Source organism: Micromonospora sp. GCM10011542 (assembly GCF_042650685.1).
Lineage (GTDB): Bacteria > Actinomycetota > Actinomycetes > Mycobacteriales > Micromonosporaceae > Micromonospora.
The window spans coordinates 1-56,644 of record NZ_JBHSBO010000015.1; the positions used below are offsets into that span (position 1 = coordinate 1).

A 56,644-nucleotide genomic window follows, 5' to 3' on the forward strand; every position below is an offset into this window, starting at 1 on the left:
GACGTGATCATCGCTGACAGAGTCAGCGATGATCACGCCGAGGTATCACAACACTCTCTCAGACGAGCGAGTCGCGCCACTGCCGGTGCAGCGCGGCGTACCGCCCGCCGGCCTCGGCCAGCACGGCGGGTGGACCGTCCTCGACGATCCGCCCGTCGTCGAGGACCAGCACCCGGTCGGCGGTCTCCACGGTGGAGAGCCGGTGCGCGATCACCAACGCGGTCCGGTCCCGCAGGATGGTGCCGAGCGCCCGCTGCACCAGCCGTTCGGTCGGCACGTCCAGCGACGACGTCGCCTCGTCGAGGATCAGCACGGTCGGGTCGGCCAGGAACGCCCGGGCGAACGCGACCAGCTGCCGCTGCCCGGCGGAGAGCCGGCCGCCGCGTCGGTGCACCTGCGTGGCGTACCCGTCGGGCAGCGCGGCGATGAAATCGTGCGCGCCGATCGCCCGGGCGGCCGCCCGCACGGCGGCGTCGTCGGCGTTCGGTCGGCCGAACCGGATGTTCTCCGCCACGGTGCCGCTGAACAGGTGGTTCTCCTGGGTCACCAGCACCACCGCGCGGCGCAGCTCGGCGTCGGTCACGTCGCGCAGGTCGACCCCGTCCAGGGCGACGGTGCCGGCGTCCGGGTCGTGGAACCGGGCGACGAGCTTGGCGATGGTCGATTTGCCGGCACCGGTCGGGCCGATCAGGGCGACGGTCTGCCCGGCCGGCACGGTCAGCTCCAGCCCGGCGAGGATCGGGGTGTCCGGGCGGTAGCCGAAGGAGACCGACCGGAAGCGCACCTCGCCGCGCCCGGGACCGGTCGGCAGCGGTACGGGTCGCGCCGGCTCGGCGACCGCCGGCGGCTCGTCCAGCACCCCGGCCAGCTTCTCCAGCGCGGCGGTGGCCGACTGGAGCGAGTTGTAGAACTGGCTCAGCTCCTGCATCGGCTCGAAGAAGCGGCGCAGGTAGAGCAGGAACGCGGCCAGCACCCCGACGTCGGTGCGCCCCCCGAGCACGCGCCAGCCGCCGTAGCAGAGCACGGCCGCCACCGTGACGTTGCCGATCAGTTTGATCCCCGGCGAGTACGTGGCGATCAGCCGGAACGCGTGCAGGCTGGAGCGCCGGTAGTCGTCGCCGAGCGCCACGAAGATCCGCTGGTTGCGGGGCTCCCGGCGGAACGCCTGCACCGCCCGGATGCCCCGCATCGACTCGACGAAGTGCACGATGACCAGCGCGACCGCCTCCCGGGTGCGTCGGTACGCGTCGGCCGACGCGCGTGCGAACCAGCGGGACATCCAGAACAGGAACGGGAAGGCGAGCAGCGTCACCGCCGCCAGCGGCAGGTCCAGCCAGAGCAGGATGCCGGCCACGGTGAGGATGGACAGCGCGGCCAGCACCAGGCTGTCGATGCCCCCGTCGACCAGCTCCGCGATCGAGTCCAGGTCACTGGTGAGCCGGGACACCATCCGACCGGAGGTGTACCGCTCGTGGAACCCCACCGACAGCCGCAGGAAGTGCCCGTACACCCGCTGGCGGAGGTCGAGCAGGACGGCCTGGCCGATCCGGGCGGAGAGGGCGAGGAAGCCCCGGCGGGCCGCGTACTCGACGAGTACGGCCCCGACGAAGGCCCCGGCGACCGCCAGCAGCGGGCCCGGTTCGCCGGCGCGCAGCGGCGTGATGGCCCGGTCGATGCCGAGCATCACGAGGTACGGGCCGGCCATCGCGGCGGCGTTCTGGGTCAGCAGCAACCCGACCGCGACGGCGAGCCGGCCCCGGTGCGGGCGCAGCAGGTCGGCCAGGAGCGCGCGACTGTGCCGGCGCAGCCGGGCCACGGCCTCCGGTGTGCCCACCTCGGCCCGGCTCCGGTCGGCGTCCGGGTCGGTGGCCGTCCCGCGCCAACGGCCCAACCCGGGCCGATCCCCGCCCGGCGACGGCGGCGGCCTCGTCGCGTCCTTCTCGGCGGCGGTCACGAGCGCACCAGGCCCCGGCCGTCGGAGGTGGACTGCTCCGCCGGGGCCGGGCCGGCCGGTGGTGGCTCGGCGGCGAGCAGCGCCCGGTAGGCCGGCACGGTGGCCAGCAGCTCGGAGTGCCGGCCGACGGCGGTGATCCGGCCGTCCTCGAGCAGCGCCACCCGGTCGGCCAGCGCGATCGTCGAGGGCCGGTGCACCACCAGCAGCGCGGTGGTGTCCCGCAGCACCCGCCGCAGCGCCGCCTCGACCAGCGCCTCGGTCTGCACGTCCAGCGCGGAGAGCGGGTCGTCCAGCACCAGCAGCGCCGGCCCGCCGAGCACCACCCGGGCCAGCGCCAGCCGCTGCCGCTGCCCGCCGGAGAGCGACAACCCCTGTTCGCCCACCCGCGTGGCCAGCCCCCACGGCAGGTCGTACGCGAAGTTCGCCTGGGCCAGCGCGAGGGCCGCGTGGACCTCGTCCTCGCCAGCGTCCGGGCGGCCCAGGGTGAGGTTCTCCCAGACCGACATGGAGAACAGCGTCGGCTCCTCGAACGCCACCCCGACCAACCGGCGCAGCGAGTCCAGCCGCAGCTCCCGCAGGTCGTGCCCGTCCAGCGTGATCCGGCCGCCGGTCACCTCGTGCAGGCGGGGCACCAGGGAGAGCAGCGTGCTCTTGCCGCCGCCGGTGGCACCCACCAGGGCCAGCGTCTCGCCGGGCTCGACGGTGAGGTCGACCTCGCGCAGCACCGGGGTGGTCGTACCCGGATAGCGGAAGGTCACCCCCTCGAAGCGCAGCCGGCCACGGACCGCGGAGCGAGGCAGCGCGAGCGCGCCGGGCGCGTCCACGATCTGCGGCGGGGTGTCCAGCACCTCCTGGATCCGGTCCGCGGCGGTCGCCGCCTCCTGGCCGTTGGCGATGATCCAGCCCAGCGACTGCACGGGCCAGATGAGCATGAGCTGGAGGCTGACGAACGCGACCAGCTCGCCGATGGTGAGCACGCCCCGGGCGGCGGCGGCCACCCCCGCCACCAGCACCACGCCCAGGGTCAGGTTCGGCACCAGGTCCAGCAGCGACGAGGTGTTGGCCAGCAGCCGGCCCTTGCCGACCCCGGTGTCGTGCAGCGCCCGGGCCCCGCCGGCAAAGCGGGCGGCCAGCTCCGGCCCCCGGCCGTACGCCTTCATGGTGCGCAGGCCCTGGGCGGTCTCCTCGACCAGGGTGGCCACGTCGCCCTGCTGGTCCTGCATCCGTCGGGACGCGGCGTGGTAGTGCCGGGCGAAGCGTCGGCTGATCAGCAGCAGCGGCACCGCGCTGGCCGCCACCAGCATGCCGAGCGCGGAGTGCAGGTGGATCAGCAGCAGCACCACGACCAGGTAGGTGACCAGGTTGAGCACCAGGAAGAACACGCCGAAGGAGAGGAACCGGCGCAGCACCGACAGGTCGCTGGTGATCCGGGACAGCAGCTGCCCGGAGTGCCACCGGTCGTGGAAGCTGGCCGGCAGCCGTTGCAGGTGCGCGTACAGGTCCGCGCGCAGCGCGGCCTCCATGCCCACCGCGGAGGAGGACTGCACCCATCGGCGGATGAAGATCAGCACTGCCTCGACCAGGCCGAGCAGCAGCGCCAGGCCGCCGAGCTGGAGCAGCCCGGCGGGGTCGTGCCGGGCCACCGGGCCGTCCACCACCCGCTGCACCACCAGCGGTACGGCGATGCCGGCCGCGGTGCCGGCCAACCCGGCGACCATGAGCCAGCCGAACTCGGCGGCGTACGGGCGCAGGTATCGGCGCAGCCGCCAGAGGTTGTGCGCCGGGTGAGGGCCCGCGGCGACCCCGGCGGCCGGGTCGCCGTTGCTCTGGGCAGGCACTACCCGACGGTAGCGTCAATAACTGTCGATGCTTCTGTCAGCTTGCCGTCAGCTGCCGCTCATGACCGAGAAGCCACTTCTTCACGTCCAGGCCCCAGCGGTAGCCGCCGAGCGTGCCGTCGGTGCGCAGCACCCGGTGGCACGGCACGAACAGCGCGGCGGCGTTGCGGGCGCACGCCGCCGCGGCGGCCCGTACCGCCGGCGGTCGGCCGGCCAGCGCCGCGTAACCGGTGTAGGTGACCGGGGCGCCGGGCGGCACCTCGCGCAGCACCCGCCACGCGTGTGCCATGAACTCGCCGCCGGTCTGCTGCTCGACCGGCACCGTGTCGATGGCGGCGAGGTCACCGTCCAGGTAGGACCGGACGGCCGCGGTGACCGGGCCGAGGTCGGAGCGCTGCCGCAGCGGCGCCCGCAGGGTCGGGTGGACCAGCGCCAGCAGCGCCGCCGGGTCGGGGGTGAAGCCGGCCGCCCGGACCGCGCCGTCGGGGCCGGCGAGGATGCTCAGCGGGCCGGTCGGGGTGTCCAGCACGGTGCTGTCGATGCTCATGCCGCTCTCCAGAGTCTGATCAGTGCGTAGGACCGCCAGGGGCGCCAGCGGTCCGCGTACGCCTCGAGGGTCCTGGGGTCGTCGGGCAGGCCGAGCGCGGTCGCGCCGCGCCGGACCGCCAGGTCGGTGGGGAGCAGGACGTCGGGGTCGCCGAGGGCGCGCATGGCCACGTAGCCGGCGGTCCACGGACCGATGCCGGGTACCGCGAGCAGCCGCCGGACCGTCTCCTCCCGGTCGCCACCCGGTGCCAGATCCACCGTCCCGTCCACGACCGCCCGGGCCAGCGCCCGCAGCGTCTCCCGCCGCCCGGCCGGCATCGGAAACCCCGAATCCGGCACCCGCAACAACTCCTCTGCGCTCAAGAACCCCCGCAACCCGGTGCCGCTGGCAACAGCTTCATGATCAACCGCTGGCTCGGGGGTGGGGGGTTGGGTGGCCAGGAGGCGGGTGAGGGTGGTGCGGGCGGAGGCGACCGAGACCTGCTGGCCGACAATGGCGCGGACGGCCATCTCGAAGCCGTCCACCGAGCGGGGGAGACGTACCCCCGGTTCTGCGGCGACCGCCGCGGCCAGCGCCGGGTCGGCGGCGAGCGTGCCGTCGACGGCGGCCGGGTCCGCGTCCAGGTCGAGCAGGCGGCGGCAGCGGGCCACCGCCGGCGCGAGGTCGCGCAGGTCGGCCAGGCGCAGCGTCGCCGCCACGTAGCCGTCCGTCGGGGTCAGGGCCACCTCGCCGGCGCCGTGCGGCAACCGCAACCCCCGGCGGTACGTCCCGTCCCGCACCTCCTCCACGCCGGGCAGCGCCCGCACCGCCAGGAAGTCCAGCAGCGCCCGGGCGTGCAGCGGCGGGCGGTACGCCAGTCGCAGCGTGATCGTCCCCGCCCCGGCCGGCGCGGGCGCTCGACCACGGGTCGTCCGCAGCGCGCCCGGGGTCGCCGCGAACACCTCGCGGATGGTGTCGTTGAACTGCCGCACGCTGCCGAAGCCGGCCGCGAACGCGATCTCGGCCATCCCCAGCCCGGTCGTCTCGATCAGGATCCGGGCGGTCTGCGCCCGCTGGGCCCGGGCCAGCGCGAGCGGCCCGGCCCCCATCTCCGCGCGCAGCATCCGGTGCAGGTGCCGCTCGGTGTAGCCGAGCCGGGCGGCCAGCCCGGGCACGCCGTCCCGGTCGATCACCCCGTCGGCGATCAGCCGCATGGCCCGGCCGACCACGTCGGCACGGACGTCCCACTGCGGCGACCCCGGCGCGGCGTCCGGCCGGCACCGGCGGCAGGCGCGCAGCCCGGCCCCCTGCGCGGCGGCGGCCGACGGAAAGAACCGGACGTTCTGCCGCTTCGGTGTGGTCGCCGGGCAGGACGGCCGGCAGTAGATCCCGGTCGATGTCACGCCGGTGTAGAACCAGCCGTCGAACCGCTGGTCACGGCTGTCGACCGCCCGGTAGCACCGCTCGAAATCCAACTCCACGCCACCGATGATGCCTCGCTCGCCGGTGCGAGGGCTGGCGGGAATCGGACCTGGCCGTGCGGATCCTCGGCCGGCGAGGGACCGGACCTCCGCTGTGTGCCGGGAGCGGCGGCGGACACCGCGGCGTGCGCGGTCGCCAGCGGTCAGCGGCGTGGCCGCGCATGACACCGGTCCGGGCGAACCCGGACGCGCGGGAGGAGCGCGGCCGGGCCGAGCCGGATCAGCCCCGATGGCTGCCGGCGGCCTGCTCGCGGTACATCACCGCGCGCAGGTATCCCTCGGGGGCGGCGTGCCGGATCGACCCCCATTTCGGGATGGTCCGCGCCAACGCCGACTGGAACAGGTCCTCGGCGGCGTTGCGGTCCCCGGTCAGCAGGTACGCGACCCGCATCAGCGCCGGGGTCCGGCTCGCGACGAACTCGGTCAACCGGGCCCGCTCGTCCTCGTCCACCCACCACCCCCCGATTTCGTCGTCACTGATACAGACGCTCCAGGTCATCCTGGCTATCCATGCCGGAAGGGGATTTCCGGTCCGGAAAGTGTCGGTCCCGACGGGTAGCGTCCGGCCACCAACTCAAGAAGGGGTGCGGTGATGGCGAGCGTGGCGGGGCGGGCGGCGGCGTCGACACGGGACGTGTTCCCACCGCTGCCCCGAGCGGTGGTGCAGTCCTTCTACCGCCGGATGCGGGCCGTCGCACCGGCCGCCGTCGGCGCGATCGAGCGCGACCGCACCGGCGATCCCGACCGGTCCTTCGCCGACACCGCCTGCGGTCGGCTGGCCCGCTCCCTGGACGACGCGGGCCTGCGCGCGCTGGGCATGTGGACCCACCACTGGTGCATGCGGTTCTACGACGACGACACCCGGGTCGGCCGGCGGCTGGTCCGGGAGATCGCCGACCGCCCGGGGTTGGGCTGGACGGCCGACGAGGTGCGCTGGATGCTCCGCGAGTCCGTCGCGGCCGGTCCGGCCGCCGCCGAGCGGTTCACCCTGCCCCGTGCCGCCGCCGCGCAGCTGCCCCCGGGCGAGTCGCCGCTCGACGAGCTGCCCGCGGACGAGCCGCCGACCCGTCCGGGCGACGCCGTGGTGCCCCGTCAGCGCGAGGCGGTGGTGCCCCGTCAGCGCAGAGCCGGCTGAGCCGCTGCGGCAGGATGGACGCCGTCAGCGCCGACGGAAGGACGACCATGCCCGCCAGTGAACCGACCATCCTCGCCACCAGCATGGGTTTCTTCCGGGGTGACCGGGGCCCGACCGACCTGCGCCCCGGCCCGGTCTTCGAGCTGGCGGCGGAGCTGGCCGAGGCCGGCCCGCAGCCGCGGATCTGCTACCTCGGGCAGGCCGTCGGGGACCAGCCGACCTCGCTGACCGCCGTCTACGGCGCTTTCGCGGGCTCCCGGTTCCGCCTGTCGCACCTGGCCCTGTTCCCCATGCCGAACGTCGAGGACGTCCGGGCCCACCTGCTCGCCCAGGACGTGATCTGGGTCGGTGGCGGCAGCGTGGCCAACCTGGTCGCCGTCTGGCGGGTGCACGGGCTCGGGGACATCCTGCGCGAGTGCTGGCAGGCCGGCGTGGTGCTGGGCGGGGTCTCCGCCGGCTCGATCTGCTGGCACGTCGGCGGCGCCACCGACAGCTACGGCCCCGACCTGCGCGGCTTCACCGACGCTCTCGGCTGGCTGCCCTATGGCAACGGGGTGCACTACGACAGCGAGGAGCAGCGGCGGCCGCTGATGCACCGGCTCGTGGGCGAGGGCACGCTGCCGACCAGCCACTGCACCGACGACGGGGTCGGCCTGGTCTACCGGGGCACCCGGCTGGTCGAGGCGATCGCGGACCGCGAGGGTGCCTCGGCGTACGAGGTCAGCCGCGACGCGGACGGCACCGTCCGGGAGACGGTGATCGCCCCACGCCTGCTCCGCTGACGACGCGGGCGACCGCGCTCAGACCCGGTCCTCGAACGCGGCGCAGACGGTCGCCCGTACCCGCGGGCCCTGGACAGCCCGCAACAGTTCCCGGGCCAGGGCGATCTGGTGTGCCTCGTCGACGGACCGGTCCATCGGGGTGACCTCCACCCGCCAACGGAAGTGGAGATAGCCGTCCTCGTCGCTGGCGGCCAACCGCGGATCCGCGCCCTCGTTGCGGTTGATCTCCAGCAGATTGCCGCGGACGTCCACCGAGTCGCGCCGGTAAGGCACCGCGTCCGGCAGCCGGCCACGGATCAGGTCGAGCAGATCCGCCGGCTCCAGGGGGCCGTCGACCATGATGAGGAACTGCGTCGTCGTCCGCACTCCGCCACCCTGCCAGATGCCGTCCGGTTCGCCCGGCCGGCGGGAATCCGAACCGCGTGGCCGGCCCTCGACGCCACCGGCGTAAGCTGGCTCGTCGTGAGTCTCACCATCGGCATCGTCGGCCTGCCCAACGTCGGCAAGAGCACGCTGTTCAACGCGTTGACCAAGAACGACGTGCTGGCGGCGAACTACCCGTTCGCCACCATCGAGCCCAACGTCGGCGTGGTCGGGCTGCCCGACGAGCGGCTGGAGAAGCTCTCCGAGATCTTCTCCTCGCAGAAGGTGCTGCCCGCGCCGGTGTCGTTCGTCGACATCGCCGGCCTGGTCCGCGGCGCGTCCAAGGGGCAGGGGCGCGGTAACGCCTTCCTGGCCAACATCCGGGACGCCTCGGCGATCTGCCAGGTGGTGCGCGCCTTCTCCGACCCGAACGTGGTGCACGTCGACGGCAAGGTCTCCCCGGCCGACGACATCGAGACGATCAACACCGAGCTGATCCTGGCCGACCTCCAGACCCTGGACAAGGCGCTGCCCCGGCTCGAGAAGGAAGCCAAGCTCCGCAAGGACCGGGCCGCCGCGGTCGCCGCCGCGAAGCAGGCCATCGCGGTGCTCGACGGCGGGACCACCCTGTACGCCGGCGCGGCCGCCGCGAAGATCGAGCTGGAGCACCTGCGCGAGCTGCACCTGCTGACCACCAAGCCGTTCCTCTACGTCTTCAACGTCGACGAGGCCGAGCTGGCCAACGCCGAGTTCCTCGACGAGCTGCGCGCCCTGGTCGCCCCCGCCGAGGCGGTCTTCATGGACGCCAAGATCGAATCCGAGCTGGTGGACCTGCCCGAGGAGGAGGCCCGCGAGCTGCTGGAGTCGATCGGGCAGAACGAGCCCGGCCTCAACCAGCTCGTCCGGGTCGGCTTCCGCACCCTCGGGCTGCAGACGTACCTCACCGCCGGGCCCAAGGAGGCGCGCGCCTGGACCGTCCCGGTCGGCGCCACCGCGCCGGAGGCCGCGGGTGTCATCCACTCCGACTTCCAGCGGGGCTTCATCAAGGCCGAGGTGGTCTCGTACCACGACCTGGTCGAGGCCGGTTCCATGGCGGCAGCCAAGGCGGCGGGCAAGGTCCGCATCGAGGGCAAGGAGTACGTCATGCAGGACGGCGACGTGGTGGAGTTCCGCTTCAACGTCTGAATCCGGCCTGTTTCTGCAGGTCAGGCGGTTGGTTCGTCGCTCCGGGGCACGTCGGGGGCACAACCCCACGCGTCATCGACGGCGCGGCGGGTGCGTTCTTCCGAGTCCGGCATCAGGTGGCCGTACGTCGACAGGACCAAGGTCACGTTCTCGTGGCGCGGGACCAGGATCTCGACTCTTTGGCAGCGTTGGTCCGGGCGATGAGGGCAAGCCAGCCAGCGATCAACGAGGGTGACCGGATTCTGGAACCCCACAGGTTGCCTGGCAGTTCGCGCCCCTGCTGGTAGCTGGCACGGCAAAATCTTCCTTATGGCCGTATGCCTGCGTATTGCCCCGAACGGCTCTGTCGGCTGTTCCGCCCTTGCGCCAACCGTCAGGGCGTGCCGCACGGACCTTCTCGACCCGAAGTCGATGTTCGCGTAACAGGACGGTGAGCTGATCATGACGTCAGGACTCTCGGGTACCAAGGCTTTGGTGACCGGTGGAACCAGTGGCATCGGGAAGGCAGCGGCTACCGAGTTGGCCCGGCTCGGTGCGCACGTGGTCTTGTCCGGTCGGGACGAGAACCGGGGCAACGACGTGGTGCAGGAGATTCGTTCAGGCGGGGGTCAGGCCTGGTTCGTGGGCACCGATCTGCACAACGAAGCTGCCGCGCGCTCGCTGGCCGCTCGTGCCAAGGAGCAGCTCGGGCAGGTGGATTTACTGATCAACAGCGCTGGCGTCTTCCCGTTCGGTCCGACCGAGCAGACCAGCGAGGAGACGTTCGACTCGGTGTACGCCCTCAATGTCAAGGCGCCGTACTTCCTGGTCGCGGAGCTCGCACCCGACATGGCCAAGCGCGGCCGGGGCGTGATCGTCAATGTGACCACGATGGTCGCCGAGTTCGGCGCTCCGGGGATGGCTTTGTACGGGTCCAGCAAGGCCGCGTTGGTGCTGCTGACGAAGTCCTGGGCTGCCGAGTACGGGCCCAGCGGCGTACGGGTCAACGCGGTCAGCCCCGGACCGACCCGTACCGAGGGCACCGCGTCCATGGGCGACGCACTCGACCAACTGGCCAAGGGCGGACCGGCCGGACGGCCCGGTTCCGCTGAGGAAATCGCCGCCGCGATCACCTTTCTGTCCAGCGACCGGGCGAGCTTCATCCACGGCGCGGTCCTGCCGGTCGACGGGGGACGTACCGCCGTCTGAGCCGCGGACCGTACCACCACCTCAGGTAGGCGGCCCGCTAAAGTCCACTGTCGCCCGGCTTCGTGTCCGTCGGGCGGGACGGAGCTTTTGATGGGGAGAGCCCCGCGAGTCGCCGCCGCCCTGGCGATCAGCTTGCTCGTACCGATGCCCGCCGCCGGTTGTTCCCGCTTCTTCGGGTGCGCGCCCCGGCCCCCCGAAGACATCACCATGTCAAACCTGGCAGGGGTCTACACCAGCTCTGAAGGCGAAAGCATCGAGCTAACCGAAAACGGGCACTACAGCGCCAGCAACCTATCGCCGAAGGCCACGGGCCAATCGGAAGAGGGCACGTGGACCCTCGACCTCGATTCAGAGACCACCGAGGACTTGAGGCTTGACGACCGCCAGGTGTGGATTTCCGGCGACCGAGAGGAGCCCTGGCTGTACCGATTTGAAGGCGACCCCGACAGGTGCGACCTGATCGAGTTCCACAGGAACCGCTGATCTCGGGCACGTTTCCTCAGCGCGTGTCTCAAAGTCCTCCGAAGACGGCCGAACACCTCCGCGACAGCAACGCGCTTCCGTACCGCGACGTTCGCGGGAAGGAGCCTCGTCGCCGGATCTGAAGTCGTGCGCACCGGGAGACATGCCGGCGGTGTGGGGCACACAGGGGGCACGAGACACTGTCAAACGTCGTCAACCAGCGAGCAGCCATGGCAGACGCAGACGCCGTGTGAGCAGGCGTCGATTGCTGTTCCCGCTGGCGGCGGGCTAGCGGCAATTAGTTCCGCTTCAACGTCTGAACGATCGGTCTGTTCACTGGTCGCCGCTGCCCTTTCAGCCCGGCGGGATGTTGTGGTTGAACCGGAACATGTTGTCCGGTTCGTACCGCTTCTTGAGCGCCCGTAGCCGGTCGAGGTTGCCGCCGAACGCGGCCCGGACCAGTGCGGCGTTGTCCTCGTAGAGGCCGGGGAAGTTGACGTACTCGGCCGGGGTGGAGAAGGGCGCGAGGGTGTCCACGACCCGCCGCCCCCAGGCGACGCCGTCGTCGTCGGCGCCGGGATCGGCCCACTTGCCCTCGATGCCGATGAGGTACGCCGCCGAGCGCTCCCCGTACGCGGCGTCGTCCGCGGTGAAGCGGGCGTATCGTCCGCCGAGCTGCCACACGTCGATGGCCGACTGCGGCGACGGGCTGGTCTCGTTGAGTGCGATCATCGCGTCGATGGCGTCGTCGTCGAGCGCGTCGAGGTAGCGGGACCTCCAGTAATGGCGCATCTCGCCGGCCGGGTAGTCGGCGTCGAAGTAGCGCTGCGCCGCCAGGTAGGGCTGCGCGGCGCTGAGGTCGGCCAGCGGAGTGCCGAAGTCTCGCAGCGGTCGGAGCATCTCCGCGCCGGCCGTCGGGTCCCCGCAGTGCATCGCGAACAGGGCCAGCCCCGGCTTGCCGCGCTCCGGCTCGGGCACCTCGTCCTGCTCCGGGTGGTGCCACAGGGTCGCCATGGCGGAGACCTCGTCGGGGGCGTCGGCGGCCCACTGGCGGTAGAACCGCAACGCAGCCCGCGCGTCCTCGCCTCGGTGCAGTACGACCGCGAAGTGGACGTCCGGCCCGACCGGGTGCGCCTGGAACTCGAACGAGGTGACCACCCCGAAGTTCCCGCCTCCGCCCCGCAGCCCCCACAGCAGCTCGGCGTCGCCGCCGGGGCCCGCCGTGACCAGCTCGCCGGCCGCCGTGACCACGTCCGCGCCGACGAGGTTGTCGCAGCTCAGCCCGTACCGGCGGCGGAGCCAGCCGAAGCCGCCGCCGAGGGTCAGCCCGGCGATGCCGTTCTGGCTGACCACCCCCATGGGTACCGCCAGCCCGAACGCCTGCGTCTCCTGGTCGAGCTCGGCGATGGTGACGCCCCCACCGGCCCGGACCGTATGCCGGAGGGGGTCCACGCGTACCCCGTTCATCGGCGACAGGTCGATCATCAGCGCGCCGTCGGCGACGGCGCTCCCACCGGTGTTGTGTCCGCCGCCGCGGACGCTCACCACGAGGCCGTGCTCGCGCGCGAAGATCACCGACAGGATCACGTCGGCGGTGCCGGCGCAGCGCACGACGAGGCCGGGTCGCCGGTCGATCATGCCGTTCCACACCGCTCTGGCGTCGTCGTAGCCCGGATCGTCCGGACCGACCAGGGTGCCGCGGAGCCGGCCCCGCAGCGCCGCCACGTCGGTCGCGGTCGCGGTCGCCCACTGACCGGAGAGCGTACGAAGCTGTGTCTCGGCCATGGTGCGCCGCCTCCCGGTGCTCGTCGTGCCGTCCTACCGCTAACGTCGGGCGGGCCGGGACAGTGGCGGATCAGCCGCGAGCCAGTAGAGGCAGCCAAGACGGCTGTGGACGGTGACGGGGCGTCTGCGTCGCTCCGGTGCTCACCGGTCGACCCCCCGGTCGTCGGGGCGGGTCGCCGTGCCGAGGACGATCGGCGAACTCGGGCTGGTCGGCCCGTTCTCCGGGAGTCGGAACCGGCGTAGGTCGGTGATCACGAAGCCGGCCGCCTCGATCGCGGTGGCGGTGTCCCGCGCGGTGTGACAGCCGCCGAACAGGTGTGGCCAGAGCGTCGCGTCGGCCACCCGCTGGATCCGCCGCAGCGCGCCGGGTTCCTCGGCGACGACGTGCTCGAGGAACCGGAGTTGTCCGCCCGGGCGGACGACCCGCCGGATCTCGGCCAGCGCCGCACCCTGGTCGGGCACGGTGCACAGCACGAGCCCGACCACCGCGGCGTCGTACTCGCAGTCCCCGCCGGGCAGTCGCTCCGCCAGGGCGTCGACGACCCGCACGGGTACGGGCGCGGCCTGTGCCGCGCGGGCGGCGGCGGCCCGCAGGTACGTTTCCGGCTCGACCGCGACGACCTCGGTCACCGTCGGCGGATAGTGCGCGAACTGGCGGCCGTTACCGGCGCCGACCTCGATCACCCGGCCGGACAGTCCCGCGACCAGGGTGTGCCGGTGTTCGGCCACGCCGGCGCGGTCCATCGTCACGCTGAGCCGTTCGTAGACCCTCGCGAAGATCGGGTGCGATCTGCCTGCCACGGCGCTCCCTTCGCTGCCCGAGCCGTCTGGTGGCGTTGCGGTCGCCCCGGACGCTGATCGGCTCCGGTTCCATGATGTCGGGGGGTCGGCTCCACGTCGACACCCCGACCGTCCGGAACCGGAGTCGATCAATCGCCGCTTATCGCGCGCGGTAGACGGAGATGTGCGACTCGCTGTCGGCGTCGAACGGCCGGCGGTGCCAGTCGGCGTACCGGTCGGCGAGCCGGAGCCCCGCCTGCTGGGCCATCGCGTCGATCTGGTGCGGCCAGCAGTAGCGCATGGCGAACGGCCGGAGGTGCACGCCGTTGCCGTCGAAGGTGATGGTCTGCCGGATGAAGGTCTGCGCCGGCCGGTCGTACCGGTGCAGTCGGATCGTCGCGGAGTCCTCGGTCACGGCGCGTACCTGCACCTGCTCGTCCCGGTCGAAGTCGCGCGGGTCCGGCACGAACGCCTCGACGACGAACGCGCCGCCGGGAGCGAGTACCCGGGCCACGTTGCGGAGGCAGTCCGCCTGCCGCTCGGCGTCGACCAGGTTGAACAGGGTGTTGTAGACCAGGTACACCAGGCGGTACGGGCCCGGCACGGGCACGTCCGCCATGTCGGCGATGGTCACCGGGATGCGGTCGCCGCCCGGCTTGGCCCGCAGTCGGGCCACCATCTCCTCGGACGCCTCCACGCCGTCGACGGCGAGGCCGCGTTCGGCCAGTGGCAGGGCCACCCGGCCGGTGCCGATCGCCAGTTCGAGGACCGGGCCGCCGTCGGTCAAACCGGCGAGGAAGTCCACGGCCGGCGCCGGGTCGGGGTTGGGCCCGTCGTCGTAGCCGGCAGCCCACTGCCGGCCGAAGAGCCCGGGGTCGTCGAAGATCGACATCAGCGACCTCCGGGATGGGTCAGGGGGTCAGCGGCGCTCAACCGCGCCGCGGTGGTGGGAGCGGACGTGCTCACGAAGCCTCGATTCCTTCGGTCGGATGACGTTCGGTCGGGGGGACTTCGCTGTGTCGGGCATGGCGGCTGCTCCCTTCGTGCGGCTGAGGCTGAGGCTGAGCAGATCAGAGCCGGCTCCGGCCGGGCAACGCATTTACCGTGATCAGGAGATGTGGTGCAGGATCACGTTGTGGACGTGGTGGCTCTTCTGCGCGCCCCGGAACTCGACCTCGTAGGTGTGCGTGCCGACGTGGATGGCGATCGCTCCGGTGGAGAAGAACGTCCCGCCCCACGACTTGTTGCTCACCACGCTCACACTGGTGATCTTCGAGTACGGGATGCTGGTGATCGCGTACCGCTTGCCGACGAAGGAGCGGTCCTGGATGATCACGCGACGGTCGGTCAGCCCGATGAAGCCGGTGCCGGTGCCCACGGCGTCGTAGACGGCGATGATCTGCTCACCGTCGAGCAGTCCACTCTGGATCTGCTGAACCTGTTCCTTGCGGTCGTACGCCACGTTCGCCATGCACCCCACGGTAGGCAGCCTCCGCCAGCCGTCGAGGTGGTCAGGCGGCCAGGGCGACGATAACGAACTCGCCGTCGCCCTGACCGACCGGTTCGCGGCGCCAGCCGCCGTGGATCCGGTCCACCGCGAACCCGGCCGCCGCCAGCGAGTCGCGGAGCTGCGCCTCGGTCCGGAAGCGCAGGGTCGCCGAGCTGAGCAGCTCCTCGCCATCGCCGAACAGGTAGTGGTGGGTGAAGTCGACCGTGCCGTCGCCTACCCCGGTGACCTCGGTCCACGCGCGGACCTCGCCGCCGTCGGGCAGGCTGATCCGGCGGCGGGAGTCGACCGGGTTCCACCGCTCCCAACGGCGGTCCGCCGGGTCCCGGGCGTCGAAGATCAGCCGGCCACCGGGTGCCAGGGCTCGGTGCAGGTCGCCGAGGGTGCGCCCCCAGTCGGCGTCGTCCACGAAGTACTGCGCCACGTGGCTGGTCAGCACCGCCACGTCGTACGCCCGCGTCGGCACCAGCGCCGAAATGCCCTCGATCCAGGTGACCCGCTCGCCGCCCGGCTTGGCGCGCGCCGCGTCCAGGGAGGCGGTGGCCGGGTCGACGCCGCTGACGGTGTGCCCGGCGGCGGCGAGGGCCAGGGCCAGCCGGCCGGTCCCGCAGCCCAGGTCGAGGACCCGGGCGCCCGGGGTCTCGTCGACCAGCGCTCGGAAGAGGTCGTCGTCCGGCCCCCAGGGGCACTCGGCGTCGTAGACCTGCACCAGTCGGGGATGGCGGAACTCGCCGTGCCTCACCGGTTCGGCTCCGTCGCGTCGGCCGCGGCGCGGACGAACTCGCGTACCCGGGTGTTCGTGTTGCTGGCCAGCCAGACCGGGCCGCGCCGGATCGGCGGTGCGTCGTGGATCGGCACGTAGGCCACGTCCGGGCGGGGGTAGTACCGGCGGGTGTGCTCGCCCACCGGCAGCACGCCCCGGCCCAGCGCGACCAGCGACAGCATCTCGGAGAAGGTGTTGCCGGACGGCCCCTTCGGCACCGGACGGCCCGAGGGGGTCTGCTCCGGGGTGCGGTCCCGTTTGAACTCGGCGGAGGTCACCGCCGGGTACTGCACCACCGAATGTTCCGCCAGCACCTCCAGCGACACCGATCGCTCCCCGGTCAGCGGATGCCCGACGGGAACCGCGAGCATCCGGCTCTCGGTCAGCAGCGCCGGGCCGTTGGCCATCCCGTCGAAGGGGAAGGAGGCGATCAGGACGTCGGTGGAGCCGTCGAGCAGCCCGGACCGGCTGGTGGAGAGCTGCGCCTCCCGGACCTCGACCTGGCAGTCGGGGTGCCGCTCGGTGAACAGGGCCACCGCCCGCAGCAGCACCGGCGCGGTCCACTCGCCGAGGAACGCCACCCGCAGCGTGCCGGTGACGCCCCGGCCGGCCTCGACCGCCCGGCGTACCGCCTCGTCCATGCCGGCGACCAGGGGGGCCAGGTCGTCGGCGAACTGCCGCCCGATCGGGGTGAGCCGGACGACCCGGCTGGTGCGGGCGAACAGGGGCGCCCCGATCCGCCGCTCCAACTTCTTGACCACGTGGCTGACCCGGCCGGTGCTGACCCGCAGCCGTTCGGCCGTCCGGCCGAAGTGCAACTCCTCGGCGAGGGTCAGGAAGGTGTCGATCTCGTACCGCTCCAGCACGCCGCTCCCCGGACCGTTGACCTGTGGTAAACGATCGTAGCGGCAACCGGTCTTGGTCGGTGGGTGCGACGAGCGGATCGTGAAGGCGGCAAGGAACCGCCGAACGAGAGGCACCGACATGAGCATCGACGACTACCTGGCCGGCCTGGCCGGACCGCTGCGCGAGATCGGGGAGAAGCTGACGCCGGTCATCGCGGACGCCCTGCCGACGGCGACCGGCGCGATGTGGCACGGCCACCCGGTGTGGAGCCTCGGCGACCGGCCGGGTCGGCAACCGGTCTGCCTGATCAAGGCGTACGGCGGCTACGTGACGTTCGGGCTGTGGCGCGGGCAGGAGATCACCGACGAGTCCGGGCGGCTGGTGGCCGGTGCACGGGGGATGGCGGCGGTGAAGCTGCGCTCGCTGGCCGACATCGACCCGGCCCTGTTCACCGGCTGGCTGCACGCGGCGGCCGCGCTGGAGGAGGCGTGAACGCGGTGCGGGTGACCGGCTTCGACCATCTGGTGCTCACCGTCGCCGACGTGGAACGGTCCCTGGATTTCTACTGCGGCCGGCTCGGGCTCGCGCCCGTACGGGTCGACGAGTGGCGTACGGGCGCCGTCCCGTTCCCGTCGGTGCGGGTCAGCCCGGACAGCATCATCGACCTGGAGCGCGGCGACCGACGCGGCACCAACGTCGACCACTTCTGCCTGGTGGTGGCCCCGCTGGACTGGGAGCAGGTCGTCGAGTCGGGCGACTTCACCGTGCTCACCGGCCCGGTCAACCGGTTCGGCGCGCGGGGCACCGCCACCTCGATCTACGTCAGCGACCCGGACGGCAACTCGGTGGAGCTGCGCTGGTACCCGCAGGACGCCGCTGAGCGGTAGGCCCGGGTGGCACACGGAAGGCCCCGCGCTTCCCGTCGAGAACGGGGGCGCGGGGCTCCGGGGCGCTCGGTCAGTGGTCGTTGCGCGGGTCGCGGTCCGCGCTGCGGCTGCCGGACTTCGCCAGGCCGCGGCTGACCAGGTAACCGATGGTCAGCAGGGTGATGTACCACCAGGCCTTGTCGGCGGCGAAGTAGTCGCCGCCGTTGTTGGCGGCACCGTCACCGACGGCGTTCGAGGCGATCAGCACTCCGATGACGGCGAGCAGGTAGACCGCCAGTTCGGTGGTCTTCCAGGACGGCTTGGTCTCGTCGCCGTGCCGGTGCACGCGGCGGATGTCGTGCTGGCCGGCGTGCTCGACGTGGTCGGTGCCGCGGTTCTGGATGGGCGTGGTCATGTCGTCTCCCGAAAGGCGCGATATCAGAGGTTCAGTCCGGTTGCGGGCCTGTTGTCTGCTCCCGCGCCGGATTGGTACCCCTGTGCCTTTCAGGAAAACCCAAGATTTTCAGCAACCACTCAGCGAGTGGGCTCAGGACTCGGTGACCGCCCGGTAGGCGTCCTCGATCCGGGCCGCGAGCAGGACCTCGCCCTCGGTCAGCGGCTCACCGTTGCCGTGCCCCACCCGGATCTGGGTGTGGTCGGCCCGACGGCTGATCTCGGGACGCAGGTGCAGCGCGTCGGCGACCACCTTCACCCGTTCGGTCAGCGCCGCGTGCTGGGTATCGTCGATCACGAGAACCCGGCGAATCTGCTCGCCCTCCCGGTTCCAACCGGGGAGCAGGGTCAACGCGTCGGAGAGGTAGTCGTGCTTGGATCGGCTGTTGAACAGCACACGCATCACCGCACCTCCCAGGCGCCGTTGCCGGCTTGTGGCCAAATCGTCGCCGCCCCGTGTCTTGTCGGTGCCCCCTAGTCTTCCGCCGTGTGCGAGGTGTGTCCACGCCCACACTTCCGGGTCTTATTGACCTAGCGGACGGCTTCGGTACCCAAACCGCTGATTGATCTGGCACCCTGGACGCCCGTGCGGACCGAACGGGCTAATGGCGGCGGGCAGGCCGAACGACGGGACCTGAAAGTGATCGTCGGGGCGGCGATCATCCGGGACGGGCGGGTGCTCGCCTGCGCGCGTTCCGCCCCGCCCGAGGTGGCGGGGATGTGGGAGTTCCCCGGCGGCAAGGTGGAGCCGGGGGAGACCGAGACCGACGCCCTGGTCCGGGAGTGCGTCGAGGAGTTGGCCGTACGCGTGGAGATCGGCAAGCGGGTCGGCCGCAACGTACGGATGGCCCACGGCCGCTCGGTGCTCAAGGTGTACGCGGCCCGGCTGCTGCACGACGACCAGCCGCAGGCGCTGGAGCACTCGGCGCTGCGCTGGCTCTCCGCCGCCGAACTCGACTCGGTCACCTGGCTGCCCGCCGACGCCCCCATCGTCGCCGCCCTGCGCCCCCTGCTCGCACCCTGACGCTTCAGGCGGGGGATGGACGGCAGCGGGGGCTGCGGCAACAGCCGCAGCCCCCGCTTCGTTCAGGTGCTCAGTGCTTGCTGTCCTGCTCCGGGTGGGCGAAGTTCAGGTGCTCCGGGGGCAGGGGGAACGTCACGTCGTCGCCGAACGGCGAGGGCGCGGCGGCCCGGTCGAAGGTCAGCTCGGTCAGCGGCAGCCGCCCCCGGTCGTCGACCGCCGGCGCGGTCGGGTGGGGCACCTCCCGCTGCCAGTTGACGCCGCTCTGCGCCTGCGACTCGGCCCGCTGGTCGTGCGAGCCGCCCGCGTGCGAGTGGACCCCGCCCCGGCTCGTGCTCGGCGTCGCCGCCGAGCCCTGACGGGCGGTGGTCACGCTGGTCTGGGGCGTCTGACCCCGTCGGAAGATCTTGCTACCAAGCCACACAAGGGGATCGTACCTGCGGTCCACGACCCGTTCCTTCATGGGGATGATCCCGTTGTCAGTGATCTTGATGTGCTCGGGGCAGACCTCGGTGCAGCACTTGGTGATGTTGCACAGACCCAGGCCCTGCTCGGTGCTCGCGTGCTCCTTGCGGTCGGTCTTCGTGTCCAGCGGGTGCATGTCCAGTTCGGCCGCCCGGATGAAGTAACGCGGCCCGGCGAACGCCTGCTTGTTCTCCTCGTGATCGCGGATCACGTGACAGACGGTCTGGCACAGGAAGCACTCGATGCACTTGCGGAACTCCTGCGAGCGCTCCACGTCCACCTGCTGCATCCGGTAGTCGCCAGGGGCGACGTCGGCCGGCGGCGCGAAGGCCGGGGTCTCCCGGGCCTTCTCGTAGTTGAACGAGACGTCGGTGACCAGGTCCCGGATCACCGGGAAGGTGCGCAGCGGGGTGACCGTGACCGTCTCGTCCTCCGCGAAGGTGGACATCCGGGTCATGCAGCCCAGCCTCGGCTTGCCGTTGATCTCCATGGAGCAGGAGCCGCACTTGCCGGCCTTGCAGTTCCAGCGGCAGGCCAGGTCGGGCGCGTCGGTGGCCTGGAGCCGGTGGATGACGTCGAGGACGACCTCGCCCTCGTTCACCTCCACCATGTAGTCCTGGAGTTCGCCGCCGGTCTCGTCGCCCCGCCAGATGCGGAACTGTCGCTTCGCGCCCGGCTCGCCGGCCGCCTGGGAAGTCGAGTCAGCCATTTCTCAGCGCTCCTCTTCGGCAGCGAGGGCGTCGAACTCCGCGAGCTCCTCGTCGGTCAGGTACTTGCCCAGCTCCGCCCGGTCGAAGAGGCCGATCAGCTCGGCGCGCATCTTCGGCAGCGGCTTGCGGGTCAGCCGCACGGTGTCCCCGTCCAGCGCGCAGACCAGGTTCACCTGGCGCCATGCCGGCTCCATCGCCGGGTAGTCCTCCCGGGTGTGCCCGCCGCGCGACTCCTGCCGCTCCAACGCCGCCTTCGCGGTGCACTCCGAGACCACCAGCATGTTGCGCAGGTCCAGCGCCAGGTGCCAGCCCGGGTTGTAGCGCCGGCCGCCGGCCGCGCTCACCTTGGCCACCCGCTCGCGCAGCTCGGCGAGCCGGCCCAGCGCCTCGACCAGCTCACCCTCGCGCCGGATGATGCCGACGAGATCCCCCATCACCGCCTGGAGGTCCTGCTGGAGGACGTACGGGCTCTCGCCGGTGTCCCGCTGCAACGGGGCCAGGGCGGTCTCCACCGCGGCCTCCACCGCGTCCACGGAAACCTTCGGCCGCGCCGGCAGCCCGTCGGCGTAGGTGGCCGCGTGGCCGCCCGCCCGCTTGCCGAAGACCAGCAGGTCGGACAGGGAGTTGCCGCCGAGCCGGTTGGAGCCGTGCATGCCGCCGGAGACCTCGCCGGCGGCGAAGAGCCCCCGGACGTGCCCGAAGGCGGCACCCGAGTCGGGATCCACCTCGACGCCACCCATCACGTAGTGGCAGGTCGGCCCGACCTCCATCGGCTCGGCGGTGATGTCGACGTCGGCCAGTTCCTTGAACTGGTGGTACATCGACGGCAGCCGCCGACGGATCTCGTCGGCCGAGCGCCGGCTGGCGATGTCCAGGAAGACACCGCCGGCGGGGGAGCCCCGACCGGCCTTGACCTCGCTGTTGATAGCCCGGGCCACCTCGTCGCGGGGCAGCAGCTCCGGCGGGCGCCGGTTGTTGTCCGGGTCGGTGTACCAGCGGTCCGCCTCCTCCTCGGTCTCCGCGTACTGCTTGCGGAAGACGTCGGGGACGTAGTCGAACATGAACCGCTTGCCCTCGGAGTTCTTCAGCACGCCGCCGTCGCCGCGTACCGACTCGGTGACCAGGATGCCCTTCACCGAGGGCGGCCAGACCATGCCGGTCGGGTGGAACTGGAGGAACTCCATGTTGATCAGCGTCGCGCCGGCGCGCAGCGCCAACGCGTGGCCGTCCCCGGTGTACTCCCACGAGTTCGAGGTGACCTTGTAGGACCGGCCGACACCACCGGTCGCCAGCACCACGGCCGGCGCCTCGAAGAGGATGAACTCGCCGGACTCCCGGTAGTAGCCGAACGCGCCGGCGACCCGGTCCCCGTCGAGCAGCAGCTCGGTGATGGTGGTCTCGGAGAAGACCTTGATCCGGGCCTCGTAGTCGCCGTGGTCGCGCTTGTCCTCCTGCTGCAGCGAGACGATCTTCTGCTGGAGGGTGCGGATCAGCTCCAGGCCGGTGCGGTCGCCGACGTGCGCCAGCCGCGGGTACTCGTGGCCGCCGAAGTTCCGCTGCGAGATCTTGCCGTCGGGGGTGCGGTCGAAGAGCGCACCGTACGTCTCCAGCTCCCAGATCCGCTGCGGCGACTCCTTCGCGTGCAGCTCGGCCATCCGGAAGTTGTTGAGGAACTTGCCGCCGCGCATGGTGTCGCGGAAGTGCACCTGCCAGCTGTCCCGGCTGTTCACGTTGCCCATCGCGGCGGCGGCGCCGCCCTCGGCCATCACGGTGTGCGCCTTGCCGAAGAGCGACTTGGAGATGATCGCGGTCTTCTTGCCGGCCAGCCGGGCCTCGATCGCCGCGCGCAGGCCGGCGCCGCCGGCCCCGATCACGACGACGTCGTAGTGGTGTCGTTCGATGCGAGTGGTCGTTGTCATGTCAGGGGCCCTCTAGTTGATGAACCGCAGGTCGTTGAACCAGCCGGCCGCGACCGCCATGACGTAGAAGTCGGTCAGCGCCAGGGTGCCCAGCGTGATCCAGGCGAGCTGCATGTGCCGGACGTTCAGTGCCGAGACGAACGACCAGGCCCGGTAACGCACCGGGTGCTTTGAGAAGTGCTTGAGCCGGCCGCCGATGATGTGCCGGCAGGAGTGGCAGGAGATGGTGTACGCCCAGAGCATCACCACGTTGACCAGCAGGACGATGTTGCCCAGCCCGAAGCCGAAACCCTTCGGGGAGTGGAAGGCGAGGATCGCGTCCCAGGTGTTGATCAGCGAGATGATCGCCGCGGCGTAGAAGAAGTAGCGGTGCAGGTTCTGCCCGAGCAGCGGGAACCGGGTCTCGCCGCTGTAGGCGGCGTGCCCGTCCGGCACCGCGCAGGCCGGCGGCGACAGCCAGAACGACCGGTAGTACGCCTTGCGGTAGTAGTAGCAGGTGAGCCGGAACAGCAGCAGAAACGGCAGGGTCAGCGCGGCGTCCGGGATGATCCACCAGCCGGGCAGGAACCGACCGAAGTGCGACGCCCCCTCCACGCACCGCTCGGTGACGCAGGGCGAGTAGAACGGGGTCAGGTAGTGGTGCTCGTCCACCCAGTACCACTTGTGCATGAACACCCGGACCGTCGCGTAGGCGACCCAGGCGCTGAGCCCGATCACGGTGATCAGCGGGGCGAACCACCAGCGGTCGGTACGCAACGTCTTCGCCGCGATGGCGGCGCGCGCCCGCGCCCCCCGCGGCCTCGTTGCCGTTGATGTCATTCGAGTCGTCTCCCTGACGGGGCCCGTACGGGCGGGCGGTTCTTCTCCGGTCGGCACGCGGACCGGCGAACCCGCACCCGCTGCCACGTCATGCGCACACCAACGACCGCGTCGGATTGACCGGCGCAGCTAAGTGACACACGTTACGCCGATCTCCGCGAGCCGTCCGCGCAAGGGAGTGTCCCGTGTGTCCGACCTGGGGAAAAGCCCTGGCACGCCGATCGATGGCACGTTGTTAAGAACGTCACTGTCCGCCCAGCGGTCTCAGCCGGAGGCGCCGCCGGTGAAGTGCCAGGACGCCAGCCGCAGCGGCGGCGCCGCCCACCAGATACCGTCCATCCGGTCCGGTTGCCGCACCGGCCGTGCACCCAACCCGAGCACCGCGCCCGGCCCGAGCGCCCGCGGGTAGGACTCGGTGAAGCGAAGGTCGCGGACCGCGCCGACCACCGTGCCGTCCTCGACCAGCCACACCCCATTGCGGGTTAGCCCGGTGACCACCAGCGACTTCGGGTCGAGCACCCGGGTGTACCAGAGGTCGCTGACCAGCAGCCCCCGACGCATTCCGGCAACCAGGGCCGCGGTGTCCGGGTCGGCCACCGCGCCGGCCGTGTCGCCGCCGGTGCTCCGGCCCACCGCGCTGGCGGGGCCCGCCGCCGCGCCATCCAGGCGCAGGTTGCGCGCCATCGGCCCCCAGGTGGCGCCGCCCGCGATCGCGTGCCCGGTGGACGCGGTGCCCGCCTCGGCGGCGGTGCGCCGGTCGTGCACCACCGCCCGGGTGGTGCCCGCGTCGACGAGGGTCACCGCCCGCCGGCTGGTGCCGTCGGCGTCGAACGGCAGGCCGGACGCTCCCAGCGGATCGTCCACCAGGGTCACCGCCCGGTCGAACTGGGCGGCCCCCGGCTCGGCGAACGACTGCCGTTCGGCGTACCGCTTGCCGTTGAAGCCGTACCAGGAGAGGTTCTGCAACAGGTCGGCCACCGCGGCCGGCTCGAACACCACCTCGTAGCGACCCGGCGGCAGCTCCACCGGATCCGCCGCCGCCCGCGCCTTGGCAGCCGCCCGGGCGCCCAACTCTGCGCCGTCGAGCTCGGACAGCCGGTCGGCGCAGAGCCGGGCCACCCCGTCCGCGCCGTCCAGCCGGGCGATGCCGTCCATCGCCGCCTCCACCGACCGACCCGATGCGGCGTGCCCGGCGGAGTTGGCGAAGGCCGACGACCGGTGCGCGGTACGGCAGTAGCCCGCCGTGCTGAGGCCGCCGGCGGCGGACACGAACGCGCGTACCCGGTCGGCCCGCTGGACCGGGTCGGCGTGCGCGGTCGCCTCGTCGACGGCCGGCGCGGCCGGTGCCGGGCCGGGCGGGGCGAGCCCCGGCCAGGCCGGGTCGGGCGGGCAGAGCCGTGCCGCGGCCAGGGTGCGCTCGACCAGCGCGCGCAGCCCGTCGGGGCCGACCACGCTGCCGCTGCCGGCGGCGGTCCGCCCGTCGACGTGCAGCCGCAGCCGTACCCCGACGGTCGACTCGGCGACGTTCTGATGGATGAACGAGTTGGCGAACCGGGTCAGCGCCAGGTCGGCCCGGGTCACCACCGCCTCGGCCTGCGCCTCCGGACCGCCCAGGCGCCGGACCAGCTCGACCACCTGCCCGGCCAGCTCCAGCTCCGCGGTCATGCCGACACTCCCTTCGTTCGCGACTGCGGGGCTCGCAAACCCGGCTCACTCCTCGCGCTCACGCCGACACCCCCACCCGGACGTTGCGGAAGCGGGCCGGCGCGGCCGGATGGCCGGTGTGCCCGGTCTGGCCCGGCTGGCCCTTGCCGCAGTTCGGCGTGCCCCAGGACACCGTCTCGCCGGAGAGCATGTCCATCGAGCGCCAGAAGAGCGGGCCGATACCCGTGTAGGTGGGGTTGCGCAGCATCCGCCCCCGCCGGCCCTTCTTGATCTCCCACCCGACCTCGCAGCCGAACTGGAAGTTGAGCCGCTTGTCGTCAATGGACCAGGAGCGGTTGAGGTCCATCAACACCCCATTGTCGGTGGCCGCGACGATCTCCTCCAGGGTGTGCGGGCCCGGCTCCAGGCCCACGTTGGTCATCCGCACCATCGGCAGCCGGGCCCACCCGTCGGCTCGTACGCTGCCGCCGTAGTCGAGGCCGGCCACGGCCGCCGAGTCCCGGCCGGCGAGCACCCCCACCCAGCGCCCCTCGCGGACCGCATCCCGCCTGACCGCCGGCGAACCCTCGTCGTCGAACCCGAAGCTGCCCAGAGCGCCGGGGATGGTCGGGTCGATCGTGACGTTCATCAGCTCGGAGCCGTAGCGCAGCGAGCCCAACCGGGCCAGGTCCAGCCAGGACGTGCCGGCGAACGCGGCCTCCCAGCCGAGGATCCGGTCCAGTTCGATGGCGTGCCCGACCGACTCGTGGATCTGCAGCGCGAGTTGTTCACCGCCCAGGATCAGGTCCGTCTCGCCGGCCGGGCAGGGCGGCGCGGTGAGCAGCGCCCGCGACTCCTCGGCGATCTGCGCGGCGTGCGCGGCGAGGTCGAGCGACTCGACCAGCTCCCAGCCGGTGGTGCCGTACTGCCCCCGATAGCTGGGCCAGGAGCGGCGCTGGGTCTCGCCGTCACCGATCGAGGTGGCCGAGATGCCACCACCGCACTCGCGGATCCGCTGGTCGATGCGGTGACCCTCGCTGGAGACGAACCACTTGGCGGTGTCCCAGATCTGGTAGAGCCCCTCGGCCAGGTCGGCGCCGTGCTCGGCCATCGTCCGGGTCGCGCCGACCAGCAGGTCGCCCTTGTCGGACAGCGGCACCCCGAGCGGGTCGATCCGGCACTCGGAGGCCCAGTTCGCGGTGACCGCCTCGACCGGCACCAGGTCGGCCGGCGGGCCGGGCACCCGCGCGCTCGCCTCGGCCGTCCGGGCCGCGCGCCGGCCGGCATCGCGGGCGGCGGCGTCGGAGAGATCGGGTACGGCGTGGAAGCCCCAGCTCGACCCGACCAGCGCCCGGACGCCCAGCCCGATGCTCTCGTCCTGGGTCAGCTCCTCCACGTCGCCGTTGCGCGCGGTCATCGACTCGTAGCGACGGTGCATCACCCGGGCGTCGGCGTACCGGGCACCGGCGTCGAGGGCTGCCTGCACGGCGGCGGTGGCCGCGTCGAATTCGGTCATGCGCTCGACCCTAGGCCAGCCCGCCGACACCCGTCAGGCGACGAGATCCTCCGGCCGGATCGTGGCCCGCAACGGCTCGGTCAACTCCAACACCTCGCCCCGCTTCGTCGTCGCCGTCTCCACGTAGTGGCCGCCCTGACGGCGATGGAGCCGCATCGCGCCGGTGCTCTGCTCCACCAGCAGGTACCACTCGATCCCGGCGGCGGCGTAGTAGTGCATCTTGAGCACCTTGTCGGTGGACGCGTTGCTCGGTGAAATGATCTCGCAGACCAGGCGGACGTCGGCCGCCTCGATGGTGAGCTCATCGAGATCGATCGGGTTGGTGACGACCGACCTGGCCGGAGCCGGACATGCACCGCCTCCAGCAATTCGAGACCGGCCGGCTCGGCCGCTGCTTCCAGGATGTTGCCGAGCTTGCGGGATATCCGTTGGTGTCGGGGGGTGGGGGCTGGGGTCACGTGGAGGCTCCCGTCGAAGAGCTCGACGCGTTGCTGCGTCTCGCCGAGGGCGAGGTACTCCTCTTCGGTCCACGGGCCTTCGTGGTTGAACACCGCCGCGGTCATCGTCACCTCCACCTCGTGCCACGGGCAGCCTCTGCTGGTTCCCCTTCCCATCGTCGCACCCGGGGTGCGCCGGCGGCATGAACGGCCATGAATGCCGAGGTGAGGGCTTCTCAGGGCCGATGCCGACTCGTTACGCTGGGGCCCGCTGACAGCCACCCGGATGTAGCTTATTTTCGCCCTCAGGACTTTCCTGTAAGTTCTCTTCGTCACTGAGGGAGGCGGCCGTGGACAGCTCGGATCCGGCACCGTCCGGGAAGCCGGACGCCCGCCCCACCGTGCCGGCACAGCGCCCCGACGTGGACCCTTACCTGCGGGTGAACGACCTACGGGTGCGCTTCGACACCGAGGACGGCGTGGTGCGCGCCGTGGACGGCGTGTCGTTCGCCGTCGAGCGCGGTCGCACGCTCGGCATCGTCGGTGAGTCCGGCTCCGGCAAGAGCGTCACCTCGCTGGCCGTCCTCGGCCTGCACGACGCCAGGCGGACCACCATCACCGGCGAGATCTCCGTCGGCGGCCGACAGCTCGTCGGCCTGCCCGACGAGGAGGTACGGCGGCTGCGCGGCCGGGACATGGCGATGATCTTCCAGGATCCGTTGTCGGCGCTGCACCCGTACTACACGGTGGGTAGGCAGATCGCGGAGGCGTACCGGGTGCACCACCCGAAGGCCGGTCGGCGGGAGGCCCGCCAGCGGGCGGTGGACATGCTCGGCCGGGTCGGCATCCCGCAGCCGGCGCGCCGCTTCGACCAGTACCCGCACGAGTTCTCCGGCGGCATGCGGCAGCGCGCGATGATCGCCATGGCCCTGGTCAACGACCCCGCCCTGCTGATCGCCGACGAGCCGACCACCGCCCTGGACGTCACGGTGCAGGCGCAGATCCTGGACCTGCTCGCCGACCTCCAGGCGGAGTTCCACTCCGCGATCATCCTGATCACCCACGACCTCGGCGTGGTCGGCCAGGTCGCCGACGACGTGCTGGTGATGTACGGCGGACGGGCCGTCGAGCGGGGCAGCGTCGAGCAGGTGCTGCGTCGCCCGCAGCACCCGTACACCTGGGGGTTGCTCTCCAGCGTGCCGTCGCTGCACGGCGACGCGGACGCGGACCTGGTGCCGATCCGGGGCAACCCGCCCAGCCTGATCAACCTGCCGCCCGGCTGCGCCTTCCATCCGCGCTGCCGCTACGCCGACCGCAACGGCGAGACGTCCCGCACCGAGGTGCCCGAGCTGCGCCCCGCCGGCGCGGACGGCCACCTGGTCGCCTGCCACCTGGCCGCCGAGGAGCGGACCCGGCTCTACGCCGACGACATCGCATCCGTGGGGGTGGCCCGATGAGCGTGCAACCGGACACCGCGGCAGCGACGACGACCACCGAACCGCTGCTGCGGGTACGCGGGCTCAGCAAGCACTTCCCGGTGCGCAACGGCCTGCGCGCGACCGGCCTCGTGCGGGCGGTGGACGGGCTGGACTTCGACGTGCGCCCGGGCGAGACGCTCGGCCTGGTGGGGGAGTCGGGCTGCGGCAAGACCACCACCGGCCGGATGCTGGTGCGGCTGCTGCAGCCGACGGCCGGCACCATCGAGTTCGACGGGCGGGACATCACCCACGCCGGTCGGCGGGAGCTGCGTCCGCTGCGCCAGGATCTCCAGATCATCTTCCAGGACCCGTACGCCTCGCTGAACCCGCGGCACACCGTCGGCCGGATCGTGGCGATGCCGTTGCAGGTCAACGGGATCAAGCCGCCGGGCGGCATCAAGGCCCGGGTGCAGGAGCTGTTGGAGCTGGTCGGGCTGAACCCGGAGCACTACAACCGGTACCCGCACGAGTTCTCCGGCGGTCAGCGCCAGCGCATCGGCATCGCGCGGGCGCTGGCGCTGCGACCCAAGCTGATCATCGCTGACGAGCCGGTCTCCGCGTTGGACGTCTCGATCCAGGCGCAGGTGATCAACCTGCTCCGCGACCTGCAACGCGATCTCGGTCTGGCGTTCGTGTTCATCGCCCACGACCTGGCCGTGGTGCGCCACTTCTGCCAGCGCGTCGCGGTGATGTACCTGGGACGGATCGTGGAGATCGGCGACCGGGCGGACATCTACGAGCGTCCGCAGCACCCGTACACCCGGGCGCTGCTCTCGGCGATCCCCGACGTCACCAAACTCGGCCCGGCCGGCCGGATCCGGCTCGCCGGCGACGTGCCGACCCCGCTCGACCCGCCGTCGGGCTGCCGGTTCCGCACCCGCTGCTGGAAGGCACAGGACATCTGCGCCATCGAGGAGCCGGCGCTGGTGCGGCGCGACGGCGGCAACCAGGCCACCGCGTGTCACTTCCCGGAACGGGAAGCGGTCGGCGCGAGCCCCGAAGGGGAAACAGCCGGCACGAGCCTCGGAGGGGAAACAGCCGACGCGAGCGCTGAGGAGGTGTCGCGGTGAGCCTGTCCCCGGTGGAGGGTGTGGCGCTGGCCGAGATCGAGTCCGGTGACGGCGGCGACGCGCCGCGCGAGAAGGGCTTCGTGGGCCGGTCGCCCGGCCAGTTGGCCTGGGTCCGACTGCGGCGCGACCGCACCGCGGTGGTCAGCGGCGCGATGCTGGTCTTCTTCGTCGTGGTGGCGCTCGCCGCCCCGCTGATCCAGTGGGCGTACGGGATGAGTCCGCGCGAGCAGTTCCAGGGTGCCCTGGACGGCTTCGGGATGCCGCTGGGGTACGCCGGGGGTGTCTCCGGTGAGCACTGGTTCGGCCTGGAGCCGGGCCTGGGTCGCGACATCTTCATCCGGATGGTCTACGGCCTGCGGACCTCGCTGTTCATCGCGATCGCCGCCGCGGTGATCACCACGGCGATCGGCATCGCGCTCGGTACGCTCGCCGGCTACCTCGGCGGCTGGTTCGACGCGGTGATCAACTGGATCACCGACCTGACGCTGGCCATGCCGTTCCTGATCATCGCGTTGGCGCTCACCCCCACGCTGACGCTGCGCTTCTACGGCGAGCGGGGGCAGGTGTCCGCGGCCTTCGGGGTGGGCGTCCTGATCGCCGTCTTCGCCATCTTCGGCTGGACCAGCACGGCCCGACTGGTACGCGGCCAGGTGATCGCGCTGCGCGAGCGGGAGTTCGTGGAGGCGGCCCGGGCCAGCGGCGCCGGTCTGGGGCACATGCTCTTCCGGCAGTTGCTGCCGAACATCTGGGCGCCAGTCCTGGTCGCCTTCTCGCTGGCGGTGCCGCAGTTCATCACCAGCGAGGCGGCGCTCTCCTTCATCGGTGTCGGTCTCAGCGACGAGACGCCGAGCTTCGGCCGGATGATCTACCGCAGCCTGGACTTCCTCCAGACCGACCCGGCGTACGTCTTCTTCCCCGGCATCACGATCTTCGCGCTCGTGTTCGCCTTCAACCTCTTCGGCGACGCGCTGCGTGACGCGCTCGACCCGAAGTCGTCCCGGTAGGGGTGAGATCATGGCGCGATTTCTGCTCAAGCGGATCTTCTCCGCCACGCTGACCCTGTTCGCGGTGAGCGTGCTGACCTTCCTGATGTTCTTCGCCCTGCCACGCGACCCGGTGACCGGCATGTGCCCGAAGAACTGCAACCCGGAGCGGCTCGAGCGGGTCCGCGACGAGCTGGGCCTCAATGATCCGCTGTGGAGCCAGTACGCCGGCTACATGAAGGGCATCGTCACCGGGCGGGACCTGGGCAGCGCCCAGGGCGGCCGTTGTGACGCGCCCTGCCTGGGCTGGTCGTACGTCACCAACGAGGCGGTCTCGGACACCATCGCCCGGGTGCTGCCGGTGACGCTGAGCATCGTGATCCCGGCGGCCATCCTCTGGCTGCTGCTCGGGGTGGGCCTGGGCATGCTCTCCGCATTGCGGCGGGGCACCTGGCTGGACCGGATGGCGATCGGCTTCTCGTTGACCGGCGCCTCGTTGCAGCTCTACTTCGTGGGTGCGGTGCTGCTGCTGGTCTTCGTCTACAACCTGCGGCTGCTGCCGGTGCCCAGCTACACCTCGCTCTTCGACAATCCGGCGAAATGGGCCAGCGGTCTGGTGCTGTCCTGGGTGGCGCTGGCGTTCCTCTTCTCCGCCATCTACGCCCGGCTGTCCCGGGCGCAGATGCTGGAGACGCTGTCGGAGGACTTCGTCCGTACCGCGCGGGCCAAGGGCCTGGCCAAACCCAAGGTGTACGGCCGGCACGCGCTGCGCGCGGCGATCACGCCCGTGGTGACGATCGCGGGCCTGGACGTCGGCGGGGCATTGGGCGGCACGGTGATCACCGAGACCACCTTCGGCATCCAGGGGTTGGGCCGCACGGCGGTGGACGCCGTGCGCTCGGGCGACCTGCCGACCATCATGGCCACCGTGCTGATCGCGGCGGTCTTCGTGGTGCTCGCGAACGTGCTGGTGGACCTGCTGTACGCGGCCATCGACCCGCGGGTGCGGCTGCGCTGACCCTGGTCCGGGCGGTGTTGTCCACCGGCCGGACGGCGGTGAAATTTATCGACAACTGTTACACAACTCGTAGGTTTTCTTCCTTACGATCCTCGGGACGTCGGCGGTCAACGCCCGGCGGACCGCACGACACTGGTGGAGGAGGTACGACATGCGACCACGCGTGGCGGCCGCCGCAGGCGGCGCGATCGCACTGGTTGTGGCATTGGGTGCGTGCTCGAAGAACACGGGCGAGGGCACCACGGTGGACACCGACCGGCAGCAGACCGGGGTCATCGCGACCGACCCCAAGGACTCGCAGGGCCCGGCGGCCGAGGTGAGCGGGGCCACGAAGGGCGGCACCTTCACCATCATCCGGGAGACGCCCATCTCCCACCTGGACCCGCAGCGGACGTACTCGTTCGCCGGCCTCATGACCAACCCGCTCTTCGCCCGCTACCTGACCACCTGGAAGGACGACGGCAAGGGCGGCCTGGTCCTGGTCGGTGACCTGGCCGAGACGCCGGGCACCAACGTCAACTCCGACTGCAAGGTCTGGGAATTCAAGATCAAGGACGGGGTGAAGTTCGAGGACGGCCGGCCGATCACCTCCAAGGAGATCGCCTACGGCATCGCCCGCTCCTTCGACCCGGACCTGACCAGCGGCCCCACCTACATCCAGGAGTGGCTGGCCGACAGCGCGGACTTCGACACCAAGTGGGACTTCAAGAAGAACAAGACGTCGCTGCCGCCCGGCCTGAGCACGCCGGACGCCAAGACGCTGCGCTTCGAGTTCGCCAAGCCCCGCTGTGACCTGCCGTTCGCGGTCTCGCTGCCGACCACCGCGCCGCTGCCGCCGGACAAGGACACCGGCGTCAACCTGGACCAGCGGCCGTTCTCCTCCGGCCCGTACAAGATCGCCAAGAACCAGGTCGGCGTGCAGCTCACCCTGGACCGCAACCCGAACTGGGACCCGAAGACCGACCCGGTGCGGCACCAGTACCCGGACCAGTTCGTGTGGAGCTTCGGCCCGACCGCGGACGCCGCCAACAACCGGGTGATCGCCGACAACGGCGCCGACCAGAGCGCGCTGGCCTTCAACACCGTGCCCGCCTCGCTGGTCGCCAAGGTCGCCGGGGACGCCTCCCTGAAGTCGCGCACCATCCTCTCGCCGACCCCGAGCGCCAACCAGCTCGTGATCAACACGCAGCGGGTCAAGGACCTGAAGATCCGCCAGGCGCTCAACTACGCCATCGACCGCGAGGGCCTGATCAAGGCCATGGGCGGGCAGACCGTGGCCGCGCCGCTGACCACGCTGATGCCGCCGGCGACCATCGGCTACAAGGCGTACGAGGCCTACCCGGCCGGCGCGAACGGCAACGTCGACAAGGTCAAGGAGCTGCTCGGCGGGCAGACCCCGGAGCTGGTCCTCGGCGTCTCCGACGGCTCGGTGGAGCAGCTGCAGGGCGCCCAGCTCAAGGCGAACCTGGAACGGGCGGGCTTCAAGATCACGCTGCGGAACATCCCGGACGACGCGAAGCTCGACGAGGTCAAGAAGAAGGACAACCCCTGGGACCTCTACATCGGTAACTGGGCGGCCGACTGGCCGAGCGGCGCCTCGATCCTGCCGGTGCTCTACGACGGCCGCACCATCAAGGCCGAGGGCAACAGCAACAACTCGTTCCTGAACGACCCGGCGATCAACGCCGAGATGGACCGCATCCTGGCCATGGCCCCGGCCGACCAGGGTCCGGAGTGGGCCAAGCTCGACGAGCGGATCATGAAGGAGCAGGCGCCGGTGGTGCCGCTCTTCGTCGACGTGGCCTACAACGTGCACGGGTCGAAGGCCGGTGGGGTGTTCATCTCCAGCGTCTTCGGGTACCCGTCCTTCGTGAACGCGTACGTCAAGCCGTAACCGCACCACCCGGACGGGCCCCCGGTCGACAGCGTCGTCGACCGGGGGCCGCCGCGTTTCCGGGCGTCACTGCAGGTGGGTACGGAGGAAGTCGAGCTCCAGCGGGAGCAGGCGCTCCGCGGTGCCGTTCGCGGCCATGTGGGTGGCGCCGGTCAGCGGCAGCACCGAGTGCGGGCGACCCGCGTTCAACAGCGCCGCCGAGAGCCGCAGCGTGTGCGCCGCCACCACGTTGTCGTCGGCCAGCCCGTGCACCAGCAGCAGCGGCCGGGCCTGGTCCGGGTCGGTGACCGGCTCGGCCGCCAGCTCGACCAGCGAGTGGTGCGCGTAGATGTCCATCCCGTCGTCCGGCAGGCCCAGGTAGCGCTCCGTGTAGGCGGTGTCGTACAGCGCCCAGTCGGTCACCGGGGCACCCGCGATGCCGCACCGGAACAGCTCCGGGTGGCGCAGCACCGCCAGGCCTGCCAGCCACCCGCCGAACGACCAGCCACGCACCCCGACCCGGCCCAGGTCCAGATCCGGGTTCTTGCCGGCGAGCGCGGTCAGCGCGTCCACCTGGTCGGCGAGGATCACGTCGGCCACCCGCCGGTGGATCGCCTTCTCGAACGACGGGGCCACGCCCGGCGTACCCCGGTTGTCGATGGTGACCACCGCGAAGCCGTGGTCGGCCCACCACTGCCGCTCTAACCAGGCCGCCCGCGCGGCCACCACCTCCTGGTGACCCGGGCCGCCGTAGATGTCGAGCAGCACCGGCAGCCGCCGCCCGCTGACGTGGTTGTCCGGGTAGAGCACCGCCGCCGGCAGCCGCCGGTCGGTCACCCGTTCCAGCAGCGGGAGAGGGGAGTACGGCGGGTTGGCCGCCAACGAGCGCAGCTCCGCCACCTCCGCATCGCCGCGCCACACCGTCCAGCGCACACCGGCGTGGTCCAGCGAGGCCATCCCGATCACCAGCACGTCCCCGCCCACGGCGGCGGTGTGCCAGCCGGAGTCGGTGGTCACCCGCCGGGCGTCCACCCCGCCGCCGATGGTCGTACGCACCCGGAACAGGTGCCGTTCGCTCGGCTCGCCGTCGCTCGCCTCGACCAGCAGATCCGCCGGGCCGGTGCCGCTCGGCAGCCGGCCCACCACCCGCCGCACGTAGAGCGAGGGAGGGGTGAGCAGGGTGCCGTCGGCGAACAGGCAGCGCGCGTCGTACCCGTCATGGGCCAGCTCGCCGCCGACCAGCACCCGGCCGTCCGGCAGGTGCGCCGGCGTACCGGCGATCGGCTCCACCCAGCGCGGATCGGCCAGCTCGGCGTGCACCTGCGTCTCGCCGGTGCGCTGGTCCACCGCGAGCACCAACCCGTGCTGCTGCGAGCGGCGCAGCACGGTGATCAGCGGACCGCCCTCGGCCCAGCTCACCGCCGTCAGGTACGGGTAGGTCTCCCGGTCCCAGTGCACGTCCACCCAACCGTCGTCCAGGTCGAGCAGGTGCAGGCTGACCTCGGCGTTCGGCCCGCCCGCCCGGGGGTACGCGACCGCGGTCGGCGCGCTCGCCGGGTCGGCCGGGTCGTGCAGGTGCCACCGGTCCAGCCGGGATTCGTCGACCCGGGCGGCCAGCACCGACCGGCCGTCCGGCGCCCACCAGTAACCCCGGAACCGGCCGAACTCCTCGGCCGCGATGTGCTCGGCCAGCCCCCAGCTGACCCCGGCGTCCTCGCCGGCCAGCAGGCTGTCGGTGCCGTCGGAGTCGATCACCCGCAGCTCGCCCCGGCGGACCCCCTCGGCCGCGTCGGTCACGTACGCCAGCCGCTGCCCGGTCGGGTCCGGGCGCGGGTCCAGCACCGGGCCGACCGCCGTCACCTCCACCACGTCGCCGTGCACCAGGTCGGCCCGGAACAGCCGACCGGCCAGCGCGAACACGGCCACCCGCCCGGCGGCGTCCAGCGCGTACGAGCCGATGCCGGCGGCGCTGAGCCGCAGCCGTTCGCGCAGCGCGCGCTCGCCGGGCGAGAGCACCCCCGGGTCATCGCCGGAGCCGAGCAGGGTGGCCGGGTCGGCGACCAGCCGCTCCTCGCCGGTGGCCAGGTCCAGCAGCCACAGCGCGTCCGCCGGGTCCTCGGGGCCGGCGGAGCGTAGAAAGATCACCCGGGAGCCGTCGTCGGCCACGGAGATGGCGCGTGGTGCGCCGTGGCTGAACCGGCGGGTGCGGGCGGCCAGCTCCGGAAAGTCCACAGCCCAAATCGTAGAGCGGCACCGGGGGTGATGTGGCCGACCTGCGCGGACGCGTCGGCACGGGCTGGACGCAGGCGCCGGTTAGAGTGACCGTCGTGACGACGCTGCCCGATCGCCGCCTGCTGCTGGTCCACGCGCACCCCGACGACGAGTCGATCGGCACCGGCGCGACCATGGCCCACTACGCCGCCGCCGGCGCGCACGTCACGCTGGTGACCTGCACCCTCGGCGAGGAGGGCGAGATCCACGTCCCGGAGCTGGCCCAGCTCGCCGCCGCCCAGGCCGACCAGCTCGGCGGGTACCGGATCGGCGAGCTGACCGCCGCCTGCGCCGCGCTCGGCGTCACCGACCACCGCTTCCTCGGTGGCGCGGGCCGCTACCGCGACTCCGGCATGATGGGGCTCGCCACCAACGAGCACCCCCGCGCCTTCTGGCAGGCCGACCTCGACGAGGCCGCCGGGCACCTCGTGGAGATCATGCGCGAGGTACGCCCGCAGGTGCTCATCACGTACGACGAGAACGGCTTCTACGGTCACCCCGACCACATCCAGGCGCACCGGGTCGCGATGCGCGCCGTCGAGCTGACCGCCGCGCAGGGTTGCGCCCCGGCGAAGGTCTACTGGACGGCCATGCCGAGCAGCGTGCTCGAGGCCGGCATGACGCACTTCGCCGAATCCTCGGACAATCCCTTCGCCGGCATCCAGGACGTCGCCGACCTGCCCTTCGGCACCCCCGACGCGGAGATCGCGGCCCGCATCGACGCCACCGACCGGCACGCGGCCAAGGAGGCCGCCATGCGGGCACACACCACCCAGATCCCGGCCACCTCGTGGCTCTACTCGATCGCCGGCAACTTCGGCAGCGAGTTCATGGGCGTGGAGTTCTACACCCTCGCGGTCGGCGAGAAGGGGCCGGGCAACGGGCCGTACGGCTGGGAGGACGACCTGTTCGCCGGCCTGCCGGACGACGCCGGTCCGGCCCGGGCCCCGGTCGCGGCGGCCGGCCTCCGGTGAGCCTGCCCGCCACGCCGATGTCGGTCCTGCCCGACGAGAGCGCCCGGCCGCCGGCGGGGCCGCCGCCGCGCCTGCTCGACGTGGGGCTGCGGGTGGCCGGCGGGGTCGTCGTGGCCGTCGCCGGCGTGCTGACCGGGGTGCTGGAGCTGCTGCTCGCCACGGTCCGCGTCGGCGGGCAGTTGATCGGCGTGTCGGCGCTGCTCGCGATCGGGGCCAACATCGCGCTCAGCTGGTTCGCGCACGCGACGGTGGGCCGCCGCTGGGCGGTGGCACTGCCCGCGGTGCCGTGGTTCGCGCTGATGGTGGTGGCTGCCGTCCGTACCACCGAGGGCGACCTGCTGCTGGCCGGCGACAACTGGGTCGGCCTGGCGATGATCGTGGCGGGCGCGATGACCTTCGCGGTGATGGGCTTCCGTCAGATCCTGGCCCCACCCTCGGTACCGCGCGGGTGATGACGCCACCCAGGTACGGGTGGTAGATATTCCTGCCAGGAAACGGGCCCCGGTGCGGGGCGTACGGCGGGAGGTCGTGCGGTGGACAAGCGGTGGCGCGACATCGGAGTGCTCGTGGGAGCGCTGTTCGCGGTCAACGTGGTCGCCCGGCTGATCACCCGGTTCGGCTTCGACGGTGACGACGCCGCAGCCGACCGGGTGTCGCTGGCGATGTTCGTGGTGATCGGGCTGATCCTGGCCGCGGTGGCGTTTCTCTGGGGTCGCCGCCGGCCGCTGGCCGCCTGGTCGGCCGACGTGGCCCTCACGGTGCTGCTGGCGATGCTGCTGACCGTGCTGGTCGGGCCGCTGCTGGTCGGCTACAACCCCTTCGCCGGTGGCGCGGGCACCTTCTTCGCCCAGATCTGGCTCTACCTGCTCGCCACCGGCGCCGGGGTGCTGGTCGGCTACCTGGTGCTCACCGCGCTCGGGCTCGACCACCGCTCCCAGCAGCTCAAGCGGTTCGCCGAGGTCAAGGCCGCCAAGCCCCGTCGCGTCGTGCGCCGCTGACCCGGCTGCGCGCGCTGGCGTGCGCGGGTGCGTGGGCCTCGCCCTCGCGGGCCTGGCCGGCTTGATCGACTCGGTCTCCTGGAAATCGGGGTGTCCGGGTGAGTGGGACAGCCCGACTTGCAGGAAACCGAGTCGATCTCCGTGGGACGGTCAGTGCGGGGCGACCCGGGTCAGATAGGTGTGGTGGGTGACGAAGCCGAGCCGGCGGTAGAGCGCCACCGCCGGAGTGTTGCGCTGCTCGACCTGGAGGAAGGCGTGCGTCGCACCGAGCGAGCCGCCCCACTCGGCAAGCGCCGTGATCACCCGGCCGGCGAGCCCCTGCCGACGCGCCGCCGGCAGCACCTCGATCAGGCTCAGGCCCAGCCACCGGCCCTGCCCGGTCACCGTGCCCCGGCCGATGGCGACCAACTCGCCGTCCACGTACACGTGCGCGAAGCGGACCTGGTCCACGCCGGTGAGCACGTGCCGGGCAGCGTCCGACAGGCCACCCTTGCGGCCGGCGGCGATGGCCAGCCACTCCGAACTCGGCACCTCGGACAACTCGATGACAACCCGCGCGGCCGGTGTGCTGGCCGGCCCGCCAACGGACTCCCCGGCTCGCGCAGCGGCCGTGCCGCCGCCGGCGGCGGCGGGCAGGGGGAGCGGCACGGTCTGTACCAGCACCGGCGGGCGACTGCCCCAGCCCCGCGCGTCCAACTCGGCGCCGATCGGCGCGGCGAGCGGCAGCGGCGTGTTGACCATGGCCACCAGCCCCTGCCCGGCGTACCAGCCTTCGACGGCGTCCAGCGCGGCCGGCAGCGGCCGGTCCGGGTCGCCGATCGGCAGCGCCGAGTTGGCCCGACCGGTCCAGCCCTCGGCCGAGCGCAGCAGCCAGTCGCCGAGCCGCCCCCGCACCGGCGCCGGCCACGCCTCGTCGGCGGCCAGTTCCAGGGCCACCACAGCGGCGGCGGTCGGCCGGCGGGTCGGTGGCACCCGCTTCGCCCGGTGCACCTGCGCCACCGGCACCCGTAGCGGGCCCTGCGCGGTGGCCAGGGTGAGATGGGTCTCGCTCAGCTCGACCAGCTCGCCGAGGGCGTCGGAGAAGAGCGGGCGGCCTTCGCGAATCCCCACAATCCGGCGGACCACGATCCGGTGTCCCACATCCTGCTGTCGGAGCACGATTCTCCCCCTCCCCGGCGAGATACTAGGCTCTTACCGTCGCGGGAGATCGCGGCGTGTCTTGCGGAGGAGAAGACCGGTGACCTACATCATCGCCGAGCCGTGCGTGGATGTGCTCGACAAGGCATGTATCGAGGAGTGCCCGGTCGACTGCATTTACGAGGGCAACCGGATGCTCTACATCCACCCCGACGAGTGCGTCGACTGTGGTGCCTGTGAGCCCGTCTGCCCCGTGGAGGCGATCTTCTACGAGGACGACGTCCCGGAGCAGTGGAAGGACTACACCGGCGCCAACTACGAGTTCTTCGAGGACCTGGGCTCGCCCGGTGGCGCCTCGAAGATCGGCAAGGTCGAGAAGGACGCGACCTTCGTCGCCGCGCAGCCCCCGCGCGGCGAGGGCCACTGAACCGGCTCGCGCCGGTCTCGTCGCGGCTGCCCGAGTTCACCTGGGACACCCTGGACGCCGCGGCCACCCTGGCCGCGGCGCATCCGGAGGGCCTGATCAACCTCTCCATGGGCACGCCGGTCGACCCGGTGCCCGAGGTGATCCGGCAGGCGCTGGCGGAGGCGTCCGACGCCCCCGGCTACCCGTTGACCGCCGGCACGCCGGCGTTGCGTGAGGCGATCGCGGCCTGGGTCGCCCGGGCGTGCGGTGCCGGGGTGGACGGTCTCGGCGTGCTGCCGACCATCGGCAGCAAGGAACTGGTCGCCTGGCTGCCCACGCTGCTCGGCATCGGCCCGGGTGACGTGGTGGTGGTGCCGTCGATCGCGTACCCCACGTACGAGGACGGGGCCCGACTGGCCGGCGCCACCGTGGTACGGGCCGATTCGCTCACCGCGGTCGGGCCGACGTCCCGCGTCCGGCTGGTCTGGGTCAACTCGCCCGGCAACCCGACCGGCCGGGTGCTGCCCGCGCCGCACCTGCGCAAGGTGGTCGACTGGGCACGGGAGCGCGGCGCGGTGGTGGCCAGTGACGAGTGCTACCTGCCGCTGGGCTGGTCGGCCCAGCCGGTGTCGGTGCTGTCCCCGGAGGTGTCCGGCGGCAGCTACGCCGGTGTCCTGGCGGTGCACTCGCTGTCCAAGCGGTCCAACCTGGCCGGGTACCGGGCCGGCTTCGTGGCCGGCGACCCGGCGCTCGTCGCCGAGTTGCTGAAGGTCCGCAAGCACGCCGGCATGATCGTGCCCGCTCCGGTGCAGGCGGCGATGGTGGCCGCGCTGCGCGACGAGCGGCACGCCGACGAGCAGCGGGAGCGCTACCGGGCCCGACGCGAGGTGCTGCGGGCCGCGTTCACCGGCGCCGGGTTCACCGTCGAGCACTCGGAGGCCGGCCTCTACCTGTGGCTGACCCGCGGCGAAGACTGCTGGCAGACGGTCGACTGGCTGGCCCGGCGGGGCATCCTGGTCGCCGCCGGGGTGTTCTACGGCCCTGGCGGCCAGCGGTACGTCCGGGCGGCGCTGACCGAGTCCGACGAGCACGTCGCCGCGGTCGCCGGCCGGCTGCGCGAGTAGCCGTACGCGATCGACCGACCGCACCTGTTAGTTTCGATTTTCGTCGATGCGACGGGCCAATGGCGGCGCTCGCAAACGGTAATCTGCTCCCCTGGCACGCGTGCGGCAGCATTGGCCGTCGATCGCACGCGTCTGAAAGCCGACGGGCGCGTGGGGAGTGACGGGGATGGGTGGCGGTATTCGTGCGGCGGAGATTCAGCCAATCGTCGGTTTCCTCGGCCCGGAGGGCACCTTCACCCATCGCGCGGCCCGCGCCCTGCACCCGACGGCGGCCGAACTCCGGCCCGAGTCGACGATCGCGGCGGTGATCGCCGGGGTTGCCGAGAGCCGTTACGAATTCGGTGTCGTTCCCATCGAGAACACCGTCGAAGGCATCGTGACGGCAAGTCTGGATCAGATCATCTTCCGTGCGGACGCGGTGCTGATTCGCCGGGAGACGTCGGTGCGTGTCACGTTCGACGCCTACCGATCGCGGGACGCGTCTGCCGCGCCCGCCGTCGTCGGTAGCCATCCACACGGATTGGCCCAGTGTGCGCGGTACGCGGCGCGCCTCGGCATACCGGTGGAGCAGTTCCCGTCCACCGCTGCCGCTGTGCGGGCGGCCGCCGAGCGGCCCGAACTGCTCGCGATCGGCGCGTCCGGGCTCGACGAGGTCTATCCGGTACGGGTGGCCGACCGAGCGGTCGAGGACCATCCGGGTGCGCAGACGCGATTCGTGTCTCTCGGTCGGTCGGATGGCAGGGAACTGCCGAAGCCCGCAGGCCCGGCGGAGCTGACCTGGAAGACGACCATCGCGCTCACCCCGCGCCGGTCCCACCCCGGCGTGCTCGCGCAACTCTGCACCCAGTTCGCCGACCGGGGGATCGACATCATCTCGCTGGCTTCGCGGCCGCTGCCGGGCTTCGCCGGCCGGTACGTCTTCGTCGTCACCGTGGACCATGACCGGGAGTCCGTGAGCCTGGCGCGGGCGGTCACCCACCTGTTGCAGGAGGGTGTCCGGGTGAAGTACCTCGGCAGTTACCTCTCCGACCATCTCGCCGCCAACGCGGACGAGCACCTCGCGTTGGTCCCACCGCCGGGCAGCCTCGGGCTGGCCGACTTCGAGGAACTCGTCCGGATCTTCAGCGGTGGCACGAGGGTCCAGTGACATGCGCCATCTGCATCCGCTGTTGCGCGATCGGAACATCGACGGAGTGCGGCACGCCTCTCTTGCCACGGCTGCCGTGATTTTCAGCATCCTCAACGTGCTGGTTCTGCAGAACACGGATCTGCGGGACGCTCGTACAAAGGCTGCCGCAGTACTGCTTTCCGCGCTCAGCCTCGCCGTCCTCGGCAGCATTGTGCAACGACTGTTCCTGCTGATCTGGGCCCAACCGGTGCTCGGGCAGTGGATCTACGAATCGTCGTCGGGCAACTGGGGGCTGGCCCGCATCGGTCTGCGCGGCGGGGAGTTGACCTATTCGGTCCAGCTCTACCGGACGGAGCGGGATGCCCTGGCAGCGGTGCGGGGCGAGCCCGGCTTCGTCTCCCGGTGCTTCGCCACGGTCTCGTCGGTGGGCGTGACCTACGAGAAGGGTGACGTCGAGTTGATCTACAAGATCAACCAGTCCCACGAAGACTACGCTGCGCGCAGCGGGATGCTCACGCTTTCGCCGCTCAGCGAGTGGGCGATGAAGGGTTACTGGAAGAGCGATATTCTAGGCACTGAACCAAGTCGGGGCATTCTTGATATGTACCGACCGAAACGCCGAGGTGCGTGATGGTGAACAGACCCGGTCAGAAGCTGCGGGCGGCGGTTCTCGGCACCGGCCTCATTGGCGGCTCCATTCTGCTCCGCCTGCACGAGTCGGGGGTCGACGTCACCGGCTGGGACCCGGATGCCGCGACCCGTTCGGAGGGCCGGTCGCGAGGCATGGCCTTTGCGGAGGACCTGACCGAGGCCGTCCGCGACCGGGACGTGGTGTTCCTCTGCGGCCCGCTGCCGACCCTGCCGGAGACCCTGCTCACCGCGGCGAAGTATGCCGCGGATCGCTGCGTACTTACCGACGTCGGGAGCACCAAGGCCGCAGTGGCCTCGTTCGCGGTGGACCACGGCTTGACCGACCGGTTCGTGCCGGGTCACCCGATGGCCGGCACCGAACGGGCCGGATTGACCGCCGCTATGCCCGCGCTGTTCGAGGACGCGGCCTGGGTGCTGTGCCCGGCGGCGGAAGGCATCGAGGCGTTCCGGATGTTGGTCGGCCTGATCCTCGACGTCTTCCAGGCGCGCGTGGTGCCGATGTCGCCGGCGGTGCACGACTCGGTGGTCGCGCTCTCGTCCCACGTACCGCACCTGCTGGCCGGCAGCCTCGCTGGCGCGGTGGCCGGTTCGGACGTCCGTGACGCCATACTCGGGCTCGCCGCCGGCAGCTTCCGGGACGGCACCCGGGTCGCGGGCACCCCCGTGAAGCGCACCGCGGACATGCTCATCAACAACCGGGAGCAGGTGCTACGGCAGTTGCGGGAGGTGAGCGCGTTCATCGACGGGCTGTCCGACTCCCTGCAGCGCTACGACGTGGACGCGCTGGTGGAGCAGTACCGGTACGCGCGGGGCACGAGGGTCGCCCTGCTCGACCGCGACCTGCACTCGTTCTGCAGGCAGTTCCCCTTGAGCGGCGACCGGGCCGACGAGGTGGCGTACCTGCTGGAACTTGGCGCGGCTGGTGGTTATCTCACTGGTTGCCGTGTCGGTGACAGTTGGGTGGAGTACGCCGGGCACCGGCCCCGACCGGATGACCAGAGCGGATCGCCGGGCCCGGCGCGACGGCCCGCGGCTGACTAGGGTGAGGGGCATGGCGGTGGACGGGCCGGTGGTGGCGGTGCGGGGCGAGGCGTACCGGGAGGTGCCGCCCGAGCTGGCCCGTTTCGCGGTCACCGCGATCGCCCGGGACCGGGACCGGGAGGCCACGCTGACCCGGCTCGCCGAGCGGGCCGCCGCCATCCGGGTGCTGCTGGACGGCTCGGGGCCGGTGGTGGCCCGGCGGGAGACCGGCGATCTGCGGGTCCGGCCGGAGACCCGACGTTCGGGCGAGCGGGTGGTGGCCTGGCACGGCAGCGTGACCACCACGGTCACCGTCACCGACTTCGCCGGGCTCGGCGAGCTGATGCTCCGGCTGGCCGACCAGGACCAGGTGGAGGTGGCCGGCCCCTGGTGGGAGCTGCGCCCGGACAGCCCCGCGCACCGCGAGGCGCGGCACGCGGCGATCGCCGACGCGCTGCTGCGCGCCCGCGAGTACGCCGAGGCGCTGGGCGCCCGGATCACCGGGCTGATCGAGCTGGCCGACGCGGGTGCGGGCGAGCGCCCCATGTTCGCCCGTGCGGCGTTCGGCGGGGGTGGCGGCGAGACGGGTGGGCCACCGGAGTTGGACCTCGATCCGCAGCCGCAGACCGTGCAGGCGGCCGTGCAGGCGCGCTTCACGATCAGCGACCCGGTCCTGGGCTGATGCCGTCCGCCCAGGTCCTGCCCGTCGACGAGCTGGTGGCGCGTGCGCGGGCGCTCGCCGAGGCGGGCCCGCGGCAGCTGCTCGGCATCACCGGTGCGCCGGGGGCAGGGAAGTCCACGCTGGCCGAGCGGATCGTCGCCGAGGTCGGCCCGGCCGCCCGACTGGTGCCGATGGACGGCTTCCACCTCGCGCAGTCGCAGCTGGTCCGGCTGGGCCGCGCCGACCGCAAGGGCGCGGTGGACACCTTCGACGCCAACGGGTACGTCTCGCTGCTGCGCCGGTTGCGCCGGTTGGAGCCGACCTCCGTCTACGCGCCGGAGTTCCGCCGGGAGCTGGAGGAGCCGGTGGCCGGTGCGATCGAGGTGCCTCCCTCGGTGCGGCTGGTGGTGACCGAGGGCAACTACCTGCTGCTGCCGGACTTCCCGTGGGTGGAGGTCCGGGCACTGCTGCACCAGGTCTGGTTCCTCGACCTGGACGTGGAGCTGCGGCTGAGCCGGCTCACCGCCCGGCACGAGGCGTACGGGCGCTCGCCCGAGCAGGCACGCGCCTGGGCGCTGGGCAGCGACGAGGTCAACGCCGCCCTGGTCACGGGCACCGCCGAGCGGGCCGACCTGGTGGTCCGGCTGGCCGAGGCCCCGCCGGTCTGACGGGGCGGGCGGTGGACGTCAGTCGAGCTGGCGTACCGGCCGGGCCGGGTTGCCGACCGCGACGACGTCGGCGGGGAGGTCCCGGGTCACGACCGCACCGGCGCCGACCACGGTGTTCGCCCCGATGGTCACGCCGGCCAGCACGATGGCACCGCCTCCGAGCCAGACGTTGTCGCCGATGGTGATCGGCTTTGCGGCCTCCCACTTGTCCCGACGTGGTCCCGGCTCGACCGGGTGGGTCGGGGTGAGCAGTTGCACGTTCGGCCCGACCTGGACGTCCGCGCCGAGGGTGATCCGGGCGACGTCGAGGAAGACCGCGTTGTAGTTGATGAAGCTGCGCGGCCCGATCCGGATCTGCCAGCCGTAGTCGCAGTGGAACGGCGGGCGGATCCAGGTGCCCTCGCCCAGCTCGCCGAGCAGGTCGGTCAGCGCGGCGAGCCGGGCCACCGGGTCTGCCGTGGGACTGGTGTTGAAGCGTTCCATCAGCCGGGCGGCCCGGTCCAGGTCGGCGATGATCTCGGGATCGTCGGCCAGGTAGGGCTCGCCGGCCAGCATCCGGTCCTTCATGGAGGTCACCGGTCGATCGTGCCGGTCGGGGGCCGCCCGCGTTGGTTGGTCCGTCATATTTGCGTCTTCCTTATGCATACCCGGTATGCAATTCTGACGGATGTCAATGCGTCTCCTGTGGTAACGACGCTCCAGCGAGGAGGATCCGTTGCATCGAACAAGAAGAATGACCGGCGCCGCCGTCGCCCTGGCCCTGGTGCTCGGCACCCCGGCCATCGCCGCGGCCGCTCCGGCCACGACCGCCACCGCCCCGGACACCGCCGGGCGGCCCGCCGCCGGTGCCGCGGACCCGACCACCGTGACCCTGCTGACCGGGGACCGGGTGACCGTCACGGCCTCCGGTTCCGCCGCCGTGCGTCCCGGCCCCGGGCGAGCCGGCATCCGTTTCCTCACCACCCGCGACCGGGGGCACCTCTCGGTGCTGCCGCAGGACGCCCTGCCGCTGGTCCGGGCCGACCGGGTCGACGCCCGACTCTTCGACGTCACCGGGCTGATCGCCGCCGGCTACGACGACGCCCACCGTGAGGAACTGCCGGTGCTGCTGACCGGCGGCGCGGGCGCCCGGCAGCGTACCGCCGCCCCCGCCGGGCTGACCGTCACCGCGGAGTTGCCGGCGATCGGCGGGGTCGCCGCGACGGCGGCCAAGCAGCGGGCCGGGACGGTGTGGGCGGCGCTCACCGGCGCCGGCGCCCGGGTCGGCACGGCGGGGGGTGCCGACCGGATCTGGCTCGACGGCCGGCGGCGGACCACGCTCGACCACAGCGTGCCGCAGATCGGCGCGCCGGCCGCACACCAGGCCGGCTTCACCGGCCGGGGGGTACGCGTCGCGGTGCTGGACACCGGCGTCGACGCCACCCACCCCGACCTGGCCGGCCGGGTCGCCGAGGCGGCCAACTTCACCGAGGTGCCCGAGACCGGTGACACCGTGGGGCACGGCACCCACGTCGCGTCGATCATCGCCGGCAGTGGCGCCGCCTCCGGTGGCCGGTATCGGGGCGTCGCCCCGGACGCCACGCTGCTGGCCGGCAAGGTGTGCGAGGACCAGGGCTGCTCCGAGTCGGCGATCCTGGCCGGCATGCAGTGGGCCGCCGTCGACCAGCACGCCGACGTGGTCAACATGAGCCTCACCGGGCCGGACACGCCGGAGGTCGACCCGTTGGAGGCGGCCGTGGAGTCGCTGACCGCGCAGACCGGCGCCCTCTTCGTGATCTCCGCCGGCAACGACGGCACGGACGGCTCGGTCGGCTCGCCGGGCACCGCGGACGCCGCCCTCGCGGTCGGCGCGGTGGACCGTGACGACGCGTTGGCGGACTTCTCCAGCCGTGGCCCACGGATCGGCGACAGCGGGCTGAAGCCGGACCTCACCGCTCCCGGCGTGGAGATCGTCGCCGCCCGCGGCGACGGCACGCTGCTCGGCGACCCGGTGGGCGACAGGTACGTCTCGCTCTCCGGCACCTCGATGGCCGCGCCGCACGTAACCGGTGCGGTGGCACTGCTCGCCCAGCAGCACGGCGGCTGGACGGCTGGCCAGCTCAAGGCCACCCTGATGGCCTCGGCGAAGCCGCATCCGGCCCAGACGGCGTACCAGCAGGGTGCCGGCCGGGTCGACGTGGCCCGGGCGATCACCCAGCGGGTGGTCAGCGACCCGGTCAGCGTGTCGTTCGGCCGGGCCGTGTCGCCGCACGACGACGACACCCCGATCACCCGCCCGCTGGGCTGGCGCAACGACGGCCCGACCCCGGTCACCCTGGACCTCACCGTCGAGGTGACCGGCCCGGACGGGCAGCCCGCGCCGGCTGGCATGTTCGCCCTCGGCGCCAGTCAGGTCACCGTGCCCGCGGGCGGCACCGCCGGCACCACGGTCACCGCCGACACCCGGATCGGTACCGACGGCTACTGGACCGGCCGGATCGTGGCCCGCGCCGGGACGGCCGTGGCCGTCACCCCGTTGGCGGTGAACCGGGAGGTGGAGAGCTACACGGTCACCGTGCGGCACCTGGACGGCACCGGCGCGGCGACCTCGGACTACGGTACCTCGCTCGTCGATCTGCGCACCTTCGCCACGTACTACCCGTACGACCCGGACGGCACGGTGGAGATCCGGTTGCCCAAGGGCCGCTACGGCCTGGGCAGCATCGTCTTCGGCGACGACGGCGCGGCCGCCCAGCTCGCACAGCCGGAACTGGTGGTCGAGGGCGACACTACGGTCACCGTCGACGCCCGGCTGGCGCGGCCGGTACGCGTCACCGTGCCGCAGCGCTCGGCTGCTCCGGCCCTCGTGGACATCGGGGCGTACTACTTCGGCGAGGACGGCTCGTACGGCTTCGGCCTGCTCGCGTTCGACTTCACCGGACTGGCCACCGGCCAGCTCGGCGCGGCGGTGTCGAAGGAGCGGTTCTTCGCGACGGTGAGCAGCCAGTGGGCCGAGCCGGAGGTGGCCGCCAGCCCGTACCTCTACGCGCTCAGCGAGGGCTTCCGCGGCCGGATGCCGACCGGCTTCCGCAAGGACTACCGCAGCCGTGACCTCGCCACCGTCACCCACCGGTTCCAGGGCAGCCAGCCGGGGCTGGTCGCCGAGCGGGCGGTCTTCCCGCACCTCGACCCGGACGTGGGCGGATGGGCGGTCGTGCTGCCCACCGTGGTGCCCGGACAGCGGGTCGAGCACTACAACACCCGGGGCCTGCGCTGGTCCTCGGAGCTGAGGTTCGGGGTCCCCACCGAGGAGGGGTGGACCGACCTCAAGGCGGGGTTGAGCGCGGAGCCGCGGGCGTACCGGGCCGGCCGGCACACCCGGGAGAGTTGGAACAGCGCGCCGTACGGGCCGTCCTTCCCGGCGCCGCGCTGGCCCGGCCAGGGCGTGACGCGGCTCGGCGACGAGGTGACCGTGGACGTGCCGATGTTCAGCGACGCCGAGGGCCACGCGGGTGGCTCGGTCACCGACACCGCCCGGACCGCCCTCTACCGCGAGGGCGTGCTGGTCGGCGAGGTGGACCAGCCGGGCTTCGGGCAGTTCACGGTGCCGCCCGGTGCGGCCAGCTACCGCGTGGAGGTGTCGGCGAAGCGGAGTTTCACGGACCTCAGCACCGAGGTCAGCACGGCGTGGACGTTCCGGTCCCGGCACGTCGCCGGCGACGACCAGGCCGCGCTACTGGTGTCGGCCATCCGGTTCGCGCCCCGGCTGGACCGGGACAACGCTGCCCCGGCCGGGCGGAGCCTGGTCATCCCGGTGCAGGTGCAGCGCCAGCCCGGCGCCGACGGGACGCGGATCACCCGGCTGACCGTCGACGTCTCCTACGACGGCGGCCGGACCTGGCAGGCCGCCCGGGTGCGGCACGGCGGGCACGGCTGGACGGCCACCGTGCGCCATCCCGCCGGTGCCGGGTACGCCTCCCTGCGGGCGACCGCCCGGGACGCGGCTGGCAACACGGTGACGGAACGGATCATCCAGGCGTACCGCCTGCGGTGAGGCGTACCCCGTCGGGTTCGCGGCTGCGCGCCGCGGACCCGGCGGGGCCGTCAGTCGTTGGCGTGCAGAGCGGCGTTCAGCTCGATGCCCCGCCCGGTGCGGGGCCGGGCCTCCAGCGCGCCGGTGACCGAGTTGCGCCAGAACAGCAGCCCGTTGACCCCGGAGAGCTCGCGGGCCTTGACCACCCGGCCGTCCGGCAGGCTGATCTTCGAGGCTGCGGTGATGTAGCAGCCCGCCTCCACCACGCAGTCGTCGCCGAGCGAGATGCCGACGCCGGCGTTCGCGCCGACCAGGCTCCGCTCGCCGATGCGTACCCGGTCGGTGCCCCCGCCGGAGAGGGTGCCCATGATCGAGGCGCCGCCGCCGATGTCCGAGCCGTCGGCGACCACGACGCCCTGCACGATCCGCCCCTCCACCATGGAGGTGCCGAGCGTGCCCGCGTTGAAGTTGACGAAGCCCTCGTGCATCACGGTGGTGCCGGCGGCCAGGTGGGCGCCGAGGCGGACCCGGTCGGCGTCGGCGATCCGGACGCCGGAGGGGACCACGTAGTCGGTCATCCGGGGGAACTTGTCCACCCCGTACACCACCAGGTGGCGACCGGCGGCGCGCTCGATGACCCGCAGCTCGTCGACCCGCTCCGGCGGGCACGGCCCGGCGGAGGTCCACGCCACGTTGGCCAGCTTGCCGAAGATGCCGTCCAGGTTGAGCTCGTTGGGCCGGACCAGACGGTGGGAGAGCAGGTGCAACCGGAGGTACGCGTCCGAGGCGTCCTTGATCGGGTCGTCCAGCGAGCCGATCACGGTGACCACCTGCACGGTACGCAGCCCGGGCAGCGCCCGGTCGCCGAGCGCTCCCGGCGGCAGGTCGAGCACGTCGGCGGTGTCCTCGCCGGAGACCAGCGGCAGCTCGCCCAGGCCCAGCTTGCCGGTCGGGTACCAGGTGTCGAGCACCTGCTCCTCGGCCGTCACGGTGGCCAGGCCGATGCCCCACGCGGAATCTGCGGACGTCACTGTTCCACCTCTCGTTCGCGGCCCGGCCGGTCTCTGCGCACCGACTCCGGGGCCCGCAAGCTCACTCCTCGCGCTGACAGCCCTGAAGGTACCGTGCGAACCATGGAGAACCCGCTGACCCCCGAGGTCCTCGCCGATCCGGTAGCGCTGACCCGTGTACTGGTCGACATCGAGTCCGTGTCCCTCAACGAGAAGGCGATCGCCGACTGCGTGGAAGAGGTGCTGCGGGGCGTACCCCACCTGAGCACCCAGCGGCACGGCAACACCGTGATGGCGCGTACCGACCTGGGTCGGTCGCAGCGCGTCGTGCTGGCCGGGCACCTGGACACGGTGCCGCTGAACAACAACTTCCCGTCCACCATGCGCGGGGACCTGATGTACGGCTGCGGCACCTCGGACATGAAGTCCGGCGTCGCGTACGCGCTGCACCTGGCCGTCACCCTGCCCGACCCGCGTTACGACGTGACGTACTTCTTCTACGAGGCCGAGGAGATCGAGTCGAAGTACAACGGCCTGCACCTGGTGGCCCAGGCGCACCCGGAGTGGCTGGACGCGGACTTCGCCGTGCTGCTGGAGCCGACGTACGGCATCGTCGAGGCCGGCTGCCAGGGCACGATGCGGGCGATCGTGACCACCACCGGTGAGCGGGCCCACGCGGCGCGCTCCTGGCACGGGGTGAACGCCATCCACGCCGCCGGCGAGGTGCTGCGGCGGCTCCAGACGTACGAGGCGCGCCGGGTCACCATCGAGGGCTGCGACTACCGGGAAGGGCTGAACGGGGTCCGGATCCACGGCGGCGTGGCCGGCAACGTGGTCCCGGATCGGTGCGAGATTGAGATCAACTACCGGTACGCCCCGGACCGTGACCCGGCGGCGGCCGAGGCGCACCTGCGTGAGGTCTTCGCCGGCTTCGAGTTGACCGTGACCGACGCGGCGGCCGGTGCCCCGCCCGGGCTGGAGGCGCCGCCGGCGCAGGAGTTCCTGGCGGCGGTCGGCGCCGCGCCGATCGGCAAGCTGGGCTGGACCGACGTGGCCCGGTTCGCGGCCATGGGCATCCCGGCGCTCAACTTCGGCCCCGGTGACCCCAACCTGGCCCACCACAAGGACGAGCACGTCGAGATCAGCAAGATCCGCGACGGCGCCGCCACCCTCCACCGCTGGCTGGCCACTGCCTAACCCACCGGCCCGGCCGCCGCCCGATGATCAAGAGGTTTGCGTCAGCCGGGCCCGTTGTCGGTGACGCAAACCTCTTGATCGGCTCCGGGTGGGGTGGTGGCCGCGGCGGCGGCCGGTTCGAGGTGGCGGGTGCGGCGGCGCTCGGCCACCACGTCACGGATCCGTCGTTGCATCTGGCGACGGATCCGGATCATCTCGGCGTTGCTGATCACGCTGGCTCCTCCCCCGAAGGCGCGCGCCCGGGCATACCCGGTATGTGAATAGTAAGACGTACGGGCGAGCCGAATAGTTGCCCAAGATCCCGAACTATTTCTCCGGGTTCCCGCCCCGCACACCCGGCGGGTGCCGCTCTACTACGGTTGCCCCATGAGCCAGAGCAACGGGCGGGAGGCCGGCCGCGATCCGGGACGGGAGCGGCATCGCGGTGCCGTCACGCTGCGCCGTGGCGCGATCCCGAGCAGCACCGCCGACCAGCGGCTGCTGGATTCGCGCGGGCGCGGCGACTGGAAGACCAGGGACGCCTGGCGGGCCCTGCGCATCCTCTCCGAGTTCGTCGAGGGTTTCGACACCCTCGCCGACCTGCCGCCGGCGGTCAGCGTCTTCGGCTCGGCGCGCAGCGGCCCGGACAGCCCGGAGTGCCGGCTGGCCGAGGAGTTGGGCGGCGCCCTGGCCCGAGCCGGCTATGCGGTGATCACCGGTGGTGGGCCGGGCGTGATGGAGGCCACCAACCGCGGCGCCAGCGAGGCCGGCGGGCTCTCCGTCGGGCTCGGCATCGAGCTCCCGTTCGAGCAGGGCATCAACGACTGGGTCGACCTGGCCATCGACTTCCGTTACTTCTTCGCCCGCAAGACCATGTTCGTCAAGTACGCCCAGGCGTTCGTCGTGCTGCCGGGCGGCTTCGGCACCATGGACGAGCTGTTCGAGGCGCTCACCCTGGTGCAGACCGGCAAGGTCACCCGCTTCCCGGTGGTGCTGATGGGCACGGACTACTGGCGCGGGCTGCTCGACTGGCTGCGCGACACGATGGCCGCCTCCGGCAAGATCGGCCCGGTCGACCTGGAGCTGATCTGCCTCACCGACGACGTCGACGCGGCGGTCCGGCACATCGTCGAGGCCGAGGCGGCGCTCTCCGGCGAGCAGGAGGCGGTCCGCGAAGAGGCGGTCGCCCGGACCGGCGCGGACCAGCAGGCCGCCGCCGAGCAGGCGTCCGACGAGCGGCGCCCGGAGTCCGGGTCGGGGGAGGGCTGACGGTGGCCGCGATCTGCGTCTTCTGCGCCTCGTCGCGCACCCTGGACCAGCGCTGGCTGGACCTGGCCACGGAGACCGGCGCGGAGCTGGCCCGCCGGGGGCACACGCTGGTCAGCGGTGGTGGCTGCGTCGGAATGATGGGCGCGGTGGCGGATGGCGCCCGGGCCGCCGGCGGGCGCACCCTCGGCGTCATCCCGCAGGCGCTGGTCGACCTGGAGGTCGCCGACCTGGCCTCCGACGAGCTGCTGGTCACCGACTCGATGGCCAGCCGCAAGACCCTGATGATCGACAAGTCGGACGCGTTCCTCACGCTGCCCGGCGGACTGGGCACGCTCGACGAGCTCTTCGAGGTCTGGACCACCGCCACCCTGGCCCTGCACGCCAAGCCGATGGTGCTCATCGACACGGACGGCTTCTACCGCCCCTTGCTGGACTGGCTCGACGGGCTGGCCGACCGGCAGTTCCTCAAACCCGCAGGCCTCGGCCTGCTCACCGTGGTCGACTCGGTCCCCGCCGCCCTGGACACCCTCGAATCCCACCTGACCTGACCCACCCGGCCCGGCCTCGGGCCGGGACGGTGTGGGGTGGTGCGGTGGGGGTGTCGTACCGGCGTGATGGGATGAGCTGATGCAGGCGTACCGGTTGGTGCGTCGGTCCGCCGGGCCGACGCGGGGGGACGTCCCGGTGGCCGGGGTCGCCGACGGCCGGCCGGGTGGCGAGCGTGGGCCCGGAGGCGCGGCGGGTGGCGAGCGTGGGTCCGAGGGCGGGGGCGCGGCGGGCGATGGCCGGCGCGCCGATCCGGTGCAGGCGGAGGTGGTCGGGCACACCGACGGGCCGATGCTGGTGCTGGGCGGTCCGGGCACCGGCAAGACCAGCACGCTGGTCGAGGCGGTCGCCGCCCGGGTGACCGAGGGGGTCGACCCGGAGCGGATCCTGGTGCTGACCTTCGGCCGGCGCGGCGCCACCACGCTGCGTCAACGCATCGAGGCCCGGGTGGCCCGCGACGGCCACCGGGTGCTGCGCGAGCCGCTGGTGCGCACCTTCCCGGCGTACGCCTTCGGGTTGCTGCGCCGGGCCGCCGCCGAGCGCGGCGAGCCGTCCCCCCGACTGCTCACCGGTCCCGAGCAGGATCTGATCATCCGCGAGCTGCTGGACGTGGTCGGCGAGGAGCCCGAGGACGACCCGGTCGGCTGGCCCGACGACCTGCGGCCGGCACTGCGTACCCGGGCCTTCGCCGCCCAGCTACGGGATCTGCTGATGCGCGCCGCCGAGCGTGGGGTGGGGCCGATGGAGCTCGCCCGACTCGGCGACAAGCTCGGCCGCGCCGACTGGCCGGCCGCAGCCCGCTTCCTGCGCGAGTACGTCGCGGTGCTCGCCCTGCGCGACGTCAGCAACCGGGGCTCGATCGCGTACGACCCGGCCGAGCTGGTCCGGGCGGCCACCGGGCTGCTGCGCGACGACGAGGAGCTGCTGGCCGCCGAGCGTCGCCGGCTCGCCCACGTGTACGTCGACGAGTTGGCCGACACCGACCCCGCCCAGCTCGACCTGCTCGCGGTGATCGCCGGCGGGGGCAAGTCGCTGGTGGCCTTCGCCGACCCCGATTCGTCCACCTACGCCTTCCGGGGCGCCGACCCGGCGGGAGTCGTGACGTTCCCGCACCGGTTCCGTACCGCGTCCGGAGCTCCGGCCGCGCAGGTCCTGCTGACCACGTCCTACCGGGCCGGCCCGGGCCTGCTGGCCGCGACCGCCCGGCTGGGCCGCCGGCTGCGCGGCCCGGCCGCGCACCGCCGGCTGCGTCCGCTGCCCGACGCTGCGACGGGCGAGGTGCAGGTGCACACCTTCCGTTCGGCGACCAGCGAGGCAGCCTGGCTGGCCCACGCGCTGCGCTCCGCGCACCTGCTCGACGGTGTGCCCTGGTCGCAGATGGCGGTGCTGGTGCGCTCCACGGCGTTGCAGTTGCCGACCCTGCAACGGGCGCTGCACGGGGCCGGGGTGCCGACCGTGGTGCACGGCGAGGACCTGCCGCTGCACCTGCAACCGGCGGTGGCGCCGCTGCTGCTCCTGCTGCGCTGCGCGCTGGAGCCGGAACGGCTCGACGAGGAGGCGGCCGTCGCGCTGCTGCACTCGCCGCTCGGTGGGGCCGACCCGCTGGCCGAGCGCCGGCTGCGGCAGGGCCTGCGGGCCCTGGCGCTCGCCGGTGGCGACCGGCGCCCGTCCGGGGAACTGATCGTCGAGGCGCTGGCCGACCCGGCCGAACTGGCCGGCATCGACCGGCGCTGGGCCGAGCCGGCGCAGTCCGTGGCCGGATTGCTGGCCACCGCCCGTGCCGCCGCCGCCCGACCGGGCGCCACGGCCGAGGACGTGCTCTGGGCGGTCTGGGAGGCCAGCGGGCTGGCCGAGCGCTGGGCCGGGGCGATCGGCCAGGGGCGCCCGGCGGCGGGCGAGGGGGACGTGGCCCGCCGGCGACGCGCCGAGGCCGCCGACCGCGACCTGGACGCGGTGATGGTGCTCTTCGACGCGGCGGCCCGGTTCACCGACCGGCTGCCCGGCGCCCGCACCGAGGTCTTCCTCGACCATGTGCTCGCGCAGGACCTGCCGGCCGACACGCTCGCCCCGACCGCCGACCGGGGGGAAGCGGTCCGGCTGCTGACCGCCCACGCCGCCAAGGGCCTGGAGTGGGACCTGGTCGCCGTGGCCGGCGTCCAGGAGGGCATCTGGCCGGATCTGCGGCTGCGCGGCAGCCTGCTCGGCTCGGAGCGACTGGTCGACGTGCTCGCCGGCCGGTCCGTGGGCGCCGGTGCGACGGCCACCGTGGTGGGGCAGACCTCGGCGCTGCTGGACGAGGAGCGTCGCCTCTTCCACGTCGCGATCAGCCGGGCCCGCCGGCGGCTGCTGGTCAGCGCGGTCGCGTCGGCGGCGGTCGGCGGCGACGACCACGAGGAACAGCCGAGCCGCTTCCTGTACGAACTCGGCCCCACCCCGCCGCCCGCACCGCCCGGCGGTGCCGACCCCGCGACCCCGCCGGGTCCGCGCTCCGGCCCGGACACCGACGGTGGTACGCCCGCAGAGCCGACCCCCGACGGAGGCATTTCGGCTGACGGCGGTGCCGCGAGCGGCGGCACTCCAACCGGGCGCGGCTCCGGCAACGGCGCCTCGACCGATAGTGGCGCGGGCACCGACCGGCGGCGGGACGGCGACACGGGCAACGGCGGTGAGCGTGCCAGCGGCGTCGTCGTCGACGGTGGCCGGGTGGCCGCAGGTGCCGACGGTGACGACGGGTCCGACCGGCCGGGGGCGTTGCCGGTCACCCGGCCGCCGCGGGCGCTGACTCTGCCGGCGCTGGTGGCCGAGCTGCGTACCGCGATCACCGACCCGGCCGCGCCGGAGGCCCGGCGGCGCGCGGCGGCGGCCGAACTGGCCCGGCTCGCCGCCGCCGGTGTGCCCGGCGCGCACCCCGACGACTGGTGGGGGCTGCGGGCGCTCTCCGACGACCGGCCCCTGGTCGACGAGGGGGAGCCGGTGCGGGTCACCCCGTCGGCGATGGAGAGCGCGCTGCGGTGCAGCCTGCGCTGGCTGCTGGAACGGCACGGCGGCAGCGCTCCGGCCAGCACCGCCCAGGGTGTGGGCAACCTGGTGCACGCGGCCGCGATGCTGGCCGAGGACGCCAGTGCCGACCGGGGTGCGCTGCTGGACTACGTGGCGGCCCGGTTCGACGCGATCGAGCTGGCCGCCCGGTGGATGGCCGGCCCGGAGCGGGCCCGCGCCGAGGCCATGGTCGACAAGCTGCTGCGCTGGCTGGCCACCAACCCGCGCCGGCTGCTGGCCATCGAGCACGAGTTCGCGGTCCGCCTGGACGACCCGCACCGGCCGGTCGACCTGACCGGCCGGGTGGACCGCCTCGAGGTGGACGAGGACGGGCGGCTGGTGGTGATCGACCTGAAGACCGGCAAGTCCACCGCGGTCACCGGCAGCGACCTCGCCGAGCACCCGCAGCTGGGCGCCTACCAGGCGGCGGTGGAGGCGGGCGCGTTCGGTGAGTTCGGCGACGAGTCCGGTGGCGCCGCGCTGGTGCAGCTCGGCACGTCGGCCAAGGACGCCAAGGAGCAGAACCAGCCGGCGGCGGGCGAGGGGCCGGCGGCCGGCTGGGCGACCGCGCTGGTCCGGCGCACCGCCGATACGATGGCCGCCGCCACCTTCGCCGCGGTCGCCAACTCGAAGTGCCGGGTCTGCCCGGTGCGCACCAGCTGCCCGGTCTCGGGGCAGGGCCGCCAGGTCGTCGAGCCGCCGACCCTTCGCCCGGAGAATCCGTGAGGGCGAGGAGCGAGCCGGTGTTGCGAGCCCCGCAGTCCCGAACTGAGATGACACCGTGAGGGCGAGGAGTGAGCCGCTCTTGCGAGCCCCGCAGTCCCGAACTGAGATGACACAGTGACCCAGCCCACCCTGTTCGGCGCCGGCCCGGCGCCGGCGCCCCGCCTGGCCGACGCCGGCCCCCGGTACACCCCGGTGGAGCTGGCGAAACTGCTGCGGCTGCCGGCGCCCACCCGGGAGCAGGCCGCGATCATCGCCGCCCCGGTGGAGCCGCTGCTGGTGGTCGCGGGCGCCGGCTCGGGCAAGACCGAGACGATGGCCGCCCGCGTGGTCTGGCTGGTGGCCAACTCGTACGTGCGGCCCGAGCAGATCCTCGGGCTGACGTTCACCCGCAAGGCCGCCGGCGAGCTGGCGCACCGGGTACGCACCCGGCTCGACCAGCTGATCCGCCGCCTCGGCCGGCAGGGCCGGGACCCGCTCGACGACCCGCTGGCCGGCGAGCCCACCGTCTCCACGTACCACTCCTACGCGGGGCGGATCGTCACCGAGCACGGGTTGCGGGCCGGGTACGAGCCGTCCACCCGGCTGCTCACCGAGGCGTCCCGCTGGCAGTTGGTGGACCTGCTGGTGCGCAACTACGACGGCGACATGTCCGAGGTCGACCGGATGCCGAGCACCATCACCGACGCGGTGCTGGCGCTCGCCGGTGAGTTGGACGAGCACCTGGTCGAGCCGGACGAGTTGGCCGCCTGGACCGGCCGGTTCTTCGCCGAGGTGCAGTCCCGGCCGGGTCGGATCTACGCCGACGTGCGTAAGGCGCTCACCCTGCAGCAGACCCGGTTGCGCCTGCTGCCGCTGGTGCGGGCGTACGCCCGGCGCAAGGAGGACTTCGAGGCGATGGACTTCGCCGACCAGCTCGCCCGGGCGGCGCGGGTGGCCCGGGACCATCCCGGGGTCGGCGTG

The 56,644-nt window shown here is 72.5% G+C and carries 53 protein-coding genes and 1 pseudogene (1 of these 54 cut by a window edge); 29 read left to right on the forward strand and 25 right to left on the reverse strand.

Features of this window, described 5'->3' with window-relative positions; all coding sequences use genetic code 11:
* Positions 1-58: 58 nt before the first annotated feature.
* From ACFOW4_RS04495 to ACFOW4_RS04515, 5 genes are all read right to left on the reverse strand, one after another.
* On the reverse strand, positions 59-1,954 hold the full coding sequence (locus ACFOW4_RS04495; RefSeq protein WP_377524728.1) for an ABC transporter ATP-binding protein: 1,896 nt from the start codon (positions 1,952-1,954) through the stop codon (positions 59-61).
* Entirely contained in the window at positions 1,951-3,792 is a 1,842-nt protein-coding gene (locus ACFOW4_RS04500) for an ABC transporter ATP-binding protein (protein WP_377524731.1), read from the reverse strand. Before ACFOW4_RS04500 ends, ACFOW4_RS04495 begins: the two co-directional genes overlap by 4 nt.
* A gap of 37 nt (positions 3,793-3,829) precedes the next feature.
* A complete protein-coding gene (locus tag ACFOW4_RS04505; protein WP_377524734.1) occupies positions 3,830-4,339 on the reverse strand; it encodes a methylated-DNA--[protein]-cysteine S-methyltransferase in 510 nt (169 codons plus the stop codon).
* Positions 4,336-5,799 carry a DNA-3-methyladenine glycosylase 2 family protein gene (locus ACFOW4_RS04510; RefSeq protein WP_377524736.1) on the reverse strand — a complete coding sequence of 488 codons (1,464 nt, stop codon included), beginning with the start codon at positions 5,797-5,799 and terminating at the stop codon, positions 4,336-4,338. The genes ACFOW4_RS04505 and ACFOW4_RS04510 overlap by 4 nt, the downstream gene beginning before the upstream one ends.
* A 220-nt stretch (positions 5,800-6,019) precedes the next feature.
* Complete coding sequence (locus ACFOW4_RS04515; protein ID WP_377524739.1) at positions 6,020-6,250, reverse strand: sigma factor; 231 nt, start codon at positions 6,248-6,250, stop codon at positions 6,020-6,022.
* Between the two features lie 141 nt (positions 6,251-6,391).
* Here ACFOW4_RS04515 and ACFOW4_RS04520 point away from each other — a divergent pair, with 141 nt between their 5' ends.
* Entirely contained in the window at positions 6,392-6,934 is a 543-nt protein-coding gene (locus tag ACFOW4_RS04520) for a hypothetical protein (protein ID WP_377524741.1), read from the forward strand.
* A gap of 47 nt (positions 6,935-6,981) precedes the next feature.
* On the forward strand, positions 6,982-7,716 hold the full coding sequence (locus tag ACFOW4_RS04525; protein ID WP_377524744.1) for a Type 1 glutamine amidotransferase-like domain-containing protein: 735 nt from the start codon (positions 6,982-6,984) through the stop codon (positions 7,714-7,716).
* 18 nt (positions 7,717-7,734) lie between these two features.
* Here ACFOW4_RS04525 and ACFOW4_RS04530 read toward each other — a convergent pair whose 3' ends face one another.
* A complete protein-coding gene (locus tag ACFOW4_RS04530; RefSeq protein ID WP_377524747.1) occupies positions 7,735-8,082 on the reverse strand; it encodes a hypothetical protein in 348 nt (115 codons plus the stop codon).
* A gap of 96 nt (positions 8,083-8,178) precedes the next feature.
* On the opposite strand from ACFOW4_RS04530, the gene ychF reads away from it, so the two are divergent.
* The 3 genes from ychF (at position 8,179) to ACFOW4_RS04545 (ending at position 10,935) form a co-directional block, all read left to right on the forward strand.
* Positions 8,179-9,264 (forward strand): redox-regulated ATPase YchF, encoded by a 1,086-nt coding sequence (ychF, locus tag ACFOW4_RS04535; RefSeq protein WP_377524754.1) that lies wholly within the window; start codon positions 8,179-8,181, stop codon positions 9,262-9,264.
* A gap of 441 nt (positions 9,265-9,705) precedes the next feature.
* Positions 9,706-10,452 (forward strand): SDR family NAD(P)-dependent oxidoreductase, encoded by a 747-nt coding sequence (locus ACFOW4_RS04540; RefSeq protein WP_377524756.1) that lies wholly within the window; start codon positions 9,706-9,708, stop codon positions 10,450-10,452.
* A 90-nt stretch (positions 10,453-10,542) separates the two neighbouring features.
* A complete protein-coding gene (locus tag ACFOW4_RS04545; protein ID WP_377524759.1) occupies positions 10,543-10,935 on the forward strand; it encodes a hypothetical protein in 393 nt (130 codons plus the stop codon).
* 333 nt (positions 10,936-11,268) lie between these two features.
* Here the strand turns inward: ACFOW4_RS04545 and ACFOW4_RS04550 are convergent, their stop codons facing one another.
* The 6 genes from ACFOW4_RS04550 to ACFOW4_RS04575 all read right to left on the reverse strand — a co-directional run bounded on the left by ACFOW4_RS04550 (position 11,269) and on the right by ACFOW4_RS04575 (position 16,615).
* The gene (locus ACFOW4_RS04550) at positions 11,269-12,699 is read right to left on the reverse strand and encodes an FAD-binding oxidoreductase (protein WP_377524761.1); all 1,431 of its coding nucleotides are present in this window, start codon (positions 12,697-12,699) and stop codon (positions 11,269-11,271) included.
* A gap of 141 nt (positions 12,700-12,840) precedes the next feature.
* Positions 12,841-13,500 (reverse strand): class I SAM-dependent methyltransferase, encoded by a 660-nt coding sequence (locus ACFOW4_RS04555; RefSeq protein WP_377524764.1) that lies wholly within the window; start codon positions 13,498-13,500, stop codon positions 12,841-12,843.
* 139 nt (positions 13,501-13,639) lie between these two features.
* Positions 13,640-14,371, reverse strand: coding sequence for a class I SAM-dependent methyltransferase (locus ACFOW4_RS04560; protein ID WP_377524766.1), 732 nt, complete (start codon positions 14,369-14,371; stop codon positions 13,640-13,642).
* A gap of 216 nt (positions 14,372-14,587) precedes the next feature.
* A complete protein-coding gene (locus ACFOW4_RS04565; protein ID WP_377524769.1) occupies positions 14,588-14,950 on the reverse strand; it encodes a PH domain-containing protein in 363 nt (120 codons plus the stop codon).
* Positions 14,951-14,990: 40 nt separating this feature from the next.
* Complete coding sequence (locus ACFOW4_RS04570) at positions 14,991-15,728, reverse strand: class I SAM-dependent methyltransferase (RefSeq protein ID WP_377524771.1); 738 nt, start codon at positions 15,726-15,728, stop codon at positions 14,991-14,993.
* Positions 15,725-16,615, reverse strand: a complete 891-nt coding sequence (locus ACFOW4_RS04575) for a LysR family transcriptional regulator (protein ID WP_377524774.1) — start codon at positions 16,613-16,615, stop codon at positions 15,725-15,727. Before ACFOW4_RS04575 ends, ACFOW4_RS04570 begins: the two co-directional genes overlap by 4 nt.
* Positions 16,616-16,733: 118 nt before the next feature.
* Here ACFOW4_RS04575 and ACFOW4_RS04580 point away from each other — a divergent pair, with 118 nt between their 5' ends.
* Together ACFOW4_RS04580 and ACFOW4_RS04585 are read left to right on the forward strand one after the other, a co-directional pair.
* Entirely contained in the window at positions 16,734-17,087 is a 354-nt protein-coding gene (locus tag ACFOW4_RS04580) for a DUF1801 domain-containing protein (RefSeq protein WP_377524776.1), read from the forward strand.
* On the forward strand, positions 17,084-17,482 hold the full coding sequence (locus ACFOW4_RS04585; protein WP_377524779.1) for a VOC family protein: 399 nt from the start codon (positions 17,084-17,086) through the stop codon (positions 17,480-17,482). The genes ACFOW4_RS04580 and ACFOW4_RS04585 overlap by 4 nt, the downstream gene beginning before the upstream one ends.
* A 70-nt stretch (positions 17,483-17,552) precedes the next feature.
* On the opposite strand, the gene ACFOW4_RS04590 is transcribed toward ACFOW4_RS04585, so the two are convergent.
* Both ACFOW4_RS04590 and ACFOW4_RS04595 read right to left on the reverse strand, forming a co-directional pair.
* Complete coding sequence (locus ACFOW4_RS04590; RefSeq protein WP_377524781.1) at positions 17,553-17,876, reverse strand: hypothetical protein; 324 nt, start codon at positions 17,874-17,876, stop codon at positions 17,553-17,555.
* A gap of 132 nt (positions 17,877-18,008) precedes the next feature.
* On the reverse strand, positions 18,009-18,317 hold the full coding sequence (locus ACFOW4_RS04595; protein WP_377524784.1) for a 4a-hydroxytetrahydrobiopterin dehydratase: 309 nt from the start codon (positions 18,315-18,317) through the stop codon (positions 18,009-18,011).
* Between the two features lie 183 nt (positions 18,318-18,500).
* On the opposite strand from ACFOW4_RS04595, the gene ACFOW4_RS04600 reads away from it, so the two are divergent.
* On the forward strand, positions 18,501-18,938 hold the full coding sequence (locus ACFOW4_RS04600; RefSeq protein ID WP_377524786.1) for a (deoxy)nucleoside triphosphate pyrophosphohydrolase: 438 nt from the start codon (positions 18,501-18,503) through the stop codon (positions 18,936-18,938).
* Between the two features lie 70 nt (positions 18,939-19,008).
* Here the strand turns inward: ACFOW4_RS04600 and ACFOW4_RS04605 are convergent, their stop codons facing one another.
* From ACFOW4_RS04605 to ACFOW4_RS04630, 6 genes and pseudogenes are all read right to left on the reverse strand, one after another.
* On the reverse strand, positions 19,009-20,109 hold the full coding sequence (locus tag ACFOW4_RS04605) for a succinate dehydrogenase/fumarate reductase iron-sulfur subunit (RefSeq protein ID WP_377524789.1): 1,101 nt from the start codon (positions 20,107-20,109) through the stop codon (positions 19,009-19,011).
* Between the two features lie 3 nt (positions 20,110-20,112).
* A complete protein-coding gene (locus ACFOW4_RS04610) occupies positions 20,113-22,029 on the reverse strand; it encodes a fumarate reductase/succinate dehydrogenase flavoprotein subunit (RefSeq protein WP_377524791.1) in 1,917 nt (638 codons plus the stop codon).
* Positions 22,030-22,041: 12 nt separating this feature from the next.
* Complete coding sequence (locus tag ACFOW4_RS04615; RefSeq protein ID WP_377524794.1) at positions 22,042-22,848, reverse strand: hypothetical protein; 807 nt, start codon at positions 22,846-22,848, stop codon at positions 22,042-22,044.
* A gap of 264 nt (positions 22,849-23,112) precedes the next feature.
* Positions 23,113-24,513, reverse strand: a complete 1,401-nt coding sequence (locus ACFOW4_RS04620) for a TldD/PmbA family protein (RefSeq protein ID WP_377524796.1) — start codon at positions 24,511-24,513, stop codon at positions 23,113-23,115.
* Positions 24,514-24,571: 58 nt separating this feature from the next.
* Positions 24,572-26,008: a TldD/PmbA family protein gene (locus ACFOW4_RS04625; protein WP_377524799.1), complete on the reverse strand. Its 1,437-nt coding sequence runs from the start codon at positions 26,006-26,008 to the stop codon at positions 24,572-24,574.
* A 33-nt stretch (positions 26,009-26,041) separates the two neighbouring features.
* Positions 26,042-26,571 (reverse strand): annotated as a pseudogene (locus tag ACFOW4_RS04630) (Uma2 family endonuclease).
* A gap of 275 nt (positions 26,572-26,846) precedes the next feature.
* Here ACFOW4_RS04630 and ACFOW4_RS04635 point away from each other — a divergent pair.
* The 5 genes from ACFOW4_RS04635 to ACFOW4_RS04655 all read left to right on the forward strand — a co-directional run bounded on the left by ACFOW4_RS04635 (position 26,847) and on the right by ACFOW4_RS04655 (position 32,888).
* Positions 26,847-27,902 (forward strand): ABC transporter ATP-binding protein, encoded by a 1,056-nt coding sequence (locus ACFOW4_RS04635; RefSeq protein ID WP_377524899.1) that lies wholly within the window; start codon positions 26,847-26,849, stop codon positions 27,900-27,902.
* Positions 27,899-28,993 carry an ABC transporter ATP-binding protein gene (locus ACFOW4_RS04640; protein WP_377524801.1) on the forward strand — a complete coding sequence of 365 codons (1,095 nt, stop codon included), beginning with the start codon at positions 27,899-27,901 and terminating at the stop codon, positions 28,991-28,993. Before ACFOW4_RS04635 ends, ACFOW4_RS04640 begins: the two co-directional genes overlap by 4 nt.
* Entirely contained in the window at positions 28,990-29,997 is a 1,008-nt protein-coding gene (locus ACFOW4_RS04645; protein WP_377524804.1) for an ABC transporter permease, read from the forward strand. Before ACFOW4_RS04640 ends, ACFOW4_RS04645 begins: the two co-directional genes overlap by 4 nt.
* 10 nt (positions 29,998-30,007) lie before the next feature.
* Positions 30,008-30,994 (forward strand): ABC transporter permease, encoded by a 987-nt coding sequence (locus ACFOW4_RS04650; protein ID WP_377524806.1) that lies wholly within the window; start codon positions 30,008-30,010, stop codon positions 30,992-30,994.
* Between the two features lie 151 nt (positions 30,995-31,145).
* The gene (locus ACFOW4_RS04655) at positions 31,146-32,888 is read left to right on the forward strand and encodes an ABC transporter substrate-binding protein (RefSeq protein ID WP_377524809.1); all 1,743 of its coding nucleotides are present in this window, start codon (positions 31,146-31,148) and stop codon (positions 32,886-32,888) included.
* A gap of 66 nt (positions 32,889-32,954) precedes the next feature.
* On the opposite strand, the gene ACFOW4_RS04660 is transcribed toward ACFOW4_RS04655, so the two are convergent.
* Positions 32,955-35,099: a prolyl oligopeptidase family serine peptidase gene (locus tag ACFOW4_RS04660; protein WP_377524811.1), complete on the reverse strand. Its 2,145-nt coding sequence runs from the start codon at positions 35,097-35,099 to the stop codon at positions 32,955-32,957.
* 86 nt (positions 35,100-35,185) lie between these two features.
* On the opposite strand from ACFOW4_RS04660, the gene mshB reads away from it, so the two are divergent.
* The 3 genes from mshB (at position 35,186) to ACFOW4_RS04675 (ending at position 37,110) form a co-directional block, all read left to right on the forward strand.
* The gene (gene mshB, locus ACFOW4_RS04665) at positions 35,186-36,112 is read left to right on the forward strand and encodes an N-acetyl-1-D-myo-inositol-2-amino-2-deoxy-alpha-D-glucopyranoside deacetylase (protein ID WP_377524813.1); all 927 of its coding nucleotides are present in this window, start codon (positions 35,186-35,188) and stop codon (positions 36,110-36,112) included.
* A gap of 17 nt (positions 36,113-36,129) precedes the next feature.
* Positions 36,130-36,564, forward strand: a complete 435-nt coding sequence (locus tag ACFOW4_RS04670; protein WP_377524816.1) for a hypothetical protein — start codon at positions 36,130-36,132, stop codon at positions 36,562-36,564.
* An 81-nt stretch (positions 36,565-36,645) separates the two neighbouring features.
* Entirely contained in the window at positions 36,646-37,110 is a 465-nt protein-coding gene (locus ACFOW4_RS04675) for a hypothetical protein (RefSeq protein WP_377524818.1), read from the forward strand.
* A gap of 150 nt (positions 37,111-37,260) precedes the next feature.
* Here ACFOW4_RS04675 and ACFOW4_RS04680 read toward each other — a convergent pair whose 3' ends face one another.
* Positions 37,261-38,268 carry a GNAT family N-acetyltransferase gene (locus ACFOW4_RS04680; RefSeq protein ID WP_377524821.1) on the reverse strand — a complete coding sequence of 336 codons (1,008 nt, stop codon included), beginning with the start codon at positions 38,266-38,268 and terminating at the stop codon, positions 37,261-37,263.
* A 79-nt stretch (positions 38,269-38,347) separates the two neighbouring features.
* Here ACFOW4_RS04680 and fdxA point away from each other — a divergent pair, with 79 nt between their 5' ends.
* The 7 genes from fdxA to ACFOW4_RS04715 all read left to right on the forward strand — a co-directional run bounded on the left by fdxA (position 38,348) and on the right by ACFOW4_RS04715 (position 43,906).
* Positions 38,348-38,674: a ferredoxin gene (gene fdxA, locus ACFOW4_RS04685; RefSeq protein WP_007464872.1), complete on the forward strand. Its 327-nt coding sequence runs from the start codon at positions 38,348-38,350 to the stop codon at positions 38,672-38,674.
* A complete protein-coding gene (gene dapC, locus ACFOW4_RS04690) occupies positions 38,671-39,777 on the forward strand; it encodes a succinyldiaminopimelate transaminase (RefSeq protein WP_377524901.1) in 1,107 nt (368 codons plus the stop codon). The genes fdxA and dapC overlap by 4 nt, the downstream gene beginning before the upstream one ends.
* A 166-nt stretch (positions 39,778-39,943) precedes the next feature.
* On the forward strand, positions 39,944-40,924 hold the full coding sequence (locus ACFOW4_RS04695; RefSeq protein WP_377524823.1) for a prephenate dehydratase: 981 nt from the start codon (positions 39,944-39,946) through the stop codon (positions 40,922-40,924).
* Position 40,925: 1 nt separating this feature from the next.
* A complete protein-coding gene (locus ACFOW4_RS04700; protein WP_377524826.1) occupies positions 40,926-41,537 on the forward strand; it encodes a hypothetical protein in 612 nt (203 codons plus the stop codon).
* Positions 41,537-42,598 carry a prephenate dehydrogenase gene (locus ACFOW4_RS04705; protein WP_377524828.1) on the forward strand — a complete coding sequence of 354 codons (1,062 nt, stop codon included), beginning with the start codon at positions 41,537-41,539 and terminating at the stop codon, positions 42,596-42,598. Before ACFOW4_RS04700 ends, ACFOW4_RS04705 begins: the two co-directional genes overlap by 1 nt.
* Positions 42,599-42,608: 10 nt before the next feature.
* Entirely contained in the window at positions 42,609-43,259 is a 651-nt protein-coding gene (locus tag ACFOW4_RS04710; protein ID WP_377524830.1) for an SIMPL domain-containing protein, read from the forward strand.
* Entirely contained in the window at positions 43,259-43,906 is a 648-nt protein-coding gene (locus ACFOW4_RS04715; protein ID WP_377524833.1) for a nucleoside/nucleotide kinase family protein, read from the forward strand. Before ACFOW4_RS04710 ends, ACFOW4_RS04715 begins: the two co-directional genes overlap by 1 nt.
* An 18-nt stretch (positions 43,907-43,924) precedes the next feature.
* Here the strand turns inward: ACFOW4_RS04715 and ACFOW4_RS04720 are convergent, their stop codons facing one another.
* Positions 43,925-44,482, reverse strand: coding sequence for a sugar O-acetyltransferase (locus tag ACFOW4_RS04720; RefSeq protein WP_377524837.1), 558 nt, complete (start codon positions 44,480-44,482; stop codon positions 43,925-43,927).
* Positions 44,483-44,639: 157 nt separating this feature from the next.
* Between ACFOW4_RS04720 and ACFOW4_RS04725 the strand changes: the two genes are divergently transcribed.
* Positions 44,640-47,939: a S8 family serine peptidase gene (locus ACFOW4_RS04725; protein WP_377524839.1), complete on the forward strand. Its 3,300-nt coding sequence runs from the start codon at positions 44,640-44,642 to the stop codon at positions 47,937-47,939.
* A gap of 50 nt (positions 47,940-47,989) precedes the next feature.
* Here ACFOW4_RS04725 and dapD read toward each other — a convergent pair whose 3' ends face one another.
* Entirely contained in the window at positions 47,990-48,949 is a 960-nt protein-coding gene (dapD, locus tag ACFOW4_RS04730; RefSeq protein WP_377524842.1) for a 2,3,4,5-tetrahydropyridine-2,6-dicarboxylate N-succinyltransferase, read from the reverse strand.
* Positions 48,950-49,051: 102 nt separating this feature from the next.
* Between dapD and dapE the strand changes: the two genes are divergently transcribed.
* Entirely contained in the window at positions 49,052-50,125 is a 1,074-nt protein-coding gene (gene dapE / locus ACFOW4_RS04735) for a succinyl-diaminopimelate desuccinylase (protein WP_377524844.1), read from the forward strand.
* 41 nt (positions 50,126-50,166) lie between these two features.
* Here the strand turns inward: dapE and ACFOW4_RS04740 are convergent, their stop codons facing one another.
* A complete protein-coding gene (locus ACFOW4_RS04740; protein ID WP_377524847.1) occupies positions 50,167-50,337 on the reverse strand; it encodes a hypothetical protein in 171 nt (56 codons plus the stop codon).
* 154 nt (positions 50,338-50,491) lie between these two features.
* Between ACFOW4_RS04740 and ACFOW4_RS04745 the strand changes: the two genes are divergently transcribed.
* The 4 genes from ACFOW4_RS04745 to ACFOW4_RS04760 all read left to right on the forward strand — a co-directional run.
* Positions 50,492-51,373, forward strand: a complete 882-nt coding sequence (locus ACFOW4_RS04745; RefSeq protein ID WP_377524849.1) for a TIGR00730 family Rossman fold protein — start codon at positions 50,492-50,494, stop codon at positions 51,371-51,373.
* Between the two features lie 2 nt (positions 51,374-51,375).
* Positions 51,376-51,921 (forward strand): TIGR00730 family Rossman fold protein, encoded by a 546-nt coding sequence (locus tag ACFOW4_RS04750; RefSeq protein ID WP_377524852.1) that lies wholly within the window; start codon positions 51,376-51,378, stop codon positions 51,919-51,921.
* Between the two features lie 79 nt (positions 51,922-52,000).
* Positions 52,001-55,684 carry an ATP-dependent helicase gene (locus ACFOW4_RS04755; protein ID WP_377524854.1) on the forward strand — a complete coding sequence of 1,228 codons (3,684 nt, stop codon included), beginning with the start codon at positions 52,001-52,003 and terminating at the stop codon, positions 55,682-55,684.
* 114 nt (positions 55,685-55,798) lie between these two features.
* On the forward strand, positions 55,799-56,644 hold the start of the coding sequence (locus ACFOW4_RS04760) for an ATP-dependent helicase (protein WP_377524857.1). The gene runs 2,586 nt beyond the window's last position; 846 of the gene's 3,432 nt are visible here — the first part of the coding sequence; its start codon is at positions 55,799-55,801; its stop codon lies beyond the right edge, outside the window.

Excerpts from the sequence above, each read along its gene's own strand:
- ACFOW4_RS04560 (WP_377524766.1), bottom strand. The coding sequence starts at position 14,371 with ATGTCGATCTTCGACGACCCCGGGCTCTTCGGCCGGCAGTGGGCTGCC.
- ACFOW4_RS04605 (WP_377524789.1), bottom strand. The coding sequence starts at position 20,109 with ATGGCTGACTCGACTTCCCAGGCGGCCGGCGAGCCGGGCGCGAAGCGA.
- ACFOW4_RS04610 (WP_377524791.1), bottom strand. The coding sequence starts at position 22,029 with ATGACAACGACCACTCGCATCGAACGACACCACTACGACGTCGTCGTG.
- ACFOW4_RS04625 (WP_377524799.1), bottom strand. The coding sequence starts at position 26,008 with ATGACCGAATTCGACGCGGCCACCGCCGCCGTGCAGGCAGCCCTCGAC.
- ACFOW4_RS04745 (WP_377524849.1), top strand. The coding sequence starts at position 50,492 with ATGAGCCAGAGCAACGGGCGGGAGGCCGGCCGCGATCCGGGACGGGAG.
- dapE (WP_377524844.1), top strand. The coding sequence starts at position 49,052 with ATGGAGAACCCGCTGACCCCCGAGGTCCTCGCCGATCCGGTAGCGCTG.
- ACFOW4_RS04550 (WP_377524761.1), bottom strand. The coding sequence starts at position 12,699 with ATGGCCGAGACACAGCTTCGTACGCTCTCCGGTCAGTGGGCGACCGCG.
- ACFOW4_RS04670 (WP_377524816.1), top strand. The coding sequence starts at position 36,130 with ATGTCGGTCCTGCCCGACGAGAGCGCCCGGCCGCCGGCGGGGCCGCCG.
- ACFOW4_RS04710 (WP_377524830.1), top strand. The coding sequence starts at position 42,609 with ATGGCGGTGGACGGGCCGGTGGTGGCGGTGCGGGGCGAGGCGTACCGG.
- ACFOW4_RS04650 (WP_377524806.1), top strand. The coding sequence starts at position 30,008 with ATGGCGCGATTTCTGCTCAAGCGGATCTTCTCCGCCACGCTGACCCTG.
- ACFOW4_RS04755 (WP_377524854.1), top strand. The coding sequence starts at position 52,001 with ATGCAGGCGTACCGGTTGGTGCGTCGGTCCGCCGGGCCGACGCGGGGG.
- ACFOW4_RS04540 (WP_377524756.1), top strand. The coding sequence starts at position 9,706 with ATGACGTCAGGACTCTCGGGTACCAAGGCTTTGGTGACCGGTGGAACC.
- ACFOW4_RS04590 (WP_377524781.1), bottom strand. The coding sequence starts at position 17,876 with ATGACCACGCCCATCCAGAACCGCGGCACCGACCACGTCGAGCACGCC.
- ACFOW4_RS04700 (WP_377524826.1), top strand. The coding sequence starts at position 40,926 with ATGCGCCATCTGCATCCGCTGTTGCGCGATCGGAACATCGACGGAGTG.
- ACFOW4_RS04520 (WP_377524741.1), top strand. The coding sequence starts at position 6,392 with ATGGCGAGCGTGGCGGGGCGGGCGGCGGCGTCGACACGGGACGTGTTC.
- ACFOW4_RS04695 (WP_377524823.1), top strand. The coding sequence starts at position 39,944 with ATGGGTGGCGGTATTCGTGCGGCGGAGATTCAGCCAATCGTCGGTTTC.
- ACFOW4_RS04545 (WP_377524759.1), top strand. The coding sequence starts at position 10,543 with ATGGGGAGAGCCCCGCGAGTCGCCGCCGCCCTGGCGATCAGCTTGCTC.
- ACFOW4_RS04595 (WP_377524784.1), bottom strand. The coding sequence starts at position 18,317 with ATGCGTGTGCTGTTCAACAGCCGATCCAAGCACGACTACCTCTCCGAC.
- ACFOW4_RS04615 (WP_377524794.1), bottom strand. The coding sequence starts at position 22,848 with ATGACATCAACGGCAACGAGGCCGCGGGGGGCGCGGGCGCGCGCCGCC.
- ACFOW4_RS04705 (WP_377524828.1), top strand. The coding sequence starts at position 41,537 with ATGGTGAACAGACCCGGTCAGAAGCTGCGGGCGGCGGTTCTCGGCACC.
- ACFOW4_RS04715 (WP_377524833.1), top strand. The coding sequence starts at position 43,259 with ATGCCGTCCGCCCAGGTCCTGCCCGTCGACGAGCTGGTGGCGCGTGCG.
- ACFOW4_RS04580 (WP_377524776.1), top strand. The coding sequence starts at position 16,734 with ATGAGCATCGACGACTACCTGGCCGGCCTGGCCGGACCGCTGCGCGAG.
- ACFOW4_RS04505 (WP_377524734.1), bottom strand. The coding sequence starts at position 4,339 with ATGAGCATCGACAGCACCGTGCTGGACACCCCGACCGGCCCGCTGAGC.
- ACFOW4_RS04725 (WP_377524839.1), top strand. The coding sequence starts at position 44,640 with ATGACCGGCGCCGCCGTCGCCCTGGCCCTGGTGCTCGGCACCCCGGCC.
- ACFOW4_RS04525 (WP_377524744.1), top strand. The coding sequence starts at position 6,982 with ATGCCCGCCAGTGAACCGACCATCCTCGCCACCAGCATGGGTTTCTTC.
- ACFOW4_RS04640 (WP_377524801.1), top strand. The coding sequence starts at position 27,899 with ATGAGCGTGCAACCGGACACCGCGGCAGCGACGACGACCACCGAACCG.
- ACFOW4_RS04565 (WP_377524769.1), bottom strand. The coding sequence starts at position 14,950 with ATGGCGAACGTGGCGTACGACCGCAAGGAACAGGTTCAGCAGATCCAG.
- ACFOW4_RS04620 (WP_377524796.1), bottom strand. The coding sequence starts at position 24,513 with ATGACCGCGGAGCTGGAGCTGGCCGGGCAGGTGGTCGAGCTGGTCCGG.
- ACFOW4_RS04655 (WP_377524809.1), top strand. The coding sequence starts at position 31,146 with ATGCGACCACGCGTGGCGGCCGCCGCAGGCGGCGCGATCGCACTGGTT.